57 protein-coding genes (2 of these 57 cut by a window edge) are annotated in these 56,578 nt (G+C 72.0%); 28 read left to right on the forward strand and 29 right to left on the reverse strand.

Going from position 1 to position 56,578, the window contains the following annotated elements; translation table 11 throughout:
* From CHF15_RS14885 to CHF15_RS14935, 11 genes are all read left to right on the forward strand, one after another.
* A protein-coding gene (locus CHF15_RS14885; protein ID WP_089224249.1) for a hypothetical protein crosses the window boundary here: on the forward strand, window positions 1–750 show its 3' portion. It extends 447 nt beyond the left edge of the window; the window shows 750 of its 1,197 coding nt (coding positions 448–1,197); the start codon falls outside the window, past its left edge; its stop codon occupies window positions 748–750.
* A complete protein-coding gene (locus tag CHF15_RS14890; RefSeq protein ID WP_089224250.1) occupies window positions 747–1,070 on the forward strand; it encodes a hypothetical protein in 324 nt (107 codons plus the stop codon). Before CHF15_RS14885 ends, CHF15_RS14890 begins: the two co-directional genes overlap by 4 nt.
* Window positions 1,067–1,450, forward strand: a complete 384-nt coding sequence (locus CHF15_RS14895; protein ID WP_089224251.1) for a hypothetical protein — start codon at window positions 1,067–1,069, stop codon at window positions 1,448–1,450. The genes CHF15_RS14890 and CHF15_RS14895 overlap by 4 nt, the downstream gene beginning before the upstream one ends.
* Window positions 1,447–1,800, forward strand: coding sequence for a hypothetical protein (locus CHF15_RS14900; RefSeq protein WP_089224252.1), 354 nt, complete (start codon window positions 1,447–1,449; stop codon window positions 1,798–1,800). Before CHF15_RS14895 ends, CHF15_RS14900 begins: the two co-directional genes overlap by 4 nt.
* Window positions 1,797–3,971, forward strand: a complete 2,175-nt coding sequence (gene nrdJ / locus CHF15_RS14905) for a ribonucleoside-triphosphate reductase, adenosylcobalamin-dependent (protein WP_245938829.1) — start codon at window positions 1,797–1,799, stop codon at window positions 3,969–3,971. The genes CHF15_RS14900 and nrdJ overlap by 4 nt, the downstream gene beginning before the upstream one ends.
* A 79-nt stretch (window positions 3,972–4,050) precedes the next feature.
* The gene (locus CHF15_RS14910; RefSeq protein WP_089224253.1) at window positions 4,051–4,320 is read left to right on the forward strand and encodes a hypothetical protein; all 270 of its coding nucleotides are present in this window, start codon (window positions 4,051–4,053) and stop codon (window positions 4,318–4,320) included.
* Between the two features lie 137 nt (window positions 4,321–4,457).
* Window positions 4,458–4,697, forward strand: a complete 240-nt coding sequence (locus tag CHF15_RS14915) for a hypothetical protein (protein ID WP_089224254.1) — start codon at window positions 4,458–4,460, stop codon at window positions 4,695–4,697.
* On the forward strand, window positions 4,672–5,199 hold the full coding sequence (locus tag CHF15_RS14920) for a DUF6879 family protein (RefSeq protein WP_089224255.1): 528 nt from the start codon (window positions 4,672–4,674) through the stop codon (window positions 5,197–5,199). The genes CHF15_RS14915 and CHF15_RS14920 overlap by 26 nt, the downstream gene beginning before the upstream one ends.
* Before the next feature lie 27 nt (window positions 5,200–5,226).
* Window positions 5,227–6,072, forward strand: a complete 846-nt coding sequence (locus CHF15_RS14925; RefSeq protein WP_089224256.1) for a helix-turn-helix domain-containing protein — start codon at window positions 5,227–5,229, stop codon at window positions 6,070–6,072.
* 98 nt (window positions 6,073–6,170) lie between these two features.
* Window positions 6,171–6,377 carry a hypothetical protein gene (locus CHF15_RS14930; RefSeq protein WP_089224257.1) on the forward strand — a complete coding sequence of 69 codons (207 nt, stop codon included), beginning with the start codon at window positions 6,171–6,173 and terminating at the stop codon, window positions 6,375–6,377.
* Window positions 6,377–6,610, forward strand: a complete 234-nt coding sequence (locus tag CHF15_RS14935; protein WP_245938830.1) for a DUF7848 domain-containing protein — start codon at window positions 6,377–6,379, stop codon at window positions 6,608–6,610. The genes CHF15_RS14930 and CHF15_RS14935 overlap by 1 nt, the downstream gene beginning before the upstream one ends.
* Window positions 6,611–6,734: 124 nt before the next feature.
* On the opposite strand, the gene CHF15_RS14940 is transcribed toward CHF15_RS14935, so the two are convergent.
* Window positions 6,735–7,838, reverse strand: a complete 1,104-nt coding sequence (locus CHF15_RS14940; RefSeq protein ID WP_089224258.1) for a hypothetical protein — start codon at window positions 7,836–7,838, stop codon at window positions 6,735–6,737.
* Window positions 7,839–8,255: 417 nt separating this feature from the next.
* Between CHF15_RS14940 and CHF15_RS14945 the strand changes: the two genes are divergently transcribed.
* Both CHF15_RS14945 and CHF15_RS14950 read left to right on the forward strand, forming a co-directional pair.
* Entirely contained in the window at window positions 8,256–8,813 is a 558-nt protein-coding gene (locus tag CHF15_RS14945) for a peroxiredoxin (RefSeq protein ID WP_089224259.1), read from the forward strand.
* Window positions 8,814–8,815: 2 nt separating this feature from the next.
* Window positions 8,816–9,352, forward strand: coding sequence for an alkyl hydroperoxide reductase (locus CHF15_RS14950; RefSeq protein WP_089224448.1), 537 nt, complete (start codon window positions 8,816–8,818; stop codon window positions 9,350–9,352).
* Window positions 9,353–9,602: 250 nt separating this feature from the next.
* On the opposite strand, the gene CHF15_RS14955 is transcribed toward CHF15_RS14950, so the two are convergent.
* From CHF15_RS14955 to CHF15_RS14970, 4 genes are all read right to left on the reverse strand, one after another.
* Entirely contained in the window at window positions 9,603–10,922 is a 1,320-nt protein-coding gene (locus tag CHF15_RS14955; RefSeq protein ID WP_089224260.1) for an AI-2E family transporter, read from the reverse strand.
* Window positions 10,923–11,034: 112 nt separating this feature from the next.
* A complete protein-coding gene (locus CHF15_RS14960) occupies window positions 11,035–11,703 on the reverse strand; it encodes an aggregation-promoting factor C-terminal-like domain-containing protein (RefSeq protein ID WP_089224261.1) in 669 nt (222 codons plus the stop codon).
* 397 nt (window positions 11,704–12,100) lie between these two features.
* The gene (locus CHF15_RS14965) at window positions 12,101–13,420 is read right to left on the reverse strand and encodes a PhoH family protein (protein WP_089224262.1); all 1,320 of its coding nucleotides are present in this window, start codon (window positions 13,418–13,420) and stop codon (window positions 12,101–12,103) included.
* Window positions 13,421–13,858: 438 nt separating this feature from the next.
* Window positions 13,859–14,632: an isoprenyl transferase gene (locus tag CHF15_RS14970; protein WP_018561388.1), complete on the reverse strand. Its 774-nt coding sequence runs from the start codon at window positions 14,630–14,632 to the stop codon at window positions 13,859–13,861.
* A gap of 110 nt (window positions 14,633–14,742) precedes the next feature.
* On the opposite strand from CHF15_RS14970, the gene mgrA reads away from it, so the two are divergent.
* Window positions 14,743–15,783, forward strand: a complete 1,041-nt coding sequence (gene mgrA, locus CHF15_RS14975) for an L-glyceraldehyde 3-phosphate reductase (RefSeq protein WP_179279792.1) — start codon at window positions 14,743–14,745, stop codon at window positions 15,781–15,783.
* A 32-nt stretch (window positions 15,784–15,815) separates the two neighbouring features.
* Here mgrA and CHF15_RS14980 read toward each other — a convergent pair whose 3' ends face one another.
* On the reverse strand, window positions 15,816–16,529 hold the full coding sequence (locus tag CHF15_RS14980) for a prepilin peptidase (protein ID WP_089224264.1): 714 nt from the start codon (window positions 16,527–16,529) through the stop codon (window positions 15,816–15,818).
* A 47-nt stretch (window positions 16,530–16,576) separates the two neighbouring features.
* Here CHF15_RS14980 and CHF15_RS14985 point away from each other — a divergent pair, with 47 nt between their 5' ends.
* Entirely contained in the window at window positions 16,577–17,011 is a 435-nt protein-coding gene (locus CHF15_RS14985) for a DUF192 domain-containing protein (protein WP_089224265.1), read from the forward strand.
* On the opposite strand, the gene CHF15_RS14990 is transcribed toward CHF15_RS14985, so the two are convergent.
* Window positions 17,008–17,508, reverse strand: coding sequence for a DUF3592 domain-containing protein (locus tag CHF15_RS14990; protein WP_143681571.1), 501 nt, complete (start codon window positions 17,506–17,508; stop codon window positions 17,008–17,010). The two genes, CHF15_RS14985 and CHF15_RS14990, sit on opposite strands and share 4 nt — an antisense overlap.
* A 171-nt stretch (window positions 17,509–17,679) precedes the next feature.
* Between CHF15_RS14990 and CHF15_RS14995 the strand changes: the two genes are divergently transcribed.
* Window positions 17,680–18,510, forward strand: coding sequence for an alpha/beta fold hydrolase (locus CHF15_RS14995; protein WP_089224267.1), 831 nt, complete (start codon window positions 17,680–17,682; stop codon window positions 18,508–18,510).
* Between the two features lie 348 nt (window positions 18,511–18,858).
* Here CHF15_RS14995 and CHF15_RS15000 read toward each other — a convergent pair whose 3' ends face one another.
* The 11 genes from CHF15_RS15000 to CHF15_RS15045 all read right to left on the reverse strand — a co-directional run bounded on the left by CHF15_RS15000 (window position 18,859) and on the right by CHF15_RS15045 (window position 27,946).
* On the reverse strand, window positions 18,859–19,515 hold the full coding sequence (locus CHF15_RS15000) for an OmpA family protein (protein ID WP_089224268.1): 657 nt from the start codon (window positions 19,513–19,515) through the stop codon (window positions 18,859–18,861).
* 3 nt (window positions 19,516–19,518) lie between these two features.
* Window positions 19,519–20,052: a hypothetical protein gene (locus CHF15_RS15005; protein ID WP_322975681.1), complete on the reverse strand. Its 534-nt coding sequence runs from the start codon at window positions 20,050–20,052 to the stop codon at window positions 19,519–19,521.
* A 71-nt stretch (window positions 20,053–20,123) separates the two neighbouring features.
* Window positions 20,124–20,711 (reverse strand): pilus assembly protein TadG-related protein, encoded by a 588-nt coding sequence (locus CHF15_RS15010; RefSeq protein ID WP_265737398.1) that lies wholly within the window; start codon window positions 20,709–20,711, stop codon window positions 20,124–20,126.
* Entirely contained in the window at window positions 20,708–20,914 is a 207-nt protein-coding gene (locus CHF15_RS44875) for a hypothetical protein (RefSeq protein ID WP_245938831.1), read from the reverse strand. The genes CHF15_RS15010 and CHF15_RS44875 overlap by 4 nt, the downstream gene beginning before the upstream one ends.
* 279 nt (window positions 20,915–21,193) lie before the next feature.
* Window positions 21,194–22,078 (reverse strand): DUF5936 domain-containing protein, encoded by an 885-nt coding sequence (locus CHF15_RS15015; protein WP_179279810.1) that lies wholly within the window; start codon window positions 22,076–22,078, stop codon window positions 21,194–21,196.
* 19 nt (window positions 22,079–22,097) lie between these two features.
* Window positions 22,098–23,021: a type II secretion system F family protein gene (locus CHF15_RS15020; RefSeq protein WP_089224271.1), complete on the reverse strand. Its 924-nt coding sequence runs from the start codon at window positions 23,019–23,021 to the stop codon at window positions 22,098–22,100.
* 11 nt (window positions 23,022–23,032) lie between these two features.
* The gene (locus tag CHF15_RS15025) at window positions 23,033–24,370 is read right to left on the reverse strand and encodes a CpaF family protein (protein ID WP_089224272.1); all 1,338 of its coding nucleotides are present in this window, start codon (window positions 24,368–24,370) and stop codon (window positions 23,033–23,035) included.
* Window positions 24,367–24,768, reverse strand: a complete 402-nt coding sequence (locus CHF15_RS15030) for a TadE/TadG family type IV pilus assembly protein (protein WP_089224273.1) — start codon at window positions 24,766–24,768, stop codon at window positions 24,367–24,369. Before CHF15_RS15030 ends, CHF15_RS15025 begins: the two co-directional genes overlap by 4 nt.
* Window positions 24,765–26,330, reverse strand: coding sequence for an AAA family ATPase (locus CHF15_RS15035; RefSeq protein WP_089224274.1), 1,566 nt, complete (start codon window positions 26,328–26,330; stop codon window positions 24,765–24,767). The genes CHF15_RS15030 and CHF15_RS15035 overlap by 4 nt, the downstream gene beginning before the upstream one ends.
* Entirely contained in the window at window positions 26,327–27,040 is a 714-nt protein-coding gene (cpaB, locus tag CHF15_RS15040) for a Flp pilus assembly protein CpaB (protein WP_089224275.1), read from the reverse strand. Before cpaB ends, CHF15_RS15035 begins: the two co-directional genes overlap by 4 nt.
* A gap of 12 nt (window positions 27,041–27,052) precedes the next feature.
* Complete coding sequence (locus CHF15_RS15045) at window positions 27,053–27,946, reverse strand: hypothetical protein (RefSeq protein WP_089224276.1); 894 nt, start codon at window positions 27,944–27,946, stop codon at window positions 27,053–27,055.
* 231 nt (window positions 27,947–28,177) lie between these two features.
* Between CHF15_RS15045 and CHF15_RS15050 the strand changes: the two genes are divergently transcribed.
* Window positions 28,178–29,683, forward strand: coding sequence for a chitinase (locus CHF15_RS15050; protein WP_089224277.1), 1,506 nt, complete (start codon window positions 28,178–28,180; stop codon window positions 29,681–29,683).
* Window positions 29,684–29,790: 107 nt separating this feature from the next.
* On the opposite strand, the gene CHF15_RS15055 is transcribed toward CHF15_RS15050, so the two are convergent.
* From CHF15_RS15055 to CHF15_RS15065, 3 genes are read right to left on the reverse strand one after another with little or no spacing between them, the layout of a single operon-like run.
* Window positions 29,791–30,195, reverse strand: coding sequence for a RidA family protein (locus CHF15_RS15055; RefSeq protein ID WP_089224278.1), 405 nt, complete (start codon window positions 30,193–30,195; stop codon window positions 29,791–29,793).
* Entirely contained in the window at window positions 30,192–30,950 is a 759-nt protein-coding gene (locus CHF15_RS15060; RefSeq protein ID WP_089224279.1) for an IclR family transcriptional regulator, read from the reverse strand. Before CHF15_RS15060 ends, CHF15_RS15055 begins: the two co-directional genes overlap by 4 nt.
* Entirely contained in the window at window positions 30,947–31,870 is a 924-nt protein-coding gene (locus CHF15_RS15065; RefSeq protein ID WP_089224280.1) for a sugar kinase, read from the reverse strand. Before CHF15_RS15065 ends, CHF15_RS15060 begins: the two co-directional genes overlap by 4 nt.
* A 113-nt stretch (window positions 31,871–31,983) precedes the next feature.
* Between CHF15_RS15065 and CHF15_RS15070 the strand changes: the two genes are divergently transcribed.
* The 4 genes from CHF15_RS15070 (at window position 31,984) to CHF15_RS15085 (ending at window position 37,452) form a co-directional block, all read left to right on the forward strand.
* Window positions 31,984–33,234, forward strand: coding sequence for an alanine racemase (locus CHF15_RS15070; RefSeq protein WP_089224281.1), 1,251 nt, complete (start codon window positions 31,984–31,986; stop codon window positions 33,232–33,234).
* An 866-nt stretch (window positions 33,235–34,100) separates the two neighbouring features.
* Window positions 34,101–35,669 (forward strand): N-acyl-D-amino-acid deacylase family protein, encoded by a 1,569-nt coding sequence (locus CHF15_RS15075; protein WP_089224282.1) that lies wholly within the window; start codon window positions 34,101–34,103, stop codon window positions 35,667–35,669.
* 76 nt (window positions 35,670–35,745) lie between these two features.
* Window positions 35,746–36,957, forward strand: coding sequence for a pyridoxal phosphate-dependent aminotransferase (locus CHF15_RS15080; RefSeq protein ID WP_089224450.1), 1,212 nt, complete (start codon window positions 35,746–35,748; stop codon window positions 36,955–36,957).
* Window positions 36,958–37,050: 93 nt separating this feature from the next.
* Window positions 37,051–37,452, forward strand: coding sequence for an SCO4983 family protein (locus tag CHF15_RS15085; protein ID WP_089224283.1), 402 nt, complete (start codon window positions 37,051–37,053; stop codon window positions 37,450–37,452).
* A gap of 190 nt (window positions 37,453–37,642) precedes the next feature.
* Here CHF15_RS15085 and CHF15_RS15090 read toward each other — a convergent pair whose 3' ends face one another.
* Window positions 37,643–39,463, reverse strand: coding sequence for a phosphoenolpyruvate carboxykinase (GTP) (locus CHF15_RS15090; protein WP_089224284.1), 1,821 nt, complete (start codon window positions 39,461–39,463; stop codon window positions 37,643–37,645).
* 255 nt (window positions 39,464–39,718) lie between these two features.
* Between CHF15_RS15090 and trhA the strand changes: the two genes are divergently transcribed.
* Complete coding sequence (trhA, locus tag CHF15_RS15095; RefSeq protein WP_179279794.1) at window positions 39,719–40,420, forward strand: PAQR family membrane homeostasis protein TrhA; 702 nt, start codon at window positions 39,719–39,721, stop codon at window positions 40,418–40,420.
* A gap of 96 nt (window positions 40,421–40,516) precedes the next feature.
* Window positions 40,517–41,128: a TetR/AcrR family transcriptional regulator gene (locus tag CHF15_RS15100; RefSeq protein WP_089224286.1), complete on the forward strand. Its 612-nt coding sequence runs from the start codon at window positions 40,517–40,519 to the stop codon at window positions 41,126–41,128.
* A gap of 50 nt (window positions 41,129–41,178) precedes the next feature.
* Here CHF15_RS15100 and CHF15_RS15105 read toward each other — a convergent pair whose 3' ends face one another.
* A complete protein-coding gene (locus CHF15_RS15105) occupies window positions 41,179–43,209 on the reverse strand; it encodes a thioredoxin domain-containing protein (protein WP_179279795.1) in 2,031 nt (676 codons plus the stop codon).
* Window positions 43,210–43,345: 136 nt separating this feature from the next.
* Here CHF15_RS15105 and CHF15_RS15110 point away from each other — a divergent pair, with 136 nt between their 5' ends.
* The gene (locus CHF15_RS15110; RefSeq protein ID WP_089224451.1) at window positions 43,346–44,344 is read left to right on the forward strand and encodes a helix-turn-helix domain-containing protein; all 999 of its coding nucleotides are present in this window, start codon (window positions 43,346–43,348) and stop codon (window positions 44,342–44,344) included.
* 60 nt (window positions 44,345–44,404) lie between these two features.
* Here CHF15_RS15110 and CHF15_RS15115 read toward each other — a convergent pair whose 3' ends face one another.
* Complete coding sequence (locus tag CHF15_RS15115) at window positions 44,405–47,779, reverse strand: S8 family peptidase (RefSeq protein WP_089224288.1); 3,375 nt, start codon at window positions 47,777–47,779, stop codon at window positions 44,405–44,407.
* A gap of 272 nt (window positions 47,780–48,051) precedes the next feature.
* Between CHF15_RS15115 and CHF15_RS15120 the strand changes: the two genes are divergently transcribed.
* Together CHF15_RS15120 and CHF15_RS15125 are read left to right on the forward strand one after the other, a co-directional pair.
* A complete protein-coding gene (locus CHF15_RS15120) occupies window positions 48,052–51,177 on the forward strand; it encodes a tetratricopeptide repeat protein (RefSeq protein WP_179279811.1) in 3,126 nt (1,041 codons plus the stop codon).
* A gap of 82 nt (window positions 51,178–51,259) precedes the next feature.
* Entirely contained in the window at window positions 51,260–51,571 is a 312-nt protein-coding gene (locus CHF15_RS15125; RefSeq protein WP_089224290.1) for a hypothetical protein, read from the forward strand.
* A 54-nt stretch (window positions 51,572–51,625) separates the two neighbouring features.
* On the opposite strand, the gene CHF15_RS15130 is transcribed toward CHF15_RS15125, so the two are convergent.
* Window positions 51,626–51,904: a hypothetical protein gene (locus CHF15_RS15130; protein WP_179279796.1), complete on the reverse strand. Its 279-nt coding sequence runs from the start codon at window positions 51,902–51,904 to the stop codon at window positions 51,626–51,628.
* A 4-nt stretch (window positions 51,905–51,908) separates the two neighbouring features.
* The gene (gene mca, locus CHF15_RS15135) at window positions 51,909–52,781 is read right to left on the reverse strand and encodes a mycothiol conjugate amidase Mca (RefSeq protein WP_089224292.1); all 873 of its coding nucleotides are present in this window, start codon (window positions 52,779–52,781) and stop codon (window positions 51,909–51,911) included.
* Between the two features lie 106 nt (window positions 52,782–52,887).
* On the opposite strand from mca, the gene CHF15_RS15140 reads away from it, so the two are divergent.
* Both CHF15_RS15140 and greA read left to right on the forward strand, forming a co-directional pair.
* A complete protein-coding gene (locus CHF15_RS15140) occupies window positions 52,888–53,298 on the forward strand; it encodes a DUF4307 domain-containing protein (RefSeq protein WP_089224452.1) in 411 nt (136 codons plus the stop codon).
* Window positions 53,299–53,478: 180 nt separating this feature from the next.
* Window positions 53,479–53,976, forward strand: a complete 498-nt coding sequence (gene greA / locus CHF15_RS15145) for a transcription elongation factor GreA (protein ID WP_089224293.1) — start codon at window positions 53,479–53,481, stop codon at window positions 53,974–53,976.
* Between the two features lie 85 nt (window positions 53,977–54,061).
* Here the strand turns inward: greA and CHF15_RS15150 are convergent, their stop codons facing one another.
* From CHF15_RS15150 to ilvA, 3 genes are all read right to left on the reverse strand, one after another.
* Window positions 54,062–54,919, reverse strand: coding sequence for an ABC transporter permease (locus CHF15_RS15150; RefSeq protein WP_089224294.1), 858 nt, complete (start codon window positions 54,917–54,919; stop codon window positions 54,062–54,064).
* On the reverse strand, window positions 54,916–55,878 hold the full coding sequence (locus tag CHF15_RS15155) for an ATP-binding cassette domain-containing protein (RefSeq protein WP_089224295.1): 963 nt from the start codon (window positions 55,876–55,878) through the stop codon (window positions 54,916–54,918). Before CHF15_RS15155 ends, CHF15_RS15150 begins: the two co-directional genes overlap by 4 nt.
* A 212-nt stretch (window positions 55,879–56,090) precedes the next feature.
* A protein-coding gene (gene ilvA, locus CHF15_RS15160; RefSeq protein ID WP_245938858.1) for a threonine ammonia-lyase crosses the window boundary here: on the reverse strand, window positions 56,091–56,578 show its final stretch. The gene runs 673 nt beyond the window's last position; the window shows 488 of its 1,161 coding nt (coding positions 674–1,161); its start codon lies beyond the right edge, outside the window; the stop codon is at window positions 56,091–56,093.

Consider the following 56,578-nt stretch of genomic DNA (forward strand, 5'->3'; position numbering starts at 1 on the left):
GACGGGATCGAGGGCACGGTTCACCGCGCCGTCCAGTCGATCAACCGGGCCGCCGATCTGCTGGAGCTGTACCGCTCTCGCTTCCAGATCGGGCACGTCCACCTGGCATGGCTCGGCGATCACGTCGAGGGCTTCGTCTCGCAGGGTGGGGCGAACTCCTGGCGTACGGGCCTGACCCTCACGGAACAGATCCGCATCACCCGCCGCGTGATGGCGCATGCCGCCCTGACGTTCGCGCCCCTGGCCATGCGGGTGACGATGGCCGCCGTCCCCGGCAACCACGGCGAGGCCGTACGGATCAACGGCAAGGGCGTCACGAGGTACGACGACTCGCACGACACGGACTGCCTCATCGCGGTCAGTGAGGCCCTGACGCTGGCCCCCGAGGACTTCGGCCACGTCGAGGTGTACGTACCCGACACGGACGAACTGACGGTCGTCGTCGACTGCTCGGGGACCGTCGTCGCCCACGCCCACGGACACCAGTGGAAGTCCGGCCGCCACTTCGATTGGTGGCGGGGCCAGGCGTTCGACAAGGGCTCGGCGATGCACACCGCGGATCTCCTCCTCGCCGGTCACCTCCATCACGAGCTGATCGACACGGACGGGCCGAGGACGTTCGTCCAGGTGCCGGCGATGGAGTCCGAGTCGACGTGGTGGCGGCACCGCACCGGTACCCGTGGGGCTCCGGGCCTGATGGTCCTGGTCACGAAGGACGGCGAGGTACCGGTGAAGGAGGTCGTCAGGTGACCGACTCCCCCGACTGGCGAGTCCTCGACCTGCCCGAGGTCGTGGCCCTGGCAGGCCGGGCCGCCCGCCGTATCGCGGACGGCTACGAGGACACGCTGACGATGGAGTACGAGGACGCCCGGCAAGAGGCCCTGATCATCCTGGCGACGAAGCCGGGGATGGTGAACGAGTGCCTTGCCGACCCCTCGCTCGGCCTGGGCGTGCTTTATCACCGCCTCGTCCTCGACCTGATGGACCGCGTGAAGACCCTGGCCAAGTACCGGTGTCGACACATCTCGTACGAGACGGCCTGCGATGCGGCCGAGAAGGGGCGCCTGTGAGCGGGTACGACCGGCGGCTTGTCGAGCACCTGATGCCGGCGGTGTGGGACGGGGAAGCCGCGTACGGCATCCGCAACCCCACGGCCCCGGACCCGGACATGCCGAAGGGGACCGTCGACAAGAAGTCCGCAGGAGTGCTGTTCGCCCACCTCGCCGATATCCGGCGGGGCTGGGCGACGGCCCCGCTCTCCCTGGTCGAGAAGCGGGCGCTGTTCATGCACTTCGCCCTCGACTGGGACGACCGGCGGATAGCGGCCCGTGAGGCAGTGACCGACCGGGCCGTCCGCTACCGCCTTGAGCGTGGCGTCGGCAAGCTCGCCGCCCACCTCAACGGCACTGACTACATCGACAGTTACGACGAAATGGAGGCCGCAGCTTGAGCGAGCAGATACCCAAGGGCGTGGTCGAGTACTGGGACGACGCGACCCAGACCTACTACGAGCGGCTGTCGGACGGGACGGTCATGTCCCGGCCTTACAGCGAAGGCGAGATGGCCGCGCTTGCGGCCCGCCAGGGCCTCGACGCCCTTCAGGCCGAGGCTCTGGCCGCGCTCACGTACATGGACGAGCGGATCGATCTGTGCCTCGCCTTTCTGGCGAAGCCCGCCCCTACCCCGGAGGAGACGGCCGCACAGATCGCGGTCCTGTCCGACCTCTCGGCGTACACCGCCGGAGCCACGAAGCGGCTCATCAAGGTCTTCTCCGTGATGCTCAACCGGCCGATCGCGTGACCGAGCCCGACCCCGCACACACCCCCAGCAAGGAGAGCACCATCAGCACCATCGCCGTCCCGTTCGGGCCCACTGGCCAGACCGTCTATGAGCGCACATACAGCCGTACGAAGGCTGACGGCTCCCGCGAGGTCTGGCCCGAGACGGTCCGTCGTGTGGCCGCCGGCAACCTCGGCCTCGTCTACGGTCCGGCCGAGACGTGGAACGCCGACGTGAAGGCCGAGCATGACGAGCTGGTCTCCCTCATGGACCGCTTCGCCATCATCCCGGCAGGCCGCCACCTGTGGGCGAGCGGCATCAGGGGTAGGCAGTACCTCTTCAACTGCCACGTCTCGGGCTGGGGCGAGAAGCTCAGCCGGCACTACGAGTTCAGCTTCATGCGGCTCATGGAAGGTGGCGGTGTCGGAGCGAACTACAGCTCCCGCTTCCTCATGCCGTACGGGGCGCCTCGCCGGGCCCTGACCGTGCACATCGTGTGCGACCCGAGCCACCCCGACTTCAAGGACATGGCAGCCGCGGGCATCCTCTCGGACGCCTACGACTCCGACTGGGACGGCGCCTTCGAGGTCGAGGACTCGCGCGAAGGCTGGGCTGACGCCCTGGTCGACCTGATCGACACCTTCATGACCGACGACGAGGTGAAGCACAGCGACCGCGTGTACGACGTGTCGCGCGTGCGCGGCAAGGGCGCCCGCCTGAAGACGTTCGGCGGTGTCGCCTCGGGCCCGGCCCCCTTCGGTCGCATGATGCAGGAGATCGGCCGCGTCCTGTCGGAGGCGTCCGGCAAGCAGTTCTGCGGCTTCGGCTTCTGCTCGAAGGCCCTGTGCGGCGACTGCGACCGGCCCCGTCACCTGACCCCCGTCGAGGCGATGGAGATCGACCACGCCATTGCCGAGTGCGTGGTGTCCGGCGGCAACCGACGCTCGGCCCGCATGGCGATCTGCCATTGGGCGGACCCGTACATCGAGCAGTTCCTCTCGGCCAAGGAGGACACCTCGAAGCACTGGACTACGAACGTGTCGGTCGAGATCGACAGCGACTTCACCGAGTACCTGTCCGGCCGCAGGGACGACGAGTTCGGGCCTGGCGGTACCGAGCTGGCCCGCCTGGTCCATCGCCGCGTGGTCGAGGGCATGCTCCGGAACGGTGAGCCGGGCTACTGGAACAGCACGCTCACGAACGTGGGCGAGGTGGGCCAGGTCATCGCCACCAATCCGTGCGGCGAGATCGGACTCGAAGCCTGGGAGAACTGCAACTTGGGGCATATCAACCTGGATGCGTTCGTAGTGGACGGGCACCAGGCGTACGACGAGAGCGGCCTCGCGCGGGCGCACGAGCTGATGACCCGCTTCCTGATACGCGCGACGTACGGCGACGTGAACGACGCCGAGCAGGCCGAGCGCCTGGCCGCGAACAGGAGGATTGGCGTCGGCCACCTGGGCGTTCAGGGCTTCCTCGCCAAGCAGGGCATCCGCTACAGCGAAGCGCCGGCACACACCCGCTTCCGCATGCTCCTGCGCAGCCTGGCCCGTTCGGTCCGCAAGGCCGCCCGCGAGTACGCCTTCGAGCTGCGCATCCCCGAGCCGGTCAAGACGACGACGGTCGCCCCGACTGGCACCGTGGCCAAGCTCCCTGGCGTGACCGAGGGCATCCACCCGATCTACGCGAGGACGTTCCTGCGGCGCGTCCGCTTCTCCGTGGCCGACCCGCATCAGGCCGCGAAGGTCGAGGAGTTCCGGGCCGAGGGGTACGACGTGGAGCCGTGCGTCTACGACGCTTCAGGGAACACGATGGTCGTCACGTTCCCGACGCTGGACAAGCTCGTCGAGGAGGTGGAGTCGCTCGGGTACCCGGCCGATCTGGTCGAGTCTGCCGACGAGCTGTCTCTCGATCAGCTCCTCGCCTTCCAGGCGATGTATCAGGCGGAGTGGGCGGACAACGCGGTGAGCTTCACCGCGAACGTGCCCGAGGGCCTGGACGTGGACGACACCATGGACGTGATCGAGAAGTGGCTCCCCCACCTGAAGGGGACCACGATCATGGTCGACGGGACGAGGCCGCAGGCGCCCTACGAGCGCATCTCTCGGGCCCAGTTCGACGGGTACGCGCTATTCCGGATCGAGGACTCGACCGACGAGGATTGCGCGTCGGGGGCCTGCCCTATTCGTTGATCGCGGTGTAAACATTTGACCGGCTGGACCTTCTAAATTTGAGGGTCCGGCCGGTCCATTTCGCGTTAAGGTTGGTGCCATGAAGATGACTTGGGCGCTGGCCGGGCAGCACGTGGATCAGTGGATGGGCGATGACTTCACCGAGGCCGCAGCGGTCTTCCGTACTCGGGTCATCGCAACCATGCTCGCGGTCGGCATGAAGGCGGAAATCCGCGAGACGTTCTACGAGAACTTCATCGCGCCCATCGGGGAGAGCATCGCCGGGCAGGGTCGCGAGGCGATCGAGGCCGGGCAGGAGTGGGACACCGCTCGCGGCCCCATCCTCCTCGCCCTGGCCCCCGCGGCTTAGTCCCAACTCGAAGGCCCTCGGCTTGCGTTGTGTAGCAAGACGGGGGCCTTTGCTCTGCCTGGCGTCCTTGACCGGGCGCCCGCGCAGGGGTGAAGTTACTGCAAGCTCATGCAACCCGCTCGACAGGTGAGGTCACCATGGCTCTACGGTTCATCGGTATCGACCCCAACACGGGCGGCGGGAACTGCCCCGCCGTATGGGTCGACGAAGAGAGGGGCGAGATCGTCCTTCAGGGATGGAAGGCTGACGAGGCGACGACGGCCCGGACTCGGCAGGACAGCCCGCTGCCTGACACTGAGGCGGTGATCCGTCTCCCTGTCCGCATGGCCGAGATCGTGAGGAAGGCTCTTGATGACGCCGAAGGCTCCAGTTCCTAGCTTCGACGAGCTTCTCTCCTCCGCGACGCGTTCCGCTCTCCATCTGGAGATGCGGGACGTGTACGCGGTGGCCGAGGAGGAAGAGGAAGTGCGCCTGTGGCGCTCGGGCGAGTGGACCCTCGACGACGGCCGCAAGGCCCTCGCGGGATGGATGGATCTCGTCGAGAGCATCACGAAGCGCGGGGTCTCCGTGCGCCGGGCCCGCATCGTCTCGGTGCCCGTGACGGACTACATCAGGTATGAGCACGCGCTCTCACCGCTGAACCTCTCGGCGGGCGAGGAGGTCCGTTGGTTGCCTCGCCGGGAGGCCCTCGGCATCCCGTTGCCGGCGGCTGACTTCTGGCTGATCGACGAGCGCCTCGTCCGCTTCAATCACTTCTCCGGCGACGGTCAGGCAGTCGATCCCGAGATGAGCGAGGACCCGGCAGTCGCCGCCCTGTGCGCGTCCGCCTTCGCTGCCGTCTGGGACAGGGCCACACCGCACGGCGAGTTCCAGCTCTGACCCGCATACGCACCGGATAGCCGAGCCATGTCGTCACCATCTTCCAGCGTCCAAGAGGCTCGCAAGGCCATCGCGGATCGACTCAGACACATCCGCCAGGACGCCGGGCTGACCGGCCGGGATCTGGCTATCCGGTGCGGCTGGAACCCCTCGAAGGCGTCGCGGATCGAGAACGCGAAGACCCGCCCGTCCGACCAAGACATCCGCGAGTGGTGCCGGGCCTGCGGGGGCGACGACCAGGCGGACGACCTGATCTCCGCCACCCGCACCGCGGATTCGATGTACCGCGAGTGGCGTCACCTTCAGCGCACGGGCATGGTGCGGAACCAGACCTCGGACGTACCGCTGTACCAGCGGACCCGCCACATGCGCGTGTACTGCTCGAACGTGATTCCCGGCCTCTTGCAGACGCAGGGATACGCCGAGGCCCTCCTCGGCACCATTGCGGAGCTTTTCGAGACACCCAACGACGCGACCGAGGCCGCGACTGCCCGCGTCGAACGCTCGAAGGTGCTGCACGACGGCTCGAAGCGGTTCGCCCTGATCGTGGAAGAGGATGTGCTCTACTTCCCCTTCGGCGACGCCGAGACGATGGCCGGGCAACTCGGCTACCTGCTTACCGTGATGGCCTTGCCGAGCGTCTCCCTGGGCGTCATCCCCCGCACGACGGCCCGGCGCATGTGGACGCTGGAAGGCTTCCTCGCGTTCGACGCCGCACAGGTGCAGGTGGAGACCCTCTCGGCGAACATCATCGTGACCCGCCCGAGCGAGGTCGCGATCTACCTCCGGGCCTTCGAGCGGTTCTCGAAGATGGCCGTCCACGGGGCGAAGGCTCGCGCGCTGATCCTCGAAGCGATGACGGCGCTCGGGTGAAAATCTGCAATCTCGTGCAATCTCCTGGCCCCTGAACTCTCGCTCTCCGTAGCTTCGTTGGTGAACGCGGACGCCCGGCGGGGAGCGGAGGTAGGGCCATGGCTGACGGGGTTGTCGGGCAGCTCGGCTACGACACGAAGACAGACAACGTGGGCGAGATCATGGCTTTCCAGAACGGCCGCTACCACCTCCGCCCAGTCGGCGGCGGGAAGGAGTGGGAGGTCTCCCCGGACGACCTCGCCGAGCCGGACGCTCAAGCACGCCTGCGAGCCCGCGTGGCCGAGCTGAACAGGAGCGCGCTGTAGTGAGATCGGTGATGCGCTTCGTCGACTACACGATCAGCCACGTGCCCGAGGGCGGGGTGATCTGGGCTATCGCCTGCGGGCCGGGCGGCTGCGATTGGTCGACCGAGGGCGAGTCCGACGAGGACACGAGCAAGGCCGCCATGAAGCACACCGCAGAGACCGGACACGATCTCTTCCGCCGCACGGTCAGCGACCACGCCAGGGTCACGACTGCCGAGTCCGCCGGCACCTGAGCTTCCGCCCCCGAGTGAATCCGCAACGGCTCCCCCGTACCGCTGCAAGCCTCGGGGGCGGAGGAGAGTTCCGCCCCGGCCGCCATCCCCCGAAGAAGGACAGGTCCGGCCGGGGCGGGCTCCGCTACGAGCCGACGAGTTCGCCCTCGGGAGCCTCTGCCGGGGCCGCGGGCTCCTCCGCTTCGACCGGAGCCTCGATCTCCGCCGGGGGCTCCTCGGCTTCTACCGGGGCTTCCTCGACCTCCGTCAGGGCAAGCTCGGGCGCCGGGGGGAACTCCACGGGCTGATCGTTGGCGTCGTCCTGGTGAACCGCGTCGATGACGGCCTCGACTACCTGACCGATGGCGACCCCGGTCGCCTGCTCGGTGTCGTGGATCTCCTGCGGGTCGGTCCGGGCGATCTCCTCGCCCGTGTCCGGGTTGGTAACGACGGTCGTCACGACAAGCCCGTCCGACGCCTGGCGCGGGTTCGCCGGGGCCTCAATCACGGTCGTCACTGTGAGGTCCGGGGAGATCGTCGCGGCGACCGTGATCATGATCCGGTCTCCGGCCTGGGTGATCGTGGTCTCGACGTTCGAGGCGTCCCCCGACACATCGCCGAGCCACTGCCGGAAGCCCGGGAGGACGTCGATCACGTCCCCGAGGACCGGCGGCAGGACGTTCTTCACGACCGAGCCCCTGTCGTCGTAGGGGTTCGTTCCGCTGCTCTCGTAGTAGGGGGTGCCCCCGCGCGGCGTGGCGCCCTTCGGCGGCTTCCCCTTCGGGTTGTCGTGCCCCTTGTGGGGCCCGTGCTTCCCCTTCTTGCCCGGCTCTTTCGGGGCGAGCGGGAGCTGAGGTGTCTTGGGGGCGGCCTGGATGTTGAAGATGTGCTCGACGGAGTCGGCCAGGTTTGCCGGCGGGGCGGCAGGCGAGAGGAGTGTGTACATGGGCCCGTTGGGGACGACGACTCCGCTCGTGTCGACGGAGACCTCCCCGTCCGGAGTGACCGTGATCTTCGCTCCGTCCCCGTAGGCGAGGGCGTACGCCTCCGCCTGGGGTATCCCGCGTCGCTGGGCTTCCTGGATCAGGGCCTCGCGCTGGTCCTCCGTGAGGGGGATGCCCGCGATACCGCCGCTTCCGTCGAGGTAGGTCGGCATGTAGCCGGGGCCGGGCTCGGTGGCGTAGGCGGCATTGTCGGCCTTCGAGTAGCCGGACCTGTCCGCGTCGGCGGCGATCGGCTCGTCCTTCATGAGGGCGAAGGACCCCGTTCCCAGGCAGGTCGCGACGAGGGCGACATACCCCGTGACGGCCGTCTTCCTGTACCGGGCGCCCTTCGGGGGTAGGCCGAGCAGGCGCTCGACTCGTCCGTCACCGATGGGTTCACGCTCACCTGGAGCGAAGTGGGGCATGTCGTGTGTCTCTCAAACCGTCCGAACCGGAATAGGAACTTCCGCTGCTAATTAATCACGCCCCATATGATCGTTTTTAGTATCGCAACAGTGTTACTTTCCAGTTCAACTAGTGAACCGCGTCACATTTACCGGAGAGGCAAGTCCGTTAATCGGACGGGGCTATCAATCTGGGCGGTTCGATCGATTTTTCCGTTTGATCATTGACGTGGCATGGTTAGGACTGCAACCCCTGATCAGTCCTTACGGAGGATTTTCGTGCTCACTGTCGGTGACCAGTTCCCTGCCTACAAGCTCATGGGCGTGGAGGGCCCCTCCGCCGATAAGCTTGAGATCAAGGAGTACTCCTCGGAGGACTTCAAGAAAGGTTGGTCAGTGGTCTTCGCGTGGCCGAAGGACTTCACCTTCGTCTGCCCGACGGAGATCGCGGCGTTCGGCAAGCTGAACGACGAGTTCGCCGACCGTGACGCGCAGATCCTCGGCTTCTCCGTCGACTCCGAGTTCGTGCACCACGCCTGGCGCAAGGACCACGAGGACCTGCGCGACCTGCCCTTCCCGATGCTGTCGGACATCAAGCGCGAGCTGTGCACCGACCTCGGCATCCTCGGCGAGGACGGCGTCGCCCAGCGCGCCACCTTCATCGTGGACCCGAACAACGAGATCCAGTTCGTCATGGTGACCGCCGGCTCCGTCGGCCGTAACCCCAAGGAGGTCCTGCGGGTCCTCGACGCGCTGCAGACCGACGAGCTGTGCCCCTGCAACTGGAAGAAGGGCGACGAGACCCTCGACGTCGTCAAGCTGCTGGCCGGTGAGTGACCGTGGCGCTCGATGAGCTGAAGTCCGCGCTGCCGGACTACGCCAAGGACCTCAAGCTCAACCTGGGCTCCGTGATCGGCAACTCCGAGCTCCCGCAGCAGCAGCTGTGGGGCACGGTGCTGGCGACCGCGATCGCCTCGCGCTCGGCCGTCGTGCTGCGCGCGCTGGAGCCCGAGGCCCGGGAGAACCTCTCGCCGGAGGCGTACCAGGCCGCCAAGGCCGCCGCCGCCATCATGGCGATGAACAACGTCTACTACCGGACCCGGCACCTGCTGTCGGACCCGGAGTACGGCAACCTGCGGGCCGGTCTGCGGATGAACGTCATCGGCAACCCGGGCGTCGACAAGACCGACTTCGAGCTCTGGTCGCTGGCGGTCTCGGCGATCAACGGCTGCGGGATGTGCCTCGACTCGCACGAGCAGGTGCTGCGCAAGGCCGGTGTCGAGCGCGAGACGGTCCAGGAGGCCTTCAAGATCGCCGCCGTCGTGCAGGCGGTCGCGGCGACCCTGGACGCCGAGGCGGTCCTCGCCGGCGCGTGACGCGTGCTCCCCGGGCCCGGCCACCCTTGCGGGGGCCGGGCCCTCGGGCTGTCAGGCGTCGGGCGACCGCGCTCGACGCCGTGCGCCGCCCGGTGGAAGTGCGGGGACTGCGGCAGCCGCCGGGGCGGTCGTGGCCACACCCGGCCGCTCGAACACCTCGTCCCACGCGCCGGTCACGGTGCGATTCCCGGGGAGCGCACACGCGCGCGGCCGCCCCGAGGGGCGGCCGCGGCACCGGGTGGTCACGCCGTCAGGCGGTGCCCTCCGGCGCGCCGTCGGGCAGCCCCGGCGCGCCGACCGGCGCCACCTCGGCGGCCGTCGCGCCGTGCGGCGGGGGCTCGTCGGCCATCGCCGACTCCCGGGCGTGGGCCCGCAGGTAGCCGACGACGGTGTTGGTGACCGCGACCAGCGGCACGGCGACGACCGCCCCGCCGATCCCGGCGATGAGCGAACCCGCCGCCACCGAGAGGATCACACCGAGCGGGTGCACCCGCACCGCCCGGCCCAGGATGAACGGCTGCAGGATGTGGCCCTCGATCTGCTGCACCAGCAGGACGACGACCAGCACCATCAGCGCCGTGAACGGACCCTCCGTCACCAGCGCCACCACCATCGCGATGGCGCCCGAGGCGACCGCGCCGACCAGCGGCACGAACGCGGCCAGGAAGATGATCACGGCCAGCGGCACCGCCATCGGCACCCCGAGGAAGAAGATGCCGATGCCGATGAAGATGGCGTCGATCAGGGCCACTATCACCGTGCCGCGCACATAGAGGGTGAGCGTGCGCCAGGCGCGCGGCCCGGCACCGCCGAGCCCGTCGCGGGCGGCCACGGGGAAGAGCTTGAGGAACCAGTTCCAGATGTTCCGGCCGTCGTAGAGCAGGAACAGCGTGCTGAACATCGCCAGCAGGATGCCGGTGAGCATCTCCACCACGACGGTGACGCCCTGCAGCCCGGCGTCGGTCAGCGCCTTGGAGTTGGTGCCGATCGCCTCCTGGAGGTTCTTGGCGATCTGGTTGATCTGGTCCTCGGTCACGTGGAACGGGCTGTTGAGCAGCCAGCGCTTCAGCTCGGTGACGCCGTCCTGGAGGCTGTTGGAGAGGTTGTCGACGTTCTCCATGACCTGCCAGACCACGAACCAGCCGACCAGGCCCATCATCACGAAGCCGCCGATGAAGACGATGGCCGTGGCGAACCCGCGCGGCACCCCCATCCGCTTCAGCCGGCCCACGAAGGGCTGCAGGAGCGCGGTGATCAGGAGTGCGGCGACGAAGGCGAGGACGACCAGCTGTATGGTGCCGATCACCCGCATCAGCACCCAGACGGTGCCGGCCAGCACCAGCAGCCGCCAGGCGAGTTCGGCGGCGACCCGCATGCTCCACGGCACCTGGGCGACCGGGTCGCCGGGGCCGGAGGCGCGCGGCACGTGCCGGCGCGTGATCTGCTCGTCCTGGCGGCGGGCCTCCTCGCGGGCGCCCGCGGCCGCGGCCCGGCGCTGCTCCTCCAGCCTCCCGGCGAGCTTGGCCAGCTCCGACGCCAGCCCGGAGCCCCATTGGCGCTTCTCCGACATCACTTCCCCTGTCCCCCGCCCCCCGGTCTGTCCGACCGCACCACCGTACGCGCAACAAGCCCCCGATCCCTCAAGGGGTCGGGGGCTTGTCGGCGTTTTGTGGACGGGCGGCCTAGTACCAGTGGTTGGCCTGCCAGAACGACCAGGCACCGCAGGGGCTGCCGTACCGGCTGTTCATGTAGTTGAGGCCCCACTTGATCTGGGTGCCGGGGTTGGTGCGCCAGTCGGCGCCCGCGGAGGCCATCTTGGTGCCGGGCAGGGCCTGGACGAGGCCGTAGGCGCCGGACGAGGCGTTCGTCGCGGTGTAGTTCCAGCCGCTCTCACGGGTGACGATGTTGGAGAAGCACTGGTACTGGGAGGCGTCGCCGACGATCCCCTGGGCCATGGCCTGGACTTCGGCGACCGTGTACGAGGCCTTCACGACCAGCGCGGCGCGCTCGGCGGCGCGGGAGGCCTCCTTGGCCTTGCGGTCGGCCTCGGCCTTCTCCTCCGCCTTCTTGCGGGCAGAGGCGTCCTTGGCGGCCTGCTTGCGCGCCGACTCCTCCGCGGCCTTCTTGGCCCCGGCGTCGGCGGCGTCGGACTGCGCCTGCACCTGCTGGGTCAGGGAAGCCTGCTGAACCTGCTGTCCCGCGGGTATGTCCGCGAGGACGGTCGGCGCATCAGCGGCGGCGACGGGCTGTACGACACCCTCGCTGCCAGAGGCGACACCGACGACGGCGCCCACAGTGGTGACCGCAGTGGCCGAAGCCACCGCGAATCCCCGGACCGAGATCCGGCTCACACGGTTTCCTTCCAGCGTCGCCCGCTTGGTGACCTCGCGGACGCGATCGTGCCCCTTCGCACTGGCTCCTACTGCACCGGTCACAGAAGCACTGGCCCGGTGGGGCTCCCCCGACGGGGCGGGAGTCCGCTGTTTCAGCTCGGGCGGCCCACGGCGAACGCTGTTCAGTTCTGAGGTTCCGTACGTTTGCGGGTACGGGTGTGCCGAGGGCGGGGGCCTGACAGAACCGACAGCCTGCCGTAGCCGGACGCGTCAACGCAATTCCCCGTTGCGTGTCAAAGCTCACACGCCACGTGGGCCACAGAAATTTCCGTTACGCATCCGTAGCCTCCGCGGACAGCGCTAGGCTGCTGCGCCCTTGCGGCGCAGCAGCCTAGCGGACCGTCCAACTCGCCTGTTACGCCCGGCCGTCCTCCAGCATCTCCGTCACGAGCGCGGCGATCGGCGAGCGCTCGGAGCGGGTCAGGGTGATGTGGGCGAACAGCGGGTGGCCCTTGAGCTTCTCGACGACGGCGACCACACCGTCGTACCGACCCACCCTCAGGTTGTCGCGCTGGGCGACGTCATGGGTCAGGACGACCCGGGAATTCTGCCCGATACGGGACAACACGGTCAGCAGGACGTTGCGCTCCAGGGACTGCGCCTCGTCGACGATCACGAAGGCGTCGTGCAGGGAGCGGCCCCGGATGTGCGTCAGGGGCAGGACCTCCAGCATGCCGCGCGCCACGACCTCCTCGATGACCTCCTTCGACGTCACCGCGCCCAGGGTGTCGAAGACCGCCTGGGCCCACGGGCTCATCTTCTCGGCCTCCGAGCCCGGCAGGTAGCCGAGTTCCTGTCCGCCCACGGCGTACAGCGGCCGGAAGACCATGACCTTCTGGTGCTGCTGACGCTCCAGCACCGCCTCCAGCCCCGCGCACAGCGCCAGCGCCGACTTGCCGGTGCCGGCCCGGCCGCCCATCGACACGATGCCGACGTCCGGGTCGAGCAGCAGGTCCAGCGCGATCCGCTGCTCGGCACTGCGGCCGTGGATGCCGAAGGCCTCCCGGTCGCCGCGCACCAGCCGGACCCGGCCGTCGGCCGTCACCCGGCCGAGCGCCTTGCCGCGCTCGGACTGCAGGACCAGACCGGTGTGCACCGGCAGCCCTTCCACGTCGGGCAGGTCGACGGTCTCCGACTGGAAGAGCTCGTCCACCTCCTGGGCCGCGACCTGCAGCTCGTGCATGCCCGTCCAGCCGGAGGTGATCGCCAGCTCGGCCCGGTACTCCTCGGCCAGCAGGCCGACGGAGGAGGCCTTGACGCGCAGCGGCAGGTCCTTGGAGACGACGGTGACGTCGTACCCCTCGGCCTGGAGGTTCCGGGCGACCGCGAGGATCCGCGAGTCGTTGTCGCCCAGCCGGAACCCCGCGGGCAGCACGCCCGGGTCCGAGTGGTTCAGTTCGACGCGCAGGGTGCCGCCCAGCTCGCCGATGGGGATGGGTGCGTCCAGCCGCCCGTACCGGATCCGGTACTCGTCGAGCAGCCGCAACGCCTGGCGGGCGAAGTAGCCGAGCTCGGGGTGGTGGCGCTTGGCTTCCAACTCGGTCACCACCACGACCGGCAGGACCACCTCGTGCTCGTCGAAGCGGAGGAGGGCATGCGGGTCGGCAAGCAGCACGCTGGTGTCGAGTACGTAAGTGCGCCGGTCGTGCTCACGGCGATTCTTGCTGGTCACCACGTGTGGACGAACCCCCTCGGAAGAGGTGCGGGTGCGACGGCGTCGCGCGGGACAGGGCCGGGACCGACCAGGAGGGCCGGACCGCGGCCCTTCGAGTCGACGCGGTCAATGCCGTCCGAGTCAAGGGTTGACAACGGCACGTCCGTGAGCAATGGGCCTCCCGGGCGGACGGGCCAGGTGCCGTCCGCTTCTGTCCGACATCCATGGGCCGGATGTCGGTCTGACGGGTCTATTCCCTCGAAAGTGGAGGCCTATGCGACTGCATATGACAGGTGTTGGCCCGGGCCCTACCCTTGCCGTCCCGTCGCCGTCCGTTCCCGCGTCCTTCGCCGGGACGTAATCCGGCCACCGGGCCCTGCGCCGTTCACCGCGACCGCGGTGTGGCGCATCTCTCTTCGGTACCGCCGTTCGGGTGACCCCGGAGCCGGGGTCCCGCGCTCAGGACCCGTAGCGCCGGTGCCGCGCCGCGTAGTCGCGCAGCGCCCGCAGGAAGTCCACCCGGCGGAACGCCGGCCAGAAGACCTCGCAGAAGTAGTACTCCGAATGCGCGCTCTGCCAGAGCATGAAGCCCGACAGCCGCTGCTCGCCGGAGGTGCGGATGACGAGGTCGGGGTCGGGCTGGCCGCGGGTGTAGAGGTGCTCCGCGATGTGGTCGATGTCGAGGATCTCCGCGAGGTCCTCGATGGAGGTGCCGCGGCCGGCGTGCTCGTGGAGGAGGGAGCGGACCGCGTCGGCGATCTCCTGGCGGCCGCCGTAGCCCACGGCGACGTTGACGAGTATGCCCTCGACGCCCTCCGTGGCCTGTTCCGCCTCCTTGAGGACGGACTGGGTGCGGGCGGGCAGCAGGTCCTTCGCGCCGACGTGGTGGACGCGCCAGCGGCCGGTCGCGGCGAGGCCGCTGACTGCGTCCTCGATGATGCCGAGCAGCGGGACGAGCTCCTCCGCCGGGCGGTCGAGGTTGTCCGTGGAGAGCAGCCAGAGCGTCACGACCCCGACGCCGGTCTCCTCGCACCAGCCGAGGACCTCGGTGATCTTGTCCGCGCCGGCCCGGTGGCCCTGCTCGGTCGTGCGCGCCGCGGCCTTGGCCCAGCGGCGGTTGCCGTCGAGGATGACGCCGATGTGCTTCGGGGCCTGTGCCAGGTCGAGACGACGCTCCACACGGTGGGCGTACAGGTCGGTCAACCTCAGACGTACCAGGTCGCGCAGATTCATTGGCGGGCCCCTCCTGCGGTCGTCACCCCCTCGCCACCCTACTGCGCCCGTCTGCGGGCCGCCGAACCGGGTGCGAGGCTGTGGACCACCGTCGTGATAGGACCGTTTCTGTGGATATTCGTTCTCTCTACCGCGCCGCCGACGAGCGCTACGACGCAATGGCGTACCGCCGTACCGGCCGCAGCGGCCTGAAGCTCCCCGAGATCTCCCTCGGGCTCTGGCACAACTTCGGTGACGACCGCACCCTCGACTCGCAGCGCGCGATCCTGCGCCGCGCCTTCGACCTCGGCGTCACCCACTTCGACCTGGCCAACAACTACGGCCCGCCCTACGGTTCGGCCGAGAGCAACTTCGGGACCCTCCTCGCCCAGGACTTCCGGCCGTACCGCGACGAACTGGTCATCTCGACCAAGGCGGGGTACGACATGTGGCCAGGCCCGTACGGCGAGTGGGGCAGCCGCAAGTACCTGCTCTCCTCGCTCGACCAGTCCCTGGGGCGGATGGGCCTGGACTACGTCGACATCTTCTACTCGCACCGCCTCGACCCCGACACCCCGCTGGAGGAGACGATGGGCGCCCTCGCGTCCGCCGTCCAGCAGGGCAAGGCGCTCTACGTCGGCATCTCCTCGTACAGCGCGCAGCGCACCCGCGAGGCCGCCGGCCTGCTGCGCCAGATGGGTGTGCCGGCGCTGATCCACCAGCCCTCGTACTCGATGATCAACCGCTGGGTCGAGGACGACGGGCTGCTGGACGTCCTGGAGGAGGAGGGCATGGGCTGCATCCCCTTCGTCCCCCTGGCTCAGGGCCTCCTGACGGACAAGTACCTGAGCGGCATCCCCGAGGGTTCGCGGGCCGCCCAGGGCAAGTCCCTCGACCCCACCCTGATCACCGACGAGGTCGTGCGGCGGCTGCGCGGCCTCAACGACATCGCCTCCCGGCGGGGTCAGTCGCTGGCGCAGCTCGCGCTGAGCTGGGTGCTGCGCGACAGGCGGATCACCTCCGCGCTCATCGGGGCGTCGAGCGTCGCCCAGCTGGAGGCCAACGTCGCCGCGGTGGGCGCCGCCCCGCTGACGGCCGAGGAGCTCGCCGAGATCGACGAGTTCGCCCTCGAGTCGGGCGTCAACCTCTGGTCGCGCAGCAGCGACGCGTGACAGGCGAGGCGTGACGACGGCGGGCGCCCTGGTCAGGACGGCAGCAGCGGTCCGGCCAGGGCGCCCGCCAGGATGAACGGCCCGAAGGGCAGCGGCGTACGGCGGCCGGCGCGGCGGGCCGCCAGCAGCACCAGGCCCGTGACCCCGCCCAGCGCGAAGGCCGCGAAGGTGCCGGCGGCGAGCGCCCCCCAGCCGTACCAGGCGAGGACCAGGCCCGCGGTGGGGGCGAGTTTGACGTCGCCGAAGCCCATGCCGTCCGGGTTGACCAGGTGCAGGACGAGGTAGAACAGGCCCAGTGCGGCCGCCCCCAGCAGCGCCCGCGGCCAGGAGCCCTCGTGGCCCGGAAGCAGCGCGGCCACGCCGAGCAGCGCGGCCGTCCCCCCGGCGGCGGGCAGAGTCAGCACGTCCGGGAGCCGCAGCACCGTCAGGTCGACGCGGGCGAGCAGCACTCCGAGCGGGACGAGCAGCAGCCACACCGTCAGCTCGGGCCGCGGCCCGGTGGCCGCCGCCACCGCCGCGCAGACCACGGCGGTGAGCAGCGCGGAGCGCCAACCGGCCGCCGGATGACCGGCGTTGCGCACCGGTCCCGCCCAGCCGCGCCATCCGTCCGGATAGGGCAGGTCCGCCGGGCACCGGGTCGGCCGGGGCTGCTCCGGAGCGACGGACAGCCGGTACGCCGCACGCGGCAGGGCGAGCCCCGTGACGGTTCCCCACACGACGGCCGCGGCGATCGGATAGACATGCATCGGGCCCGACCGTACACGGGCGCACCACCCGAAGGGACGTGAGCCGCGTGGGTGACCTCCGCCGCGACGGGACCGGGCTGCTGCGCCTCGCCAGGGCCGGGGCCGGGGCCGCGGACGGCGCGGGGGGGGCGGAGGGCGCGGCGATACCGCTGGAGATCGCGGCCTCCTACCGGGCCCGCACCCGGGGGCTGCTGGGCCGTACGGGGATCACCGGGGCGCTGCTGCTCACTCCCGCCGCGAGCGTGCACACCCTGGGCATGCGCTTCCCCATCGACGTCGCCTACCTCGACCGCCGGCTGCGGGTGCTCGCCGTCCGCACCATGCCGCCGGGCCGGCTCGGCCGCCCGCGGCTGCGCGCCCGCCACGTGCTGGAGGCGGAGGCGGGCACGATGGCGGCCTGGGGCCTGGTGCCGGGTGCGGAGGTGACCGTGGAGAGGCAGGCGGGGCGGAACGGGGCGGCCGGGACCCGGTCCGGGGCCTAGAAGCCCTCGCCCCCGAAGTCGGCGGGGTCGGCGACGCTGCCGAAGGCGTCGGCGAACTGCACACCACCGAGGACCAGCACGATGCCCACGGCGACGAAGATGCCCAGGAACGCGAACGTCAGGGCGAGTTGGCCGTACGGCACCCGGTAGCCGGCCGGGACGACCAGCGCCCGCTCCGGCGCCCCGGGGACGTAGGCGACCGTCAGGCGGTCGCCCTCGATCGTCGTACCCGGCGCCCCCGCATCCTCGAAGCGCACGTCGCGCCCGTCGGCGGTGCGGAACTCGAAGACGAAGTGCTGCCGCGAGCGGGTCGGGCCCTCGCCCGTCGAGCCCACGGTCGTGTACACGCGCACGCAACGCCCCTCGGCGCGCACCCCGCCGTGCACGGCCCGCCGTATCCACAGCAGGCGGTGGCCGGCGCGTACGGCGACCGCCAGCGGTACGAGCGTGATCAGCACGGCCACCGCGGTGAAGACCACCGGTATCGCAGCGTCCATCGACATCCCCCGTCACTGCGAGGGGGCGCACACCCCCGTCGTCGTACGGAGACACCCGGCACGCCCGGACGGTTCCCGGCGGGGCGGGAACCGGGGCGGGTGCCGGGGCCCACCCGAGCGGGCACGCCGAAGGGCGGGTCGGCGGGCACGCGCCGGCACTACGCTCCCGCCATGGGCCACACCGTGCTCGCCACCCCGCTGGGCGACGTCGCCCTGCACCGCCTCGGCACCCCGGCCACCGGCGCCCCGCGCACGCCCGTGCTGCTGCTGCACGCCAACCCCGGCGACAGCCGGGACTACGGGGCCGTCGCGGCCGGCCTCGCCGCGGAACGCGAGGTCTTCGCCCTCGACTGGCCCGGCTACGGCCGCTCCACCGTCACCGCCCCGCACTCCGTCACCCCCGAGGGGCTGGCGGACGTGGCCGAGCGCGCCCTCGACGCCATCGCACGGGAGGGCGCGCCGCGCGTCCATGTCGTCGGCAGCAGCGTGGGCGGCTGGGTCGCCGTACGGCTGGCGGAGCGCCGCCCGGCGCAGGTGGCCGGGATCGTCCTGGTCGACCCGGCCGGCTTCACCCGGCTCACCCCCCTCACCAGATGGTTCTGCCGTGCCGTGATGGGACGCCCGTCCCGCGCCGGGCGCCTGGTCGCCCCGCTGGCCCGCGCCTACCTGGGCCGGCTCCGGACGAGCAGCGCCCGCGCGACCTACGAACGGGCCCGAGGGGTCGGCGCCGGCGCCGGGCGCCTCGCGGTGCACTGCGCGCTGTGGCGTGCCTTCGCCGCGCCCGGTTTCGGGCTGACCGGAGTCCTGCCGGGGATCGTCCCGCCCGTCCTGCTGCTGTGGGGCCGCCGCGATCCGCTGCTGCCCGCGCTCACCGACGGCCGCCGGGCCCGCCGTTCGCTGCCGCCCGGCGCCACGTACGCGACGCTGCCCGCGGCGCACGAGGCGTACAACGAGCGGCCGGACCTGTTCCTGGCGCGCGTACGGCCCTTCCTGACGGGCTGAGGAGCGGGGGGAAAGAAGACGGGCCGGTCCGCAGGGGGGGAGAGCGGACCGGCCCGAGGGGGGGGTCTCCAAGGTACCGCGCCGGAACCGCTCTCCCGGTCCAAGGTCATGAGGGAGATGTGAAGGTTCCCCCGAAGAAGTTGCGCGAACGGTGGGCGATTAGACCGAATGGCCGCGAATGGCATGACTCGCCCCCTCGCGCCACATCCGCACCGCACACGCTCCGTCACGGAACGCACCGGGTCCTTGGCGCGGAATTTAAGCGCCCTGTCGCCGGGCCTTACCCGTGTAGGTGAGCCATTCGGTTGACCGCGGCCCGGGCGGGGGCGGGGGCGGGGACCGGCGGCGCTACGACGACGGACGGAACGTGATCTCCACGCGGCGGTTCTGCTTGCGACCCGCCTCGGTGGAGTTGTCCGCGATCGGGTAGTCCTCGCTGTACCCGCGCACCTGGAACGAGTGGCCGGAGCTGCCGAGGGACCCGAGCTCCTCCGCGAGGATCTTGTAGACGGCGTCCGCCCGCTTCTTGGACAGCACCTTGCCGTGCTCGTACGAGCCCAGGTCGTCCGTGAAGCCGAAGACCCGGATCGGCTGCGTGACGCCCTTGGCCTCGATGTCGGCCGCGATGGCCTTGAGCCGGGCGGTCGCCGCCGCGTTCAGCTTGGCGCTGTCCTTGCCGAACAGGACGTCCGACTGGAGGGCGTAGGTGACGGACGAATTCGACTCCTCGTGCCGCTCCTCGCCGTCGCCGGCGGAAGCGTTCTCGGAGGACGACGCGTCGGTCACGGAGACGATGTCCAGCACCTTGGGCGGGGCCAGCGTCGCCCCCTCGGGCAGTTGCAGGTCCGCGTCGTCAGCGTCCACCTTCACGGGCGCGGACGGGGTGGGCTGCGCCGTCGGTTCGTCGTCCGCCCGCGCGGTCGCGGCGGTGAGCGGCGTGAGCACGAGCGCGAGGCCGAGCACGACCGCGACGCCGGGGCGGGTGTGCGGACGGGGACGGTGCACGGTTCACCCCTCCGCGATCGTGATCTTGGCCGGGGGCATCGTCGGCAGCTGGAACTCCATCTCGGTGGTGCCTTCCGGCGGCGCCGGGAACTGGGCGAAGAGGGGCCGGGTCTCCCCCGGCTTGATCAGCGTGAGGCCCATCGTGCACAGGCACTTGCCCTCGGTGTCCCGGAGCACGTAGTAGCGCTTCTTGCCGACCGAGTCGACCAGCACGGCACCGGCGACGGAGGGCCCGGAGCGCTGCACCGCGGTTTCCGCGCCCGTCCAGTACGTGGCGTTGAACGCCGAATCCCCGTTGTTGGTGAGCAAGCCCTTGACGGTGACGAAGCCGCCGGGGTCCCGCGTGGCTTCATTGAGCGTGACCGTTATGCCTTTCTCACCCTTCATCTGCGCCAAGACCTCGGTCGGCTCGTCCGATGGAGTCGCGCTCGACTTGTCCGAACCACCCGGCGCGCTCTTCTTCGCCGACGGCGTGGCCGTGGCCTTGTCATCGCCGTCACCACCGCCACACCCGGTCAGCGCCGCGGCGAGGACCAAGGCGACGGCGACCGCCGTCGGACCACGCCGGCTCCTGTCCCGCTGCTGGATACGCATCGGTCCCCCGTTCTTCACTCGCTGAGATGGACGGAGTAGAACTCCGCCAGGTTCAGGTCGAAGTCGTCGGCCGTCGGATCCACGGTGAACCGGTCTCCGTCGCAGATGAACGTGATCGTGTCGCCGCTCACCTCGTCGACCCCGCAGCGGCTCTCGACGATCGCCGTCGCGGTGGCGTTCGCGTGCATCGATTCGGTGCCCGGCACGACGGACCTGCCGACAGTGCCCGAAGAATGAAGGGCAACCGTGGCACTGCCCGGACCGCCCACGTCACACTCGTCGACGACCGCCCTGTTCCGCGCCGCGTAGTCCGCTGCCGCGCCGCAGGCTCCGTCGGCGGTCATCCCTTCAAGGGCCAGCAGGTCCGCCAGCCGCTCAAGGTCCCCCGCCTCAAGGGCGTCGAGGAATGACTCCCTGACGCTGTCGCGAACCTCCCGAGCTGCCGCCAGGGCCGAGGCGTCGGCCGCGGTCTGCGCCGTGTTCCTCACCGATGAGGCCTGCCCGACCGCGAAGTACGCGAACGCCAGGAAGAACAATGCGCCCACCGCGACGATATAGAGACCGACGGTCTGTCCCGCGTCGCCGTCGGTACGCCCGCTCAGCCCGAGCCGACGATGTCCGCGATCTTGCTGAGAATTCCGTCCAGTACGGCCTGGCCGATGCTCGTCGTTCCCGCCAGCACGCCGATGATGACCGCGATCACCACCGCGATGCCCAGGTACTCGAACGACGTCTGCCCCGAGTCGCCGCGGACGCGCATGCGCGTGCGCAGCGCGGTCAGTCGCTTCACAACCCACCTGCTCATCTTCCGTGCCCCAAACCGTAGTCACGAGACGTACGCCGGCCGCGCCCCTTGCGTCGGCCGGGGTCTGGCTATCGCCGCGGGCGGTCGCGGTGCCGGTGAGGTCCACGGCGCACCGCCTCCCATCGGGTCAACCCGCTGCGATTCGTGCCTGATTGCAGGTGCAAATGTGGTTGCGACTGCAAATGTACACCGCAACCGTGGGCTCCGCACCCAATATGGCGGCTCCCGTCACTACCCACCACCCGCACCGAACATGCGTTCACGACCTCGTCACCCCCATCACCCCAGCAGCTCGCCGAAGTTGATGCGCGACCCGAGGATCGTGCCCGTCATCAGCAGGATCATCGTCGCGGGGACGAGGAGCGTGGTGACCACACCGGTCGCGCGCGGCACGGTGCGGGCCGCGCGGCGGCGGGCGTTCTGGGCCTCGGTGCGCCGCATGTCCGTGGCGATCTGGAGCAGCGTGCGGGCGATGGGCGCGCCCAGTTCCTCGCCCTGCTGCAGTGCGGTGACGAACTGCCCCACCTGCTCGCTGCCGTTGCGCCTGCGCAGCTGGTCGAAGGCGTCGCGGCGGCTGACGCCGACGTCCATCTGGCGCAGGGCGATGCGGATCTCGTCGCTCCAGGGCCCCTTGTAGACGGTGGAGACGCGTTCGAGGGCCTGGCGGAAGCCGAGGCCGGCGCTCACGACCACCGCGAGGACGTCGAGGAAGTCCGGGAGCGTGCGCTCGATCTCGTCGCGGCGCCTGCGCACGGCGAGCCGGATGCCGAGGTCCGTCCACCCGAGGCCGTAGGCGACCATCAGCAGGGCGACGAACCAGTGGCCGGCCTGGAGGAGCACCAGGGCCGCCAGGGCGCCGAGGGCGCCGTAGACGGCGCGGCGGGCGGCGTAGCGGTCGACGGTGAGACCGTACGGGTGGCCCGCGTGGTCGATGCGGGTGCGGATCCGGTTGACCCGGGCGGGGCCCATGAGGCGCAGCACCAGGGGCGCCCAGCGCATCCCGAGGCGGTCGACGGCGTTGCCGACCTTGGTGGTGCGGGTCCGCCCCACCTCCAGGGCCAGTTGGAGGTCGCCGGGCAGTTTGACCTCGGAGCGGTAGATGCCGATGCCGTAGCAGACGCCCACCACTCCGAGGGCGGCGACGGCGGCCAGCGCGAAGGTGATCAACGGTCCTCCACCCCTCTCACACGTCGATCCGCGACATGCGGCGGATGAGCGCGAAGCCGACGACGTAGAGGCCCAGGGCGACGAGGACGGCGATCCGTCCGGCCCCGGAGCCGGTCATCGCGCCCAGCGAGCCCGGCATGATCCGGTCGAGCAGCAGCAGCGACCCGATGCCGATGACGGGGACGGCGTACGCGGTGACCGTGACCTGGGACATCTGGGTGCGGATCTCGCGCCGGGTCTCCTTGCGCTCCTCCAGGGTCACCGTGAGGTTGCGCAGCGACTCCACCACGGAGCCGCCGGCCCGGGAGGACAGGACGAGGGTGGTGACCAGCACCACCAGTTCCCGGCTGGGCAGCCGCTCCTGCAGTTCGGCCATGGCGTCCTCGATGGAGTGCCCGAGCGTCATGGCGTCGGCGACCTTCCGCAGTTCCTCGCCGGCCGGGGCCTCCAGTTCCTCGGCGGCCATGCCGACGGCGGTGCGCAGGGCGAGCCCGGCCTGGGTGGCGTTGGCCAGGACGCGGGCGAGCTCGGGCAGCTGGGCGATGAAGCGCTCGGTGCGCACCCGTCGCCGCCAGCCGAGGAAGGAGCTGACCGCCCAGGCCGCCAGGAGCGCGGCGATCGGCCCGAAGAAGGGCGCCAGCACGATGTCGGCGACCAGCCAGGCGCCGCCGACGACACCGAGGGCGGCCGCGGTGAACTGTCCCGGCGTCAGGTCGGTGCCGGTGGCGGCGAGCCGGGCGGCCAGCCGTCGGCCCCAGTCGGTGCGCCGGACCCGGCGGTCCAGGCCGGCGAAGGGCACGGCATGCCGTTCCGCGGCCGGGACGTCGGCCAGCCGGTCGACGAGGGCGGCGCGGTCGGCGCGTCCGCCGCTCCAGGCGTGCAGGCCCCAGACGCCCAGCACCAGCGCGAGGCCGGTCACGCCGAGCACGGCCAGGGCCATCGTTGGCGTGTTCACTTCGCCTCCCTGCTCGACAGCTCCAGCTCCGTCTCGCCGATCCCGAACGCCGCCGGCACGGACTCCCCCGCCAGGTGGAAGCGCTCGGCCAGTTCCCGCGGTACGGGCTGGTGGTGGAACCATCCCCGCACGATCCGGTCGGGCCCCATCGGCTCGGCGCGGAAGCGGGTCGCGGTGGTCAGCCGGAAGGTGTCGCGGCCGCGTGAGGACAGCACGGCGATCTCGGAGATCCGGCGGGTGCCGTCGACGTCGCGGCGCAGCTGGACGATGACGTCGACGGCGCTGTTGATCTGGTCGCGCAGCGCCTCGAAGGGGATCTTCACCTCCGACATGGAGGCCAGCGTCTGCAGCCTGAGCACCGCGTCCTCGGCGGAGTTGGCGTGCACCGTGGCCAGCGAGCCGTCATGGCCGGTCGACATGGCCTGCAGCATGTCGAGGGTCTCGCCGCCGCGGACCTCGCCGACGATGATCCGGTCGGGGCGCATGCGCAGCGAGTTGCGCACGAGGTCGCGGATGGTGATCCTGCCCTGCCCCTCGACGTTGGGCGGCCGGCTCTCCAGGCGTACGACGTGCTCCTGCTGGAGCTGGAGTTCGGCGGCGTCCTCGACGGTGATGATGCGCTCGCCGTCCGGGATGAGCCCGGACAGCGAGTTGAGCAGGGTGGTCTTGCCCGAGCCGGTGCCGCCGCTGACGATGATGTTGAACTTGGCCCGCACGAGCGCGGAGAGCAGCATCAGCATGTGCTCGTCGAGGGTGCCGAGGCCGATCAGCTCGTGCAGGGCGTACGCGCGGGGGAAGCGGCGGATGGTGAGGACGGGGCCGGTCAGCGAGAGCGGCGGGATGATGACGTTGACGCGCTCGCCGGAGGGCAGGCGGGCGTCCACCATCGGATTCGACTCGTCCACCCGGCGGTTGACGGTCGACACGATCCGCTCGATGGTCTGCAGCAGCTGCTCGGGGCTGCTGAACCGGGCGGCGACGGGCTCCACCCGGCCGGCGCGCTCGATGTAGATGCGGTCCGGGCCGTTGACCATGATCTCGGTGATCGAGGCGTCCTCCAGCAGCGGTTCGAGGATGCCCAGGCCCAGGGCCTCGTCCACGACCCGGCGGATGATGCCGGTGCGCTCCTTGGTGGAGAGCACCGGGCCCTCGCGGCTGATGATGTGGCCGAGGACGCGTTCCAGGCGCACCCGGCGCTCGGCGGCGGCCAGGGAGGACATCTCGGCGAGGTCGATCTCCTGGAGGAGCTTGGCCCGGTAGACGGCGACGAGGTGGCCCTCCTGCGTCTGCGGGGCGGTGTCCTCGTTCGCGGCGATGCGGTCGCGCAGGCTCATTCGTCGGCCCCTTCGTCGTCCTCCCTGGGCATCGTGGCGGTCCGGGTGACGGAGCCGGGGCTCAGGCCCGGGAGCACCGACGGGATCTCCACGGTCGCCGTGGCCCGCACCGAGTCCCCGCTGTCGCCGGTGGTGCCGATCCGGGTGCCGTCCTGCAGCCAGGAGCTCACGGCCTGGGTGCCCGCCACGGAGCCGCTCACCGGGGGGTCGTGCAGCGCCGCCATGCGCGCGGCGGCGCGGGCGGCCGTGCCGGCCTGGGCCGCGGTGTAGGCGGCGAGGCCCAACTGCACGCCCGCGAGGGCGATCAGCAGCAGGATCGGCAGCATCCCCAGGAACTCCAGGGAGGCGCTGCCGCGGTCGCGGGAGCGCGGGCGGGCGCGGCGGGTCCGGGCCGTCACGGTGCGGCCGCCTCTTCGTCGACGGCCGAGGCGTGGCCGTGGACGGTCAGCGGGAAGTCGATCGCGCCGGGGAAGAGGACGGGGACCTTCAGGCCCACGGTGACCCCGACCATGCCGTCGGTCCCGGTGGTGCCGAAGTCCTCGATCCCCCAGGCGCCCGGCAGGTCCTCGGCGGCCGCCGCCCGGGCGTCCTCGCCGACCGCCGCCGCGCGGGCGGCCCGGTCGGCGGCGTGGCCGGCGAGGGTGAAGGTGTACCCGGTCAGCACCGCCTGCCAGACCAGGACGAGCACCAGCAGGATCAGCGGTGTCATGCCGAGCGTCTCCAGGACGACCTGGCCCTGTTCGCCGCGGCCGCGGCGGCCCCGGCGGGACGGCACGGCCTGCCCGGGCCCGGTGAGGCCGATCTCCGCGGCGAGCGTCCACACGCCCTGCTTGACGGTGGAGCGGTTGTCGAGGTCCTGGAGCCGTCCGGCGTCCACCACCGCCTGCAGTTCCCGGAAGGCGGCGGGGACCACGGCGGAGGCGATCCGGGTACCGGTGATCCGGGCGATCAGCGAGGGCTGTATCTCGCTGCCGCGGGTGTGCCGGTTGACGGCGACGACGACGTCCTGGGGCTTGCGGATCTGCAGCCGGTCCCACATGCGCACCATGCGCTTGGCGGCGCGCACGGCGACCACGTCGGGCGTGGTGACCAGCAGCGCGGTGTCCGCGGTCTCGACGGCGACCGCGTTGGCGCCGGTCATCTGGGTGCCGCAGTCGACGACCACGACCTCGTACCGCTGCCGCAGTGCGTGCAGTACGTGCCGGGCGGCGCGGTCGGTGACCTCCTCGCCGCGTTCCCCCTCGCCGGGCGCGAGCAGCAGCGCGGGCCCGGACTCGTGGGCGTACATGGCGTCCTGCAGCACGCGGGTGGTGACGTCGGCGATGTCCGCGAGGTCGGCCACCGAGCGGCGGAACTGGACGTCGAGGTAGGAGGCGACGTCGCCGCCCTGGAGGTCGAGGTCGACCAGGGCGGTGGACTTGCCGGCGGCCCGCGCGGCGAGGGCGAGCTGGACGGCGACGACGGTGGTGCCGACCCCGCCCTTCGCCCCGGCCACGGCGACCAGCCTGCCCCCGGGCACGGCGGGCAGCGCGGGCTGCCGGGGGCTGAGGTGGCGGCGTACGCCGGCCGCCCAGGCGGCGGCCGCCTCGACGCGGGTGCCGAGTTCGTCGTACGACAGCGGCACCCCGGCGACGCCGCGCGCCCCGGCGTCCATCGCGCCGGACAGGACGGCCGGACTCGGGTCGGCGGTGAGCAGGATGACGCCGACCGCGGGGAAGCGGAGCGCGATCTCGCGGATGACCTCGAGCGCGGGCACCGGGGTGATGCGGTCGTGGACGACGACGACCTCGGGCAGTTCGTCGACCCCGGTCTCGGCGGCGCGCGCGAGGACGTCCAGCAGGGTGGTGGAGTCCGGGAGCGCCGGTCCGGGTTCGGCTCCGGGCAGCTGGTGGAGGACCCCGGTCAGGGCCCGGGCGGTGTCGGGGTCGGGGGTGCCCGACAGGATGCGTACGCCGGTCACGAGGCGGCTCCGTCGCGGGCGAGGGTGTAGGTGCGGTCCCGTTCGGCGGGGGCGGTCGCGTCCCCCGGGGCGACGAGGGCGAGGCGTACGTGCCGGGCGAAGGACTCGGCGAAGGCGACCCGCTGGGCGTCGGCGGCGCCGAGGGCGAAGGTGATGGGGACTCCCTGGCTGCTGACGCGGCGGTTGTCGGCCCCGGTGTCGAAGGCCTTGATCTCGCCGACGTCGATGACCCGGGCACCCGCGACGATGATCTTCGAGACCTCGGGGTCGGTGTCCCTGCGTGGTGCGAAGGTGGCGAAGATGTTGACCCTCGCCCCCGGGGTGATCTTCCCGGCCACGCCGGTCTCCGCGTCGATCATGATCGCGATCTCCATCTGCCCGGCCTGCAGCGCGGGCCGTTCGGCGACCATGTCCGTCTGCAGCAGGGAGCCGCGGTGCAGCGGGACGGCGGCTATCTTGCCGTCCAGCCGGCCGAGATCGCGGACGGCGGTGGCGGGCAGCCACCGCTCGGGTATCCGGACCGCCTGCAGTTGGCCGCGGCCTACGGCCTCGTACGCGGGCACGTCCGCGGCCAGCCGGTACGCGGTCACCTTCGGCCCGACCTGGGAGCGGGCGTCCCCGATGACGCTGACGACCCCGGCGAACGCGGCGAGCGCGCACAGCGCGGAGACCACAAGGAGGACGACGCCGCGACGCTGACGTGAGTTCATAGAGGTGGGGCCCTATCGCTCAAGTGCCGAGTGCTGGTGGGGGGATACCTGCGGGGCGGGGGACGCCCTGGGCGCCAGGGAGGGCGCGTGGGGGCCCGGGTGCACGACCTGGCGCGGACGCTCGGGGGGCCGGACGCGCTGCTGCCCGTCCACCGTGGCCGAGCAGAACAGGCAGCGGTCGCCGATGACGGCCAGCCCGCACCAGCCGCAGGTGTCCCGGCGGACCGAGGTGACCAGCTGGTACAGCACGCCGACGTCGGCGATGTAGGCGGTGAACTCGACGAGCCTGCCGGTGCCCCACCAGCGCGCGGAGTCCGCCGGCAGCGGTACCTCCCGCACGTGCAGGCTCCGCCAGGCGCGGGCCAGCGGCCCGGTGACCCAGCCGGCGTCGACGCCGTGGCCCTGGGCGACGGCGAGCTGGGTGAGGAAGGCCGGCCCGGCCGGCACCGCGTCGTGCCGTGCCTCGGACAGGTGCGGTTCGGGGTGCGCGAGGACGGCGAAGTGGCGCCCGGGCACGAGGGACTTCAGATGGGCGCCGACGGGCACGTCCACCCGGTCGAGCCGGGAGACGGAGCCGAGCAGGGCGCCGGAGTGCAGGTAGTGCGACAGCAGCCGCGCGGCACCGGCGAGTACACCCGGCCCGAGGTCGGTGGCGGCGAGCTGGCGCAGCTGCTCCGCCAGGAGCAGGGCGGCCAGCGGCGGCAGGTCGACCGGGACGATCGCGACCCGGTCCGCCTCCAGGGCGGCGCGCACGGTGTGGACGCGGCGGCGCAGCGGATCGGTGGGCTCCGGCGGGACGAGTACGACGAGGTGGCCGTGGGCCTCCAGGGCCGCCGCGGTGCGCATCACGTGCTGCTCCAGCGGGAGCGCGAGATCGTCCGCCGTGACCGCTATGACGCTCGACACCCGCGACCTCCCGGAACTCCCGCCCAGTCCCTGCCCGGAGAGCTTATCCCTGCGTAGCCGGAGCAGTGCGGAAAGTCGCCGAACAGTTGATGAAGTCGGTGGTACCCGCGGGACGCCGGACTACGCACGCCGACAGAGGTATTGACCGCGGGATTGGTCTGGACCAAACTGCGTCCACATAAGAGTGGCCACTCGCGTACCCGCCCAACTCCTCGCCCCCAGGAGGCAGTAGTGGAACACGCACGCCCACGGAGCACCGCCCTCAGAGCCGCGGCGGCCGTCGGCGCCGCCGCCCTCGCGGTGGCGGGACTCGTCGCCACGTCCGGCAACGCCAGCGCCGCGGACCCCGACCTCGTGACCAACGGCGGTTTCGAGAGCGGCCTGTCCGGCTGGACCTGCACCGCCTCCAGTGGCACCGCCGTGAGCGGCCCGGTGCACGGCGGCGGTAAGGCCCTGCAGGCCACCCCGTCCTCCTCGGACAACGCGCGCTGCTCGCAGACGATCAGCGTCCGGCCGGGCTCCACGTACCGGTTGAGCGCCTTCGTCCAGGGTTCGTACGTCTACCTCGGCGCGAGCGGCAGCGGGATGACCGAGGTCTCCACCTGGACCCCGTCGGCGTCCTCGTACCAGCAGCTGTCCACCAGCTTCACCACCGGCGCGAGCACCACCTCGGTCACGGTCTACGTGCACGGCTGGTACGCCCAGCCCGCCTTCCTCGCCGACGACGTGAGCCTGCTGGGCGCGCCCGGCACCGCGACGCCCACCCCGACCCCCACGCCGACGGACCCCACCCCGACGCCGACGCCGACGCCGACCCCCACCCCGACGCCCACGCCCACGCCCACCGGTGGCGGCTCGCTGCCCAAGCACGTGCTGACCGGCTACTGGCAGAACTTCGACAACGGCGCGGCCGTCCAGACCATCGCGCAGGTCCCGGCCCAGTACGACATCATCGCCGTCAGCTTCGCCGACGCCACGACCACGCCCGGCGCGGTCTCCTTCACGCTCGACCCGGCGCTCAACTACCCGGTGAACCAGTTCAAGGCCGACGTCGCGGCCAAAAAGGCGGCCGGCAAGAAAGTCGTCGTCTCCGTCGGCGGGCAGAACGGCACGATCAGCGTCAGCGACTCGGCCTCGGCGAACAACTTCGCCAACAGCGTCTTCTCGCTGATGCAGACGTACGGCTTCGACGGGGTCGACATCGACCTGGAGAACGGGATCAACGCGACCTGGATGACGCAGGCGCTGCGCTCCCTGTCGGCCAAGGCCGGCTCCGGGCTGATCATCACGATGGCCCCGCAGACCATCGACATGCAGTCGACGTCCTTCGGCTACTTCCAGACCGCGCTGAACATCAAGGACATCCTGACCGTCGTCAACACCCAGTACTACAACAGCGGGACGATGAACGGCTGCGACGGCAAGGTGTACGCGCAGGGCACCGTCGACTTCATCACCGCGCTGGCCTGCATCCAGTTGCAGAGCGGTCTCGCCCCCTCCCAGGTCGGCATCGGCCTGCCGGCCTCGACCCGGGCGGCCGGCAGCGGGTACGTGTCGCCGGCCGTGGTCAACAACGCCCTGGACTGCCTCACCAAGGGCACCGGCTGCGGCTCCTTCAAGCCGCCGACGACCTGGCCGGGGCTGCGCGGCGCGATGACCTGGTCCACCAACTGGGACGCGACGAACGGCAACGCCTTCTCGAACACCGTCGGCCCCCACGTGCACGGGCTGCCGTAACCGGCGGGACCGTCACCGACGCACCGCGCCCCCGGGAGAGGTCCCGTCCCCCGGGGGCGCGGTGTCCCGCCGACCGCGGCGCGACGCCCGGCAGCCGGGCCGGCAGTTCAGTCCAGGACCGCGAGCGCGTCGATCTCGACGAGCAGCCCGGCGGGCAGGCCGACGTAGACCGTCGTACGGGCGGCGGGGGCGCCCTTGAGGCCGGCGAAGAACTCGTCGAAGAGGGCGTTGAACTCGGGGAAGTGCGCGGTGTCGGTGAGGTAGACCCGGATCATGACGACGTCCTCCCAGGAGGAGCCGCCCTCCTCCAGCACCGCCTGCACGTTGGCGAGGGTCTGCAGGGTCTGCTCCCGCAGCCCCGGCCCCACCGGAGCGGGTGCCTGCCCCGGCACGGCGGGGCCGAAGCCGACCTGGCCGGCGACCTGCAGGATGCTGCCCTTGCGGACGCCGTGGGAGAACCTGGCCGGCGGGGTGGTGTGGCCGGCCGGGGTGATCGCGGTCTTCTCGCTCATCTGGTTCCTTCGCTCGGTCTTCCGGAGTACTCGCGGCTGATCGCCTCCGCGGTGTGCTGGACCCGCGGACGCAGCCTCAGCAACTCCTCCGCGCTGACGACCACATTGGGGGCGGAGATGGAGCACGCGGCCGCGACGCGCCCGTCGGCGCCGCGGATCGGCGCGGCGACGCAGTTGATGGACTCCTCGTGGCCGCCGAGGTCGCTCGCCCAGCCCTGCTCGCGGACCCGGGCGAGTTCGGCGAGGTGGGCGGCGGGGTCGGTGGTGGAACGCGCGGTGTAGCGCGGGTACTCCAGGGTCCGCGCGACCGCGCGCCGCTCCGCCTCGGGCAGGTCCGCCAGGAGCAGCTTCGCCACGGCGGCCACGGTGATGGCGACGGGCCTGCCGATCCGCGAGTACATGCGCACCGGGTAGCGGCTCTCCACCTTGTCGATGTAGACCACCTCGCCCTCCTCGTACACCGCGAGGTGGACGGTGTGCCCGGTCAGCTCGTTGAGGGCCACGAGGTGGGGGTGGGCGATGCCGCGGACGTCCAGGTTCTCCATCGCCTCCTGGGCGAGGGCGAACAGCCGGGCTCCGAGGCGGTAGCGCTGGTCGTCCTGGCGGTAGACCATGCCGTGCTCGTGCAGGGTGCGCAGCAGGCGCAGCGCGGTGGACTTGTGCACGTCCAGGCGGGTGGCGACCTGTTCGAGGTTGGCGGGCCCCTCCGCGAGCAGGGGCAGGATGCGCAGCGCGCGGTCCACGGTCTGGCTCATGCGCGCAGTCTCCCCCACGCCTCGTCGCCCAGGACGGCGAGTGAGTCGCCCCGCACCCCGATCACCGCGGCGGCCAGCGCGTGGCCCCGGGCGAGCCGGTCCCGCAGCGGGAGCGCGCGCAGCGTCGCCGACAGGAAGCCCGCGGCGAAGGCGTCACCGGCCCCGACGAGGTCGACGACGGGCGTGTCCGGCGCGGGCACGAACACCCCGTCCGCGCAGCCCTCGTACGCGATGGCACCGCGCGCGCCCTGCTTGACGACGAGGACGGCGGGACCCGGCAGCGCCTCGCGCACGGCGTCGGCGTCCGGCAGGCCCCACGCGGCTGCGGCCTCGTCCTCGCCGACCAGGACGAGGTCGCAGCGGGCGGCGAGCCGGGCAAGCCGCCGCGGGTCGGCCGAACGCCACAGGGCGGGGCGGTGGTTGACGTCGAAGGAGACCAGCGGGCGGCCCGGCCCGGGGGCGGTGAGCGCGTGGACGAGGTCCGCGCACCCCCGGGAGAGGGCGGGTGTGATGCCGGACAGGTGCAGCACCCGGCCGGCCCAGGCGTCGCGCCGGCCGACGTTCCCCGGGTTCATGGCGGTGGCGGCCGAACCGGCCCGGTAGTAGGCGACCTCGCCGTCGCCGGTGCGGAAGTAGACACCGGTGGGGCGGCCGGGATCGCGGCGCACCTCCGAGACGTCGACGCCGGCCGCGGCGACCGCCGTCACCAGGTGGTCCCCGAACGGGTCGGCGCCCACCCGGCTGATCCAGCGCACGGCATGGCCCAGACGGGCCAGCGCGCAGGCCACGTTGGACTCCGCGCCGCCCGTCCCGCGGTCGAAGGCGGCCGCGTCGGCGAGGCGCTGCCCGGGCGCGGAGGGGACGAAGGTGACCATGGACTCGCCCACGCACACGACGTCCACGGCCGCGGTCCCGGTCACTTCCGCTCCTCTCCGCGCACCGTTGACCCGGTGCTGGCCGGGATGTTAGACAGCCGGAAACACAGCACGCAACGGGCGTTGCACATATTGCAACGACTCCGGACGGAGGCGGGATGGACCAGGTCACGGGCATCGACGAGCTGCACCGGGAGCGGGTGGACCACCGTTTCAAGGGACTCCCGCCGGACGCCGACGGCCTGACCGTCGGCGAACTCGCCGCCCAGCGCCGGACCGTCTTCGACGGCGGCTTCACCACACCGCTGCTCACGCTCTCCGAACCCGCCCTGCAGCACAACCTCGCCCAGCTCGCCGACTGGGCCGGCAGGCACGGCCTCGCCTTCGCGCCGCACGGCAAGACCTCCATGGCCCCGCAGCTCTTCGCCCGCCAGCTCGCGCACGGCGCGTGGGGCATCACCGCCGCGACCCCGCACCAGGTGCGGGTCTACCGGGCGTTCGGCGTGCGGCGCGTCTTCCTCGCCAACGAGCTGGTCGACGCGGCCGCCCTGCGCTGGCTGTCCCGTGAGGTCGCGGGCGACCCGGAGTTCGGCTTCGTCTGCTACGTGGACTCCGTGCGCGGGGTGGAGCTGATGGACGCGGCCCTCACGGCGGTCGTGGACGTCGTCGTCGAACTCGGCGCGGAGGGAGGCCGCACCGGCGTACGCGGCTCCGCGGAGGCGGCGCGCGTCGCCGACGCGGTCGCCGCGGCCCGGCACCTGCGGCTCGTCGGCGTCGCGGGCTACGAGGCGGCGGCCCCGGACCCGCGCGGATGGCTCGGCGAACTCGTCTCGCTGGCACGTGACTTCGACGCGGCCGGGCGGTTCGCCGAGGCCGGGGAGATCGTGGTGAGCGCGGGCGGCAGCGAGTGGTTCGACGCGGTGGCGGACGCGTTCGGCACGCTCGGGGAGCTGTCCCTGCCGGTGCTGCGGCTGCTGCGGTCCGGGGCGTACGTCACCCACGACGACGTCCACTACCGCGATCTGACGCCGTTCCACGACCGCATCCCCGCGGAGGGGTCGCTCGAACCCGCGTTCCGGTTGTGGGCACAGGTGCTCTCCCGGCCCGAGCCGGGCCTCGCCCTCCTCAACGCGGGCAAGCGCGACGCGCCGTACGACCTCGACCTCCCGGTGCCGCAGGTCGTGCGCCGCGCCGACGGTTCCGCCGTCCCGGCGGCCGGGCTCACGGTCACCAAGCTCGCCGACCAGCACGCGTTCGTGGACGTCGCCCCCGGGGCGGGGGACCTGGCGGTCGGCGACTGGGTGGGGCTGGGGGTGTCGCATCCGTGCACGGCGTTCGACAAGTGGCAGCTTGTTCCTGTCGTGGGCGAGGGCGGGGTTGTCACGGACTTCGTCCGCACGTTCTTCTGACGGCGGTTCGTTGTTGTGTGCGGGTGCGTCGTGGTTGCGGTTGGGGGTTTCCCCGCCCTCCCTCCCGATTGCCCCGGATGGTTGGTGCGGGCCTCGCGCGGTTCGTGGTGGGCCGGGGACGGGGCCTCCGGGGTGGGCATTCTGTACCGCATATTTATGTGCATGGCGGGCACCCGCTCTTGCCGCCCCGGATGCCGCACAACAAATACACGTCAGCGTCCAGAACGCCCACCCCTACGACCCCGCCCCCTCCGTTTCATTGGGCGACAACGGCCGGTGAGGGGTGACGGGGTGGCACCCCTCCCCGCACCGCCGGAAACTGGCTCCACCAGGGGTCCCCCGGCCGAAGGCCAAGCACCGGTGCGCGCCCCGGTGGCCGGGGGCACGGCGAGCGCCGGGGTGAGGGCGGGATCGGCCCGAACGCTCCGATAGCCCCTCTCGCCCACAGAGCGCCTGACGGCCGTTGGCGTTCGGTGAGGCGTGTGCGGCAACCCCGGACCGCTCTACCCCCCTCCGGCCGTCATGCGCCCACACAAGAGGAGGGGGTGTGGCGGGGTGCGCCCGGAAACGACGAGCGGCGAACCCGGGCGCCGAATGATGCAGGGGTAAACCGCGAGCGTTCTGGGGGTCCCCCCGGCCGAAGGCTGGGGGAGTGCGCCGGCGCGGCACCGACCCCACAACAACGTGCGCAGGCCCGCACCAACCGCGCCGGGCAATCGGGCGGGAGGGCGGGGGACAGCCCGCCGCAGGCGCAACGGACCCGCACACGACAACCGGCCGCAAGGGGCACCCCCGACCGCAACCACAACGCACCCGCACACACCCACCGACCGCAACCACAACGCACGCACAAGAGAGAGCCCCGCATGGACTTGGCGATTCGCGGCGCGACCATCGTGGACGGGACCGGGGAAACCCCGGCGTACCGGGCGGACGTCCGCATCGAGGGCGGAAGGATCACGGAGATCGGGACGGTACCCGGCGCACGCCGCACCCTCGACGCCCGCGGCCTCGCGCTCGCCCCCGGGTTCATCGACATGCACGCCCACAGCGACCTGGCCCTGCTCACGGACCCCGCGCACGAGGCGAAGGCGGCGCAGGGCGTGACCCTGGAGGTGCTGGGCCAGGACGGCCTGTCGTACGCCCCCGTGGACGACCGCACCCTCGGCATGCTGCGCAGCCAGCTCGCGGGGTGGAACGGCGACTCCGAGGGCCTGGTGTACGACTGGCGCAGCGTCGGCGAGTACCTGGACCGCCTGGACCGGGGCATCGCCGTGAACGCCGCGTACCTGGTCCCGCAGGGCACCGTGCGGATGCTGGCGGTCGGGTGGGAGGACCGCCCGGCGACCCCGGCGGAGCTGGACCGGATGCGGCAACTGGTCGCCGAGGGGCTGGCGCAGGGCGCCGTGGGGATGTCGTCCGGGTTGACGTACACCCCGGGGATGTACGCCTCGGACGCCGAACTGACCGAGCTGTGCCGGGTCGTGGCCGCCCATGGCGGCTACTACTGCCCGCACCACCGCAGTTACGGCGCCGGCGCGCTGGAGGCCTACGCGGAGATGGTCGCGGTGACCCGGGAGGCGGGCTGCGCCCTGCACCTGGCGCACGCGACGATGAACTTCGGGGTGAACGCGGGCCGCGCGCCGGAGCTGCTCGCGCTGCTGGACGAGGCGCTCGCCGCGGGGGCGGACATCACCCTCGACACGTATCCCTACCTGCCGGGCTGCACGACGCTCGCGGCGACCCTGCCGAGCTGGGCGACGGAGGGCGGGCCGGAGGCGACGCTCGCCCGGCTGCGGGACGACGCGCAGGCGGAGCGCATCCGGCACGCGATGGAGGTGGAGGGGTCGGACGGCTGCCACGGCGTGCCCGTGGAGTGGCGGACGCTGGAGGTCTCCGGGGTGCGCGAGCCCGCCCTGGCGGGCCATGTGGGGCGCCGGCTGGCGGACTTCGCGACGGCCCGCCGGCTGCTGCTGGAGGACCGCCTGGGCACGACGGTCCTGCAGCACGTCGGCGACGAGGAGAACGTCCGGGCGATCATGCGCCACCGCGTCCACACCGGCGGCAGCGACGGCCTGCTCGTCGGCGACAAGCCGCACCCCCGGGCGTACGGCACCTTCCCGCACTACCTCGGCCGCTACGTGCGCGAGCTCGGCGTGCTCGGCCTGGAGGAGTGCGTCGCGCACCTCACCGGCCGCCCCGCGGCACGGCTGGGGCTGTCCGACCGCGGCCTGGTCCGCGAGGGCCACCGCGCTGACCTGGTGCTCTTCGACCCGGGGACGGTCGCCGCGGGCGCGACGTACGAGGCGCCGCGCACACCGCCCACCGGCATCCCGCACGTGCTCGTCGACGGGCGGTTCGTCATCGAGGACGGCCGCCGGACGGACATCCTGGCCGGGCGCTCGGTGCGCAACGAGAAAGGGCGGGGAAGGTAGCGCCACTTCACCATTCGGCGCATACGTGGCCAAGAACACGGGGCGGTCCCCGGTGCGTGGCCGTAAGCTCGCGGACATGCAGGTGATCCAGTCCACGAAGCTCTCCAACGTCTGCTACGACATCCGCGGCCCGGTGCTGGAGGAGGCCATGCGGCTGGAGGCGGCGGGTCACCGCATCCTGAAACTGAACACCGGCAATCCCGCCGCCTTCGGTTTCGAGTGCCCCCCGGAGATCCTGGAGGACATGCTGCGCTCCCTCGGCGGCGCGCACGGCTACGGCGACTCCAAGGGCATCCTCCCGGCGCGGCGGGCGGTCATGCAGCACTACCAGACCAAGGGCATCGAGCTGGACGTCGAGGACGTCTACCTCGGCAACGGCGTCTCCGAGCTGATCCAGATGTCGATGCAGGCGCTGCTGGACGACGGCGACGAGGTGCTGATCCCGGCGCCCGACTACCCGCTGTGGACGGCGGCGGTGTCGCTGTCGGGCGGCACCCCGGTGCACTACCGCTGCGACGAGCAGGCGGACTGGTTCCCCGACCTCGCGGACATCGAGCGCAAGATCACCGACCGCACCAAGGCGCTGGTGATCATCAACCCGAACAACCCGACGGGCGCGGTCTACGACGACGAGCTGCTGCGGCAGCTGACCGACATCGCCCGCCGGCACAACCTGATCGTCTGCTCGGACGAGATCTACGACAAGATCCTCTACGACGACGTGACCCACACCCCGACCGCGGCGATCGCCCCCGACCTGCTGACGCTCACCTTCAACGGGCTGTCGAAGGCGTACCGGGTGGCGGGCTACCGCAGCGGCTGGCTCGCGGTGTGCGGCCCGAAGGAGCACGCGACCAGCTACCTCGAGGGCCTGACGATCCTGGCGAACATGCGCCTGTGCGCGAACGTGCCGGCACAGCACGCGGTGGCCACCGCCCTGGGCGGCCGGCAGTCGATCAAGGACCTGGTGCTGCCGGGCGGCCGGCTGGCCGAGCAGCGGGACGTGGCGTACGAGCTGCTCACGCAGATCCCCGGGGTGACCTGCGTGCGGCCCAAGGGCGCGCTGTACGCCTTCCCCCGGCTGGACCCGAAGGTCTACAAGGTCAAGGACGACCAGCAGATGGTGCTGGACCTGCTGCGGGCCGAGCGGATCCTGGTGGTGCAGGGCACCGGCTTCAACTGGCCGGAGCCGGACCACTTCCGCCTGGTCACGCTGCCCGCGAAGGAGGACCTGGCGGACGCGGTGGGCCGGATCGCGCGCTTCCTGGACGGCTACGGGCAGCCGTAGCCCGGACGCCGGTCATCGCGATGCCTCGAAACCCTCCCTCCTTAGACTGAGTCCAAGGTAGGATGTACTCCTGTTTGCAGGAGGAGTGCATCCATGTACGAACCGATCCGCACCAAATCGGTCCATACGGCGGTGGCGCCCACCCTTCCGCGTCGGAGTCGTGACGAGGAGCTGGACCTCCAGCTCGCCGGACACCTCGCCGCACTGCTGACCGTCACCGACGAGCTGCGGGCGATGGAGCCCTGCCCTGAGCTCGACCGTGCCGCGGAGCAGCTCGCCGAGGCCGTGGCGGGTCTGCACCAAGGGCATCCCCCGCTGCGGCTCTCGCCGGCTCCGGCCGGACGGGGGCACGCGGAGGCGGCCCGTGTGGCGGCCCTGCACCGAAGGGCGCGCGCGCTCGCCGGCCGGGCCCTGGTGGTCGCCGAGTCACGTCAGAACGCGGAGGCCGTGGCGCTCGCCGAGCGCCACATCGCGGTCCACACCGCAGCCGTCTGAACAACGCCCGGGGGCCGGGACCGGAGGTCGTCGCCTCCGGTCCCGGCCCCCGGTGTGAGGGTCGGCTCGGTCCGCCCGCGGGGCGACGGTAAGGGTCGGGGACCCCCGCGGCCGGGCCACGCCCACCACCGGACCGCCCGCCCGCGCCGCACGCACGGGGAGGGCCGGGCCGCCCGGATTCCGGCGAAAGCTAGCCCAGGCGCTCGACCAGGGCCCGGTACTCGTCCCACAGCTCCTTCGGCGTGTGGTCGCCGAAGGTCTCCAGGTGGGACGGGATGAGCGAGGCCTCGTGCCGCCAGGTCTCGACGTCGACGGAGAGCAGCAGGTCGAGGTCCTCCTTCGAGATGTCCAGGCCGCCGGTGTCCAGGGAGCCCTCGGCCGGGAGCACGCCGATCGGGGTCTCGACGCCCTCGGCCTGGCCGTTCAGGCGCTCGACGATCCACTTCAGCACGCGGCTGTTCTCGCCGAAGCCCGGCCACACGAACCGGCCGTCCGCGTCCTTGCGGAACCAGTTCACGTAGTAGATCTTCGGCAGCTTGGCGGCGTCGTGCCGCCGGCCGAGTTCGACCCAGTGACCGAAGTAGTCGCCCATGTTGTAGCCGCAGAAGGGCAGCATCGCGAAGGGGTCGCGGCGCAGCTCGCCGACCTTGCCCTCGGCGGCGGCGGTCTTCTCGGAGGCGACGTTGGCGCCGAGGAAGACACCGTGCTGCCAGTCGAAGGACTCCGTCACCAGCGGCACCGCGGAGGCGCGGCGGCCGCCGAAGAGGATCGCCGAGATCGGCACGCCCTTGGGGTCCTCCCACTCCGGCGCGATCGTCGGGCACTGCGCGGCGGGGACGGTGAAGCGGGCGTTGGGGTGGGCGGCCGGGGTCCCGGACTCCGGCGTCCAGGAATTGCCCTTCCAGTCCGTGAGGTGGGCCGGGAGCTCCTCGGTCATGCCCTCCCACCAGACGTCGTTGTCGTCGGTGAGGGCGACGTTGGTGAAGACCGAGTTGCCCCACAGGGTCTTCATGGCGTTGGCGTTGGTGTGCTCGCCGGTGCCCGGCGCGACGCCGAAGAAGCCCGCCTCGGGGTTGATCGCGTAGAGGCGGCCGTCCTCGCCGAAGCGCATCCAGGCGATGTCGTCGCCGATGGTCTCCACGGTCCAGCCGGGGATGGTCGGCTCCAGCATGGCGAGGTTGGTCTTGCCGCAGGCGCTCGGGAACGCGGCGGCGACATATTTGATGGCCTCGACCCCGCCGCGCGGCGGCGTGAGCTTGAGGACGAGCATGTGCTCGGCCAGCCAGCCCGCGTCGCGGGCCATGACCGAGGCTATGCGCAGGGCGTAGCACTTCTTGCCGAGCAGGGCGTTGCCGCCGTAGCCGGAGCCGTAGGACCAGATCTCACGGCTCTCGGGGAAGTGCGAGATGTACTTGGTGGAGTTGCACGGCCACGGGACGTCCTCCTGGCCGGGCTCCAGCGGGGCGCCGACGGAGTGCACGGCCTTGACGAAGAAGCCGTCCTCGCCGAGCTCGTCCAGCACGTCCTGGCCCATGCGCGTCATGGTCCGCATGGCCGTGGCGACGTACGCGGAGTCGGTGATCTCCACGCCGATCGCGGACAGCTCGGAGCCGAGCGGGCCCATGCAGAACGGGACGACGTACATGGTGCGACCCCGCATGGCGCCGCGGAACAGCCCGTTCTCGCCGCTGAAGATCTCCCGCATCTCGGCGGGGGCCTTCCAGTGGTTGGTCGGGCCGGCGTCCTGCTCCTGCTCGGAGCAGATGAAGGTGCGGTCCTCGACACGAGCGACGTCGGTCGGGTCGGAGGCGGCGTAGTACGAATTGGGGCGCTTGATCGGGTCGAGCTTCCTGAAGGTGCCCTTCGAGACGAGCCCGTCCGCGAGGCGCTGGTACTCCTCCTCGGAGCCGTCGCACCACACGATCTCGTCCGGCTGGGTGAGCTCGGCGATCTCGCCGACCCATGCGATCAGGTCCTGGTGATTGGTGGGAGCCGCATTGACGCGCGCCACGATCGCTCCGTTCCGCCCGGTGTGCACTCACCTGGCGTCAGATTCCGAGGGTGTTGTTGTCGGCCCCTTGGGGGCTGCGACCCGGATGCTGCTGTCGTGGGATGCTCATCCGGTGCCGTCCGCACTCATATGAGTATCAGGACAGGAAACGCGATCTGTCCAGGGCGCGTGGGGTGAGCAACGCCACTCCCAACGCCTGGCGACACCGCCTACTACGTATCGGTAACCTACGCAACCGTAGGTAGCATTGATTTCATGAGCTCCGTGGACGAGACTCCCGTTGTGCCCGCCGCCCTTGAAGAACTCGCATCCGCCGCCGCCCCCTTGAAGCCGAAGCTGAGGGGGTGGCTCCATGCCGGGATGTTCCCCGCCGTCCTCGTCGCGGGGGTCGTCCTGACCGCCTTCGCCGAGAGCACCCGCGGGCGGATCGCCTGCGCGGTGTTCACGCTCACCGCCTGCGCCCTGTTCGGTGTGAGCGCGCTCTACCACCGCGGCGACTGGGGCCCCCGGGCCTCGGCGGTGCTGCGCCGGATGGACCACGCGAACATCTTCCTGATCATCGCGGGGACCTACACGCCCTTCACGCTCCTGCTGCTGCCGGACGGCAAGCAGGAGGTCCTGCTCTGGCTGGTCTGGGCGGGTGCCCTGGCGGGCATCGCCTTCCGGGTCTTCTGGGTGGGGGCGCCGCGCTGGCTCTACACGCCCTGCTACATCGCGCTGGGCTGGGCGGCGGTCTTCTTCCTGCCCGACTTCCTGCGGCACGGCGGCATCGCCGTGCTCGTGCTGATCGTCGTGGGCGGCCTGCTGTACAGCGTCGGAGCGGTGGTCTACGGGACCAAGCGCCCCAACCCCTCACCGCGCTTCTTCGGCTTCCACGAGGTCTTCCACTCGTTCACGCTGGCCGCGTTCATCGTCCACTACGTGGGCATCTCGCTGGTGGCCTACAACCACGCGTAGTGACAGTCGCTCCCTTTTGGTAGTCACTGTCATGAGAGTCCGGTGCCCCGTGCCCGCCGGGGCCTGCGGGGCCGGGCACACCGTCGATGCACGACAATGACGGGCGTGACCGTACCGACCGGGCCGAGCCTCCGCGAGCGCAAGAAGATCCGGACCCGGCGGGCCATCCGCAGCGCCGCCCTCCGGCTCTTCGCGGCGCAGGGGTACGACGGGACCACCGTCGAGCGGATCGCGGAGGCGGCCGAGGTCTCGGCCAGCACGGTCTTCCGGTACTTCCCCACCAAGGAGGACATCGTCCTCTCGGACGGCCGCGGCCCCGCCATGGTGGCCGAACTGCGCGCCCGTCCGGCGCAGGAGCCCGTCGTCTCCTCGCTGCGGCACGTCCTGCTGTGCCCGCTGCGCGGGCTGCTCGCCGATGAGGGCGACCTCGAGGAGCTGCGGCAGCGGCTGCGCCTGGCGCGCTCGGTGCCCGCCGTCCGCGCGCGCATGGGCGAGCGCGTCCGGGAGGCCGGCCGGCTGCTGGCCTCCGTCACGGCCGAGCGCCTCGGGCGCCCCGGGGACGACCTCGAGGTCCGGGTCGTCGTCGCCGCCGTGCTCGGGGCCTGGTCCGAGGCGGTCTTCCACTGGCTCGACTCGGACGGCACCGCCGACCCCGGCGCCGTCCTCGACCGCTCGCTGGAACTGCTCGCGGCCAACCTCCGCCCTTAGGCAGCGACCGGCGGCGACGGGTCCCGGGGGACGCGGCTCGCCGCCGAACGTCAGCGCGCGCCCAGTTGCTCCGCCAGGGCCTGCGGGTCCGCGGTCGGCGCCGCGCACACGAAGTGCCGGCAGACGTAGGCCGCGGGGCGGCCGCCCAGCAGTGGGCGGTCGGCCAGGAGGGCGTACTCGTCGGCGCCGGGCTCCCCCACGGCGACCACCGCGCCCGGGGCGGTGCCCAGCAGCGCGGTGCGGTGCAGCGCCGCGGTGTCCGGGTCGCCCGCCGGGCCGACCACGGCGACCTCGCGCGGGCCGTCGAGCGCCGCCTCGGCGACGGCCAGACCCCAGCCGATGAACCGCGGCACCCGGCCGCCGAGGGCGCCCACGACGCCCAACGCCCGCTCCGCGGCCTCGCGGTGGCGGGACGAGCCGGTGTACGCGGCGTACGACAGCAGCGCGCCGGCCGCGGCCGTCCAGCCCGAGGGGGCGGCGTTGTCGGTCGGGTCCTGCGGCCGGCGGATCAGCGCCTCCGCGTCGTCGGCGGTGTCGAAGAGCGTGCCGTCCTCCCCGGTGAAGTGCCGCAGTACGGAGTCGAGAAGGAGCCCCGCGAGGTCCAGCCACACGCCCTCGCCGGTCACCGCGCCGAGCGCGAGGAAGCCCTCGGCGACGTCGGCGTAGTCCTCCAGCACGCCCGCGTTGCCGCCCACCGTGCCGTCCCGCGAGGTCCGGGCGAGCCGGCCGTGCTCGTCCATGTGGACCCGCACCAGCAGGTCCGCGGCCTCCACGGCGGCCGCGACGAGGTCCGGGCGCTCGAAGTACGCCCCGGTCTCGGCCAGCGCGGCGATCGCCAGCCCGTTCCAGGCGGCGACGACCTTGTCGTCGCGGCCGGGGCGGGGCCGTCCCTCCCGGGCGGTGAACAGCCGCCCGCGCACCGAGGCGATGCGCTCGGCGTCCGCGAACCCGGCGTCGGAGGGGAGTTGGAGCACCGACGCGCCCTCCTCGAAGGTGCCGTCCTCCGTCACCCCGAAGTGCTCGGCGGCCAGCGCCGCGTCCTCCTTGCCGAGGACCTCCTCCAGCTCCGCCGGCGTCCAGACGTAGAAGGCGCCCTCGCCGTGGCCGCCGCCCGGCTTGTCGCTGTCGGCGTCGAGCGCGGAGGCGAAGCCGCCCTCGTGGGTGCGCAGTTCGCGCAGGAGGAAGTCGGCGGTCTCCAGGGCGACCCGGCGGGCCAGGTCGGATCCGGTGGCGCGCCACAAGTGGGCGTACAGCCGGCAGAGCAGCGCGTTGTCGTAGAGCATCTTCTCGAAGTGCGGCACCACCCACCCGCGGTCCACGGCGTAGCGCGCGAAGCCACCGCCGAGCTGGTCGTAGATGCCGCCGCGGGCCATCGCCTCGCAGGTGTCCCGCACCATCTGGAGCGCGCCCTCGGAGGCGGTGCGGGCGTGGTGCCGCAGCAGGAACTCCAGGGCCATCGACGGCGGGAACTTGGGCGCCCCGCCGAACCCGCCGTACGAGGCGTCGTAGTCCCGGGTGAGCCCCAGCAGCGCCGCGGCGAGCTGCTCCTCCCCCGGGGCGGCCGTGCCGGCGGGGGCGAGAGACCGTCCGCCCAGGTCCTTCACGATGCTCGCCGCGACCGCCCCGACCTCGTCGCGCCGCTCGCGCCAGGCCGCCTCGACGCCCTCCAGCACCTGGCGGAAGGAGGGCATGCCGTGCCGCGGGGCGGGCGGGAAGTAGGTGCCGAAGTAGAAGGGTTCGCCCTGCGGCGTCAGGAAGACCGTCATCGGCCAGCCGCCCTGCCCGGTCGCGGCCTGCACGGCCTCCATGTAGACGGCGTCGACGTCGGGGCGTTCCTCGCGGTCGACCTTCACCGGCACGAAGTGCTCGTTGAGGTACGCCGCGGTGGCCTCGTCCTCGAAGGACTCCCTGGCCATGACGTGGCACCAGTGGCAGCTGCTGTACCCGACGCTGAGCAGCACCGGCACACCGCGCTCGCGCGCCTCCGCGAAGGCCGCCTCGCCCCACGGCCACCAGTGCACCGGGTTGTCCGCGTGCTGCAGCAGGTAGGGGGACGTGGATCCGCTCAGTCGATTGGCCATGCCCCCAGCCTCACACATCGCCCCGTCCGGCGTCCCGTACCCGCGCGGCGACGCCGGTTGCCCGCGGCAACGGACGTTGTCCGCGGCCGTTCGTGCTGATGGAATCGATCGCCGGACGGTGATGGGAGAGGGCGACATGCTGGAGACGGTGGGTCTCACGGCCGCCGAGGCCGAGGTGTACCGGCTGCTGCTCGACGCCGAGTCGGCCTCGGCCGAGGAGGTCTCCGGCCGTACCGGCCTCGGGCCCCCGGCGGTCGGGGCCCTGCTGCTCGCGCTGGAGGCCAAGGGGCTGGCGTACGCGGTGGAGGAGAGCCCCGGCGCGTACGCGGTCATCCCGCCGGAGGTGGCCCTCGTACCGCGGCTGCAGCGCCACGCGGAGGCCCTGGAGCAGGACCGGGCCGTCGTGCTCGGGCTGGTGGAGACCTACCGCCGCAGCGCGCGCTCCTGGGGGGCCGGGGAGGCGATCGAGGTCATCAGCGGCGCGGCCGCGCTGCGGCAGCGTCTGCGGCAGCTCCAGGACGGCGTCCGCCACGAGATGCTGTGGTTCTGCAAGGCCCGCCACGTGGCGATGCCCGCGGGGAGCAACCGGGAGGAGTACGACGCGCTGGGGCGGGGCGTGCTGTACCGGGTCCTGTACGAGCAGGCCTACTTCGACGACCCCGGCGCGGTGGACCACGTCGTCAGGGGGGTGCGCGCGGGCGAGGTCGCCCGGGCGGTGCCCCGGCTGCCCCTGCGGATGGCGGTGGCCGACCGGTCGCTGGCCGTCCTTCCGCTCTCCTCCGCCGGCACGCCGGCCGGTCCCCGGCAGCTGAAGACGGCGCTGGTGCGCGAGAGCAGCCTGCTGGAGGCGCTGATCGACCTGTTCCAGCACTACTGGGAGGTCGCCGCCCCGCTGCGGGTGACCGAGGAGGGGCAGATCGGGGGCGCGGCCCCGGCGGATCCCGCGGCTCCGGTCGCGGAGGACCGGCACCTGCTGTCCCTGATGGTCGCCGGGATGACCGACGAGGCGATAGCCGGGCAGCTCCGCGTCAGCAAGCGCACGGTCCAGCGGCGCATCCAGGGGCTGATGAACCTCGCGGGCGTCGCCACCCGCATGCAGCTGGGCTGGCACGCGGCGCGCCGCAACTGGCTCTGAGCGGAAGGCGGTCGGGGCCCGCCGGACGGATCCGGCGGGCCCCGCCATGCCGTTCGGCGGCTACTTGAGCAGGTAGGCCTTGATCACGGTCTCCCGGAAGGAGTTGCCCGCCGCGTCCTTGACGTGGGTGCGCAGGCTGACCGAGCCGCCCGAGAAGCGGCGCGGATGGTCCACGGTCACGGTGCGCTTCACCCCGGAGCCCTTGACCTTGGCCGGGTGCCAGGTCCTGCCCTCGTCGTAGGAGACCTCGGTGGTGAAGGTGCGGACGGGCGACTCGGCGGCGCCGACCGGACGCTGGACCAGGACCGGGATGTCGAAGCGGTGTCCTGCCTCGGCCCGGTTCCACTCGTCCAGCTCGGGCGACATGCGCACGGCCATCAGCGGCAGTGCCTGCCGAGTCGCCGTCGTCTGCGACCGGAACCGCCACTCGGACTTCAGGCGCGTGGAGATGGTGCTGGGGACGAGGTCGCGCTCCTGCTCGAGCGTCGCGACGTAGTCGGCGGGGGTGGCGTCGGCCGGCACCGTGGCGAAGCCCCGGTTCGTCGAGACGACCTCGCCGTTGCGCCGCAGCTCCCACTCGGGCCGGCTGCTGGACGTCGTTGCGGCCACCACGTCCAGGTTCCCGTTGGCGGCGTCCTGGATCGCGAACGTCATGGCGTCGCCCTCGCGGGAGGTGATCAGCCACTCGGGCGAGAAGCCCGAGGCCTGGACGCCCTGGTTCCAGCGCTCCTCGAAGGTTCCGGCCCGGTAGCTGTGCAGACGGCTGAGGAAGCTCTGCCCGTGGGCGTCCGGGTCGGTGAAGAAGTTCTGCTCGAAGACGCTCTGCCAGCGCAAGTCCGGGGAGGGCGAGAAGTAGTCGACGCGCCGGTGCGGGAGCGGGAGCCCGTCCATCCCGTGGACCCAGCGGAGCTTGCCGAGGTTCAGCCACACGCTGCGGTACGCGGTGGTGTCCGGCGCGGTCGCGGCGAGGGTGGAGCGCACCGTGGCCAACTCCGACGTGCGGGGGCGGTAGCCGGGGTCGGCCGGAATCTCCCCGCGCACCGGCCAGGTGAGGTAGTAGACCGAGGAGGGATTCCCGTCGGCCGCCGCGGGCTCCGTCCAGATGGTGCTGACCAGGTAGGTGAACGCCGAGTCCTTGGATCGCGTCGTCGGGACGGCGTACACGTTCTCGATGCGGTCGCCGCCGACCGCGTCGTTCACGGGGACGGAGAACAGGTTGCCGTCCAGGCCCATGGTGCCGACCTCGGCGTACGTGATGCGGGCCGAACGGCTCGGGGCGGACACCGCGACGGGCTTCGCCTTCCGGGCGTCGATGGCGACGTCCCGGTCGGCGCCCATCACGATCTTCGGCGCGCCGACCACGGTGGCCTCGGTGTACTCCGCGTCGAAGAGGAGACCGTTCACGGAGTAGGTCCTGCCGTCGCGCGGCACCCTCAGTTCGGTGCCGGACCTGCCGTGCAGCTCCACCTCGCGGACCTCGCCGTCGGCCGAGGTGACGAGCAGGTAGGCGTGGGCCGGGGCCTTGCCCGCACGGTCCTTCACCGCGAGCCGCAGGCTGTGCGAGGGCCGCTCGACGTCCATGCCGACCGGGACGCGCACAGAGACGGCCCGGTCTGCGCTCGACGCGATGACCACGCCGCTGTACGCCGCGTACGTCGTGGCGGCCTCCGGGGACGCCGTGACGGTGACGTCCGCGGTGCCGTGGGCGGGCACGGTGACCTGGTCGGCGCCGAGCCGGAACAGGCTCTGCGGCGCGGGCTTGCCCGCGTCGTGGGAGACGTTGAGCGACAGGCCGAGGGTGACCGGCGCGCTGCCCGGGTTGCGATAGGTGATCGTCTTCTGCACCGGCGGCCGCGGGCCGTCGTTCCAGCGGATCTGCCCGAAGTCCACTGCGGTGGTCCCGGCGGTGACCTGCTGGCCGACCGCACGGGCGACGTCGACCCGGCCCGCGCCCTGGAAGTAGGCGCCGCGCTCCTTGCCGGGCGCCGTCGACTGCATCAGCTGGCGCTTGACCTGCTCCGGCGTCCAGTCGGGGTGCTGCTGGAAGACGATGGCGGCGGCTCCGGCGACGTGCGGGGTGGCCATCGAGGTGCCGTCCATCGCGGTGTAGCCGTCCTCGGCGGTCGTACCGCCCGCCCGTGCGGCGACGACGCCGACGCCGGGGGCGACGAGGTCGGGCTTGAGGCCGAAGTCGCCCACCCGCGGGCCGATCGAGCTGAAGTGGGCGAGCTCGTCGTCGAGGTCGGTGGCGCCGACGGCCAGCGCGCGGTCGGCGGAGGCGGGGGAACCGACCTTGCCGGGACCGCTGTTGCCGGCCGCGGCCACGACCAGGACGCCGTGGTCGCGGGTGACGCTCTCGACCATGGCCTCGAGGGCGTCGGTCTCCGGGGTGTCGGTGTCGCCCAGGCTGAGGCTGATCACCTTGGCGCCGCGCTGGGCGGCCCAGGCCATGCCCTCGATGATGTCGGAGTTGTCGCAGTAGCCGCCCGCGTCGCAGACCTTGCCGGACAGGATCCGCGCACCGGGCGCGACACCTTTGAACCGGCCGTCGGAGGCCGCGCCGGAACCGGCGACGGTCGAGGTGACGTGGGTGCCGTGGCCGTTGCCGTCGTCGGTGCCGGCCTCGGCGGTGAAGTTGGCGGACTCCTCGATGAGGCCGCCCAGGTCCGGGTGGTTCGGGTCGTACCCGGTGTCGAGCACCGCGACCTTGACGCCCTCGCCCTTCCAGCCCTTCGCCCAGGCCTGGGGCGCTCCGATGTGCGGCACCGTCCGGTCGAGCTGCACCTTGGCGCGGCCGTCGAGCCAGACCCGCCGGATGCCCGCGCCGAAGGACGCGGTGCCCACCCGGGCGGGGGCGATGTCCTTCCAGAACCCGGCGGCGTCACCGCGGTCCTGGCCGAGGGTCGCGAAGGAGGTCCCGGGGATGGCGCGCACCCCGTCGCCGCCGGCCGCGGTGAGCCGGCGCTCGGCGGTGGCGGCGTCGCCCGCGTACTCGACGATGAGCGGCAGCCTCGACCGCTCGGCGTACTTCCCCCTGGCCAGGGCCGAGACGTTGAACAGCGCCTTGTCGAGGCGGTCCGCCGCGAGCAGGGGCAGCGCGTCGGCGGGTATGACCGACCAGTCGCCGCCGTTCTGGCGCTTGACGAAGGTGATGTGCTCCCGGCCCGCGGCCGGTTGGACCGAGACGCTGTGCCCGCCCGACGGGGCCGTCTCCAGCGTGACGCGGTCGCCGGTGATCAGGGTGATCTGGTGCCGGGCGGATCCGGTGGACCCGGCCGCCTCGCCCTGCACGGCCGTGTCGGCCCGCTCGGTGCCCTGGGCCGCGCCGGGGGTGGCGGTCAGACCCGCCAGCAGCGCTGCGAGGGCGGCGGCCGCCACATACTGCGGCCGGGGGGTTCCGACCCTCGGCCGCCACCTGTTGTTCATCTGTCTCATGGAGCGACAGCGTGGCCCGGCCACCGGCGCCGGTCAGCACTTTCCGGTGTCGGTCACAGGACAAGTCACCTTTGCGCCACGGCGCCTGAGCCGCCGGAAACCGGTACGGCGGTCGGGTCCGCGGACCCCGGACCCGGCCGTCAGGGCACTTCCGGGCGGGTCCGGCCGCGCACGCGGTGTCGCGATGTGGCGCGTTCGGCAGGACACTTGGGGGCGGGCGGCTACCGAGGGGGCCAGTGGTGACGAAGCAGACGCCGCAACGGCGTACGCAACTGAGCACGTCCGACCGCGCCGAGGTGTTACGGCTGCTGGAACGCGCCGTCGCCGGTGAGCCGCGGGGCGGCCGCTCCGGCGAGACCGAGGAGGCGCTGCGGCAGGCACGGGCGGCGGTCGACGAGTTGGCGGCCGAGGCGGCCGCCGAGTACGCCGCGTACACCGCCGCGCTGGCGGCGGAACGCGCGGGCCGCCGGTCGTCGCTGGTCACCCCGGCGCTGGTGACCGCGGTCGCCACCGTCGCGGCGTGCGTGGCGGACCTCGGCTGGGGCACCCCGACGTCCACGGCGCTGGGCGTGGGCGGCGTGGTGGCGCTCGCCGGGGCGGCCGTGACGGCCGCGCTGGCGACGGGCGGCGGCGGCTCGCGGCCGCAGGACCTGCGGCAGGCCTGGCTGGAGGCCGTGGAGCAGCGCGGCGTACGGCCGTTCCTGGAACGCAGGCGCGCCGCACCGGCCCCCGCGAAGGTGCCGGCGCAGCGCCGCACCGACCGCAGCGCCGCCGCGCGGGGGCGCAGCGTCCTGGAGCAGTCCTTCGCCCAGTTGCCCGCCATCGAGGGGCCGTTCGCCGGCCGCCGGGACCCGCTGCGGCAGATCGCCCAGTGGGTGCACCAGGCGCGGGTCTCCCCCGCCTCGGAGCCCGTCGTGGTCGTCCTGCACGGCCAGGCCGGTTCGGGGCGCACCACGCTCGCGGTGCGCGCCGCCCAGCAGCTCAGGGACCAGTTCCGCGGCGCCTGCGTCGTCGACCTGCGCGGCGCCGCGCCCGGGGAGCGCCCGCTGCCCGTACGGGACGCGCTGCTGCACCTGCTCAACCGGCTCGGCGCGCCCCGCGAACAGCTCCTGTTCCGCGAGCGCACCTCCCAGGAGCAGCATCTGCGGCGCCTGGCCGACCAGTACCAGAAGCACCTCACCGACGTGCCCGTCGTCATCGTCCTCGACGATGCCGCCGGGCCAGAGCAGGTCCGCGCCCTGGTCCCGGAACGCTCCGACAGCCTCGTCCTCGTCACGTCGGCGGAACCGCTCGACCTCGACGTACCGGCGGCCCGCGTCTACGCGCTGCCGGTGGACCCGCTCGGAGCGGAGGCCTCGCTGGAGCTGCTGGCCGGGCTCACGCCCGGAGCCGTCGCCGCGGACGACGCCGGTCCCGCCGACGCCGTACGGCGGCTGTGCGGCGGCCTGCCGCTCGCGCTGCGCATCGCGGGCAGTTCGCTGCCCGACCGGGGCGCGGAGCAGCTGGCGGCCGATCTGGCGGCGTACGGGCCGGTGGGCCCGGTCGACCGGGCGCTGGCCCTGCGCTACCACGACCAGCCCGAGCCGGCCCGCCGGCTGCTGCGGCGGCTGGCGCTCGCCGGGCGGACCAGCCTCGGCGCGGCGGCCGCCGCGGCCCTGCTGGGGGCGGAGGAGCAGGAGGCGGCCCGGCGGCTGGGCGAACTGGCCGGGGCCGGTCTCATCGAGCACGTGCGCGGCAGCCGCTACCGGCTGCACGACCTCGTACGGCGCTTCGCGCACGCGCGCCTGCTCGACGAGGAGGAACCGGCCGAGCGGGCGGCCGCCCAGGAGCGGCTGATCCGCAGCTACGCCGAGCTGGCGGACGCGGTCATCCGGCTGGTCGACGGCCGGACCTCGACCCGCGCGGACCGCTTCGGCCCGCAGGGCTTCCCCTCGCTGGACCAGGCGCTGCGCTGGCTGGACGAGGAGTCGAGCTTCATCACCGCGGCGCTGCGGCACTCCGACGGCGTCGACCAGCGCGTGGTGCAGCACCTGCTCGGCGCGCTGTGCGACTACTGCCTGCTCCGCGGCGACCTGTACCGGCTGGGCGAGATCGGCGAGCTGGCCCAGGCGCACCAGCGGGAGGCGGACCAGTCGGTGCTGGTCCGCTCGGTGCAGTGGCGCACCGGCATCGCCGCGCGGCAGCTCGGCGAGCTGGACAAGGCCCGCTCCACGCTGTCGTCGGTGGTCGATCTGTACTTCGAGGCACAGCACCCGGCGGGCGCCGCCCGTGCCCTGTGCAGCCTGGGCATCACCCTGCACCAGCAGGGCAGCCTGCGGGAGGCGGAGGTCAAGCTGCGGGAGGCGCTGGAGCTGCAGTCCGGCGACGAACTGCGGGCCGACCGGGCCTGGACGCAGCACGCGCTGGCGGCGGTGCTGCGCGACGCCGGCCGGCTGGCGGAGGCGCACGCGCTGCTGACCGAGTCGCTGACGCTGCACCGGGAGGGCGAGAGCGTGCACGGCGAGGCCTGGGCGCACCTGCAACTGGGCCAGCTGCTGCTGCGGCTCGGCGACGCCGAGCGCGGCGAGACGGAGCTGCGCACCGCGGGCGAGTGCTACGCCGCGACCCGCGACCCCCGCGGCGAGGCCTGGACCGCCACCCAGCTCGGCCGGGCCCGTCTGCTGCGCGGGGACGCCGGCGCCGCCCAGCACCTGCTGCGCGACGCCCTGGCCCGCCACCGCGCGAACGAGGACGCCCGCGGCGAGGCGTGGTCGCTGTACTACCTCGGCCAGGCGCTGGAGGAGGGCGGTGAGCTGGACGCGGCCCTGCGGGCCCTGGAGCGCTCCCGGACCATGTTCAGCCGCATGCGGGACGTCTACGGGCTGGCCTGCGCCCGCCACCACTCCGCCCGGGTCACCCGCGACCAGCGCGCGGCCCTCACCGGCAACCTGCGCAACAGCGGCTTCGCCCGCCAGCTCCTGCAGGACGCCCGCGCCGACTTCCACCGCGTCGGGGTGCCGCACGGCGAGGGCTGGTCCTGTGTGGAGCTCGCCGTCATAGACGCCGGCAACGGCCGGGTCCCGGCGGCCCTGGAACTGGTCCGGGAGGCGGAGCGGCTCTTCGCCGGCATGGACGACCGGCGCGGCCTGGCGTGGGCGCGGTTCCTGCAGTGCACGCTGCTGCCGCTGCTCTCGCGCGAGGGCGCCGCCGAGGCCCGTGAGCGGCTCGCCCGGCTGACCGGCGACGTGCACGAGGGGCGCGACCTCGACCTGCAGGAGTACGCGGAGGCCTACGCCCTGCTGCTGGAGCGCGGTGTGGAGCCGGGCACGCCGTGGGAGGCCTGGCGGCTGGGCATGGTGCCGTCACGGGGCGCCCGCATGGTGATGGCCGTGCCGGTGGACCGGGCGGTGGAGGGCTGAGGGCCCGGCCCAGCGTGTCACCGGCCGCGCGGCGTCCCACGGGCGACAATCGCGACGGGGACCGACCGCGAGAGGACGAACCATGGACCGGCTGCCCGCTGAGCTCCAGCCCATCCGCGACCGGGAGCTTGCGCTGCCGCGCGAGGCCAGCATCTACCACGAGAGCCCGGTGCGGCACACGATCACCTTCGCGTGGGAGGCACCGGACGGCGCCGACGACGGCCTCGCCGTGATCGTCTCCAGCGGCATGCTCCCCGTCCCCGCCGTCGGCGGGCACATCGCCGTGCACGACCACGACGTTCGGGTGGTCGCGGTGCGGACCTCGTACACCCGCTCCGGCGACGAGGGCGTCCCGCTGCTCTTCACACGGGTCACGGTCGCCGCGTCGCGGTGAGCGCGCCGCCGCACCCCCTCCCGGGCGGGAGGGGGTGCGGCGGTGTGCCCGTCCTCAGCCCTTGCGGCTGCCCGGGCCCTCGGAGCCGGAGGCGGCGGAGGCGGCTTCGGCCCGCTCCGGCCGCGTCTCCGACCGCTCCGTGGGCTGCGGCTGCTCCTCGAAGTCGATCTTCTTGAACTGCTTGTTCATGTTCTTCATCAGCCACCACAGGGAGAAGCCGATGAGGGCGAAGATGACGAAGCCGAGGAGACCGGGCGTCACCTTGTTCTCGTCCAGGTCCTTGGCGGCCAGGGGGACGAGCTGGGCTGCGGCCGTGCCGAATGTCGCGTTCACGCGCTCAATTCTCCCGGATGCCCGCGAAGAGGTCGTCCTCGGGGAGGGAGGTGTCCACCCGGGACTGCGCGAGCTCGTAGTCCTCGGTGGGCCAGACCTCCTTCTGGAGCTCCATCGGGACGTGGAACCAGGAGCCGTCGGGGTCGATCTGGGTGGCGTGCGCGAGCAGCGCCTTGTCCCGGATCTCGAAGAAGTCCGCGCACGGCACGTGGGTGGTGATGTTGCGCTCCGGCCGGTCGGCGGTCTGCCAGCGCTCCAGCCACTCGCCGTAGGGGGACTCCAGCCCGCGGGCGAGCAGCGCCTCGTGCAGGGCGACGGTCCGCTGCCGGTTGAAGCCCTGGTTGTAGTAGAGCTTCAGCGGCGTCCACGGCTCGCCGGCCTCGGGGTAGCGCTCCGGGTCGCCCGCGGCGTCGAAGGCGACCACCGAGATCTTGTAGGTCATGATGTGGTCGGGGTGCGGGTAGCCGCCGTTCTCGTCGTACGTGGTGATCACGTGCGGGCGGAACTCGCGGATGAGCTTCACCAGGGTGCCCGCGGCCTCGTCGACGTCCTGGAGGGCGAAGCAGCCCTCGGGCAGCGGGGGCAGCGGGTCGCCCTCGGGGAGCCCGGAGTCGACGTAGCCGAGCCAGGACTGCCGGACGCCGAGGATCTCGCGCGCCTCGTCCATCTCCTTGGCGCGGACCTCGTGGATGTGCTCCTCGATGTACTTGTCGCCCTGCAGTTTGGGGTTGAGCACGGAACCGCGCTCGCCACCGGTGCAGGTGGCGACCAGGACGTCGACGCCCTCGGAGACGTACCTGGCCATGGTGGCCGCGCCCTTGCTGGACTCGTCGTCGGGGTGTGCGTGCACGGCCATCAGTCGCAGCTGCTCGGTCAAGGTCGGTCCTCAGTCATGGGTCGTAAGTAGCGGCTTCTATAGTGACCGAAGCGAGGGGCTGTTTGATTCCAAGGCGGGATTCCCCGGGCCCCGGGAGGACTGGATGATGAGCGCGGAGCGCGACGGACTGCCCGAGGGACGGTACGGGCGGGGTGCCGGCGCCGACGCGCGCGCGGACCGCAGGCTGCGGCTGGTCGGCTCGGTGCTCGGTGTCGTCCTGCTGCTGTTCGTCGGCTGGATCGGCTGGGACAAGCTCACCGGCAGCGAGGTCAGCGCCGAGATGATCAAGTTCAAGGTCATCACCGACCAGGAGGTCCAGGCCCACATCGAGGTGCGCAAGGACGCCGGGGTCACGGCGGTGTGCACCCTGCGTTCGCTCGCCGAGGACCACGGCGAGGTCGGCCGTAAGGACGTTCGCCTCAATCAGCACACCAGTCGCATCGACACCGTCGTCAGCATTCGCACCACGAGTCGCGGCACTTCCGTGGAACTGGTCGGCTGCCAACCCGCCGACTGATCCGACCTGCCCGGCCATTCGCCCCGTGACCTGGGTCTATGGGGTCCTGATGATTTCCCTCTCGCCCTTTGTCGGGGGGAATTGTTACGCTCGTGGTTTCGCCCTCCCGCGAAGACGCATCTTTCTGGGTAGGGCGTTCATTTGTAAGCAAGCGAGTTCGAGTACCGACGAGGAGCACCTGTGACCCAGACCAGCGAGAACGTCACCTGGCTGACCCAGGAGGCGTACGACCAGCTCAAGGCCGAGCTGGAGCATCTGTCGGGTCCCGCACGCGCCGAGATCGTCGCCAAGATCGAGGAAGCCCGCCAGGAAGGCGATCTCAAGGAGAACGCCGGCTACCACGCGGCGCGCGAGGACCAGGGCAAGCTGGAGCTCCGGATCCGCCAGCTGACGCAGCTCCTGCAGCACGCCAAGGTGGGCGAGGCCCCGGCGGACAACGGCGTGGTGGCGCCCGGCATGGTCGTGACGATCGCCTTCGACGGCGACCCGGACGACACCCTGAAGTTCCTGCTCGGCTCGCGTGAGTACGTCTCCTCCGAGCTGGAGACCTACTCCCCGCAGTCCCCGCTCGGCGCGGGTGTGAACGGCAAGAAGATCGGCGAGGACGCTTCGTACGAGCTCCCCAACGGCCGGAAGGCCTCGGTGAGGATCCTCGACGCCAAGCCGCACAGCGGCTGACGCCGCCCCCTGAACGCGAACGAGCCCCCGGCCTCACGGCCGGGGGCTCGTCGCGTGCCGCGGGCGTGCGCCCGCGGGCCGGGGATCAGGCGGTCGCCGAGCGGTACTTGCGCACCGCGAGGGTGCGGAAGACCAGGATGATCACGATCGACCACAGCACCGAGGCGAGCGCCGGGTGCTGCATCGGCCAGACGTCCGGCGTCTGGTAGCCGGGCGGGAGGTTGCCGAACAGCTCCCGGCAGGCCAGCACGGTGGCGCTGAACGGGTTCCACTCGGCGATGTGCCGCAGCCAGGGGGTCATCTGGTTGGAGTCCACGAAGGCGTTCGAGATGAACGTCAGCGGGAACAGCCAGATCAGACCGCCCGAGGTGGCCGCCTCAGGGGTACGGACGGACAGGCCGATCAGGGCGCCGATCCAGGAGAAGGCGTAGCCGAGCAGGAGCAGCAGGCCGAACGCCGCGAGCGCCTTGGGCAGGCCCTCGTGGACGCGCCAGCCGACGAGCACGGCGACGATCGCGAGCACCACGACCGTGAGGGCCGTCTGCACCAGGTCCGCCAGCGTGCGGCCGGTGAGCACCGCGCCGCGGGCCATGGGCAGCGACCGGAAGCGGTCGATGAGGCCCTTGTGCATGTCGTCCGCGATGCCCGCGCCGGCGCCCGCGGTGGCGAAGGTCACGGTCTGGGCGAAGATGCCCGCCATCAGGAACTCGCGGTAGAGCGCGGGGCTGGTGGAGCCGCCGACGTTCATGGAGCCGCCGAAGACGTAGCTGAACAGCACCACGAACATGATCGGCTGCACGAGGCCGAAGATCACGACCTCGGGGATGCGCAGCATGCGGATCAGATTGCGCCGGGCGACCACCAGCGAGTCGCGTACGGACTGCACGATCGGGTTGGAGGTGCGCGGCGCGCTGGTGGAGACCGCGTCGGTCACCGTGGTCACTGGGACTCCTCTTCCTTCTCCTCGGCGGCGTGGCCGGTGAGGGACATGAACACGTCGTCGAGCGTGGGCCGGCGCAGACCGATGTCGTCGATCTCGATGCCGCGGGTGTCGAGCTCGCGGATGACCTCGGCGAGCAGCTTGGCGCCGCCCGAGACGGGGACGGTGATCCGCCGGGTGTGGTTGTCCACGGCGGTCTCGCCCTTGCCGAAGCCGCCCAGCACCTCGGTGGCGGTCACCAGGTGGTCGCGGTCGTGGACGACGACCTCGACGCGCTCGCCGCCGGTACGGGCCTTCAGCTCGTCCGAGGTGCCGCGGGCGATGACCTTGCCGTGGTCGATCACGCAGATGTCGTGGGCGAGGTGGTCGGCCTCCTCCAGGTACTGCGTGGTGAGCAGCAGCGTGGTGCCGCCGGCGACCAGGTCCTGGATGACCTCCCACAGCGCGAGGCGGTTGCGGGGGTCGAGGCCGGTGGTCGGCTCGTCCATGAACATCACCGGCGGCCTGACGACCAGCGCGGCGGCCAGGTCGAGCCGGCGCCGCATGCCGCCGGAGTAGGTCTTGGCCGTGCGGTCGGCGGCCTCGGCGAGGTTGAAGCGCTCGAGCAGCTCCGCCGCACGGGCCTTCGCGTCCCGGGCGCTCATCTGGTAGAGCTGGCCGACCATCTGCAGGTTCTCGCGGCCGGTGAGGTACTCGTCGACCGCCGCGAACTGGCCGGACAGGCCGATCTGCCGGCGCACCTCGTTGGGGTGCTTCAGCACGTCTATGCCGGCCACGACCGCCTTGCCGCTGTCGGGCTGCAGCAGGGTGGTCAGGACGCGCACGGCGGTCGTCTTCCCGGCCCCGTTGGGGCCGAGGAGGCCCAGGACGGTCCCCTCAGGGACGTCGAGGTCCACTCCGTCCAGTGCCCGTACGTCGCCGAAGGTCTTCACCAGACCTTCGGCATGGATGGCGCCTGGCATGCGATGTCTCCGATTCGGGGCTTGGGGTGCATGGGGACTGTGGGGTGCGGCACACGGCCACGCCGCAGCGCACCACGATGTGTCGCGAGCATCCCAGACGCGATATATCGCGTCAAGCGGATTTATTCGCGCCCGCCCTCACGCGCCGTCCCGCGTCCACGACACCCGACTCCACCATGCCGCACGCCACTGACAATCCGGCCGGAACGGCCTCAGAGCAGCACGTACCCCGCCGTCCGCAGCGCCTCCGCCACGGCCGCCCGGTGCTCGGGGCCGCGGGTCTCCAGGTGCAGCTCCACCTCGGCCTCCGTCAGCCCCAACCGAGGATCCGTGCGGACGTGCGCGATGTCCAGCACGTTTGCGTCACTCGCGGAAAGGATCTCCAGCAGTGCCGCCAGGGCCCCCGGCCGGTCCGTGAGCCGCAGCCGGAAGGACATGTAGCGCCCGGCGGCCGCCATGCCGTGCCGCAGGGTGCGCTCCATCAGCAGCGGGTCGATGTTGCCGCCGGACAGCACGGCCACCACCGGCCCGTCGAAGGACTCCGGCCGCGACAGCAGCGCCGCCACCGGGCTCGCCCCGGCCGGCTCGACCACCAGCTTCGCCCGCTCCAGGCACAGCAGCAGCGCGGCGGACAGCTCGTCCTCGGTGACCGTGCGCACCTCGTCCACCAGATCGCGGACGATGGAGAACGGCACCTCCC

It is taken from the genome of Actinacidiphila glaucinigra, from assembly GCF_900188405.1.
In the GTDB taxonomy this organism is placed as follows: domain Bacteria; phylum Actinomycetota; class Actinomycetes; order Streptomycetales; family Streptomycetaceae; genus Actinacidiphila; species Actinacidiphila glaucinigra.

Coding starts and splice junctions, on each gene's coding strand:
- CHF15_RS14940 (WP_089224258.1), bottom strand. CDS start 7,838: ATGAAGGACGAGCCGATCGCCGCCGACGCGGACAGGTCCGGCTACTCG.
- CHF15_RS15100 (WP_089224286.1), top strand. CDS start 40,517: ATGACGGGCGTGACCGTACCGACCGGGCCGAGCCTCCGCGAGCGCAAG.
- CHF15_RS15085 (WP_089224283.1), top strand. CDS start 37,051: ATGTACGAACCGATCCGCACCAAATCGGTCCATACGGCGGTGGCGCCC.
- CHF15_RS15125 (WP_089224290.1), top strand. CDS start 51,260: ATGGACCGGCTGCCCGCTGAGCTCCAGCCCATCCGCGACCGGGAGCTT.
- CHF15_RS14995 (WP_089224267.1), top strand. CDS start 17,680: ATGGGCCACACCGTGCTCGCCACCCCGCTGGGCGACGTCGCCCTGCAC.
- CHF15_RS14980 (WP_089224264.1), bottom strand. CDS start 16,529: ATGCATGTCTATCCGATCGCCGCGGCCGTCGTGTGGGGAACCGTCACG.
- CHF15_RS14915 (WP_089224254.1), top strand. CDS start 4,458: ATGGCTCTACGGTTCATCGGTATCGACCCCAACACGGGCGGCGGGAAC.
- CHF15_RS14925 (WP_089224256.1), top strand. CDS start 5,227: ATGTCGTCACCATCTTCCAGCGTCCAAGAGGCTCGCAAGGCCATCGCG.
- CHF15_RS15110 (WP_089224451.1), top strand. CDS start 43,346: ATGCTGGAGACGGTGGGTCTCACGGCCGCCGAGGCCGAGGTGTACCGG.
- CHF15_RS14970 (WP_018561388.1), bottom strand. CDS start 14,632: ATGAATCTGCGCGACCTGGTACGTCTGAGGTTGACCGACCTGTACGCC.
- CHF15_RS15155 (WP_089224295.1), bottom strand. CDS start 55,878: ATGCCAGGCGCCATCCATGCCGAAGGTCTGGTGAAGACCTTCGGCGAC.
- CHF15_RS15060 (WP_089224279.1), bottom strand. CDS start 30,950: ATGAGCCAGACCGTGGACCGCGCGCTGCGCATCCTGCCCCTGCTCGCG.
- CHF15_RS14955 (WP_089224260.1), bottom strand. CDS start 10,922: ATGTCGGAGAAGCGCCAATGGGGCTCCGGGCTGGCGTCGGAGCTGGCC.
- CHF15_RS14920 (WP_089224255.1), top strand. CDS start 4,672: ATGACGCCGAAGGCTCCAGTTCCTAGCTTCGACGAGCTTCTCTCCTCC.
- CHF15_RS15105 (WP_179279795.1), bottom strand. CDS start 43,209: ATGGCCAATCGACTGAGCGGATCCACGTCCCCCTACCTGCTGCAGCAC.
- CHF15_RS15115 (WP_089224288.1), bottom strand. CDS start 47,779: ATGAGACAGATGAACAACAGGTGGCGGCCGAGGGTCGGAACCCCCCGG.
- CHF15_RS14930 (WP_089224257.1), top strand. CDS start 6,171: ATGGCTGACGGGGTTGTCGGGCAGCTCGGCTACGACACGAAGACAGAC.
- CHF15_RS14910 (WP_089224253.1), top strand. CDS start 4,051: ATGAAGATGACTTGGGCGCTGGCCGGGCAGCACGTGGATCAGTGGATG.
- CHF15_RS15080 (WP_089224450.1), top strand. CDS start 35,746: ATGCAGGTGATCCAGTCCACGAAGCTCTCCAACGTCTGCTACGACATC.
- CHF15_RS15025 (WP_089224272.1), bottom strand. CDS start 24,370: ATGAGCCTGCGCGACCGCATCGCCGCGAACGAGGACACCGCCCCGCAG.
- CHF15_RS15075 (WP_089224282.1), top strand. CDS start 34,101: ATGGACTTGGCGATTCGCGGCGCGACCATCGTGGACGGGACCGGGGAA.
- trhA (WP_179279794.1), top strand. CDS start 39,719: ATGAGCTCCGTGGACGAGACTCCCGTTGTGCCCGCCGCCCTTGAAGAA.
- CHF15_RS15070 (WP_089224281.1), top strand. CDS start 31,984: ATGGACCAGGTCACGGGCATCGACGAGCTGCACCGGGAGCGGGTGGAC.
- CHF15_RS15020 (WP_089224271.1), bottom strand. CDS start 23,021: ATGGCCCTGGCCGTGCTCGGCGTGACCGGCCTCGCGCTGGTGCTGGGC.
- CHF15_RS15055 (WP_089224278.1), bottom strand. CDS start 30,195: ATGAGCGAGAAGACCGCGATCACCCCGGCCGGCCACACCACCCCGCCG.
- CHF15_RS44875 (WP_245938831.1), bottom strand. CDS start 20,914: ATGAGCAGGTGGGTTGTGAAGCGACTGACCGCGCTGCGCACGCGCATG.
- CHF15_RS15140 (WP_089224452.1), top strand. CDS start 52,888: ATGAGCGCGGAGCGCGACGGACTGCCCGAGGGACGGTACGGGCGGGGT.
- CHF15_RS14990 (WP_143681571.1), bottom strand. CDS start 17,508: ATGGACGCTGCGATACCGGTGGTCTTCACCGCGGTGGCCGTGCTGATC.
- cpaB (WP_089224275.1), bottom strand. CDS start 27,040: ATGAACTCACGTCAGCGTCGCGGCGTCGTCCTCCTTGTGGTCTCCGCG.